Source organism: Aquitalea sp. LB_tupeE (genome assembly GCF_013391415.1).
Classification (GTDB): Bacteria; Pseudomonadota; Gammaproteobacteria; order Burkholderiales; family Chromobacteriaceae; genus Aquitalea.
Map to the genome: position 1 here is coordinate 1 of NZ_JACAXB010000018.1, position 57,671 is coordinate 57,671.

A 57,671-nucleotide genomic window follows, 5' to 3' on the forward strand; every position below is an offset into this window, starting at 1 on the left:
CAGGCGTCCGGGCGGGTTGATGACGTTGGCAATCATCAAAGCGCGCGCGGTGGCAGGGCTATCAGATGGGGAGGAGTTTGCGGGGGGAAAGGTCGAATTACTGTTACGAATTCTGCCGCATAAAGAGGGGGAGCACGGCAGGCGGCCCGGCAGCGATGCTGCAGAACCGTCGCTGCTTTGCGGGATCGTGCTTGCGCGGCTCAGGACTCCAGCGCGGTGTGTAGTTGTTGCTGCAGCAACTGCAAAAACTGGCTGACGGCGGGGGGCAGGCGGCGGTCCTGCATGATCATCAGTTGCAGCTGTCTTTGTTGCAGCAGCGGTTCGTCGATGTTTTTTGCCAGCAGCTTGCTGCATTCCGGCAGGCCGTGAATGGCCAGGCGGCTGCCCAGCGCAATGGTGTCGGTGTGGGCGGCAAAGCGGTGCAGGGTGCTGGAGTGGCCGCTGCTTAGCAGCGGGCTGAATACCTTGCCCTGTGCGCTGAAGCTCCATTCCAGCAATTGCCGCACGGTATTGCCGCGCTCCAGGATAGCCAGCGGATAACGGGCAAGGTCTTCCAGGCTTAATTCCTCTTGTCCGGCCAGCGGGTGGCCGGGACGCAGCAGTGCACATACCGGTGCCGCGTGTTGCAACACCAGGTTCAGGCCCGGGGTGTGTTCTACAGCAAAGCTCAGTCCGATGTCGGCTTCCCCAGTACTGACCCAGTGCTGTACCTGCTCCGGGTTGCCGCATTCCAGGGTAAAGCGGGTGGTAGGGTATTGTTGGTGATAGACCCGCATCACATCTGGTAAAAAAGCATGGGTAAAACCATCGGTGCTGGCCAGACGAACTATGTCATTGACATTGCCATAATGAGCTGAAATTTCCCGCAAAACCAACTCCGCATCCAGTAATGCACGCCGTGCATGTGCGGCCAGTAGTTCCCCGGCTTCGGTCAGTACCATGCCACGTGCTTGACGCTCGAAAAGCAGTGTGCCGGTTTCTTGTTCCAGCTTGGCAATTTGCCGGCTGATGGCTGACACCGCAACTTGCAGGTTTTCTGCTGCAGCACCCAAAGAACCACAACGCGCTACTTCAACAAAATATCTCAGTGCAATGCCATGCAGCATCCTGTCTCCTCTATTGCCATTTTGGCAAATCAACTTGCTTAAATGGCAATAATGTCAATTGTCATCAATGATTTGGCGTTCTTAGACTGCACCAGCCATTCAACGTTAAACAAGGTGCGAGGTAAGAAATCGATGACGCAAATACATGCTCAACGCACGGACGCAATTGCCAAGTCCCAAGCCTATTTCGATCAAGGTGGTTTATTGGGCGATCTACAACGCCGGGTGGGCTTTCATACCGAAAGCCAGGAACCGGCACAGGCGGCCACCCATCTGGCCTATTTCCAGCAGGAGCTGATACCCAGCTTGCAAGGCATTGGTTTCCAGTGCCGGATACTGGACAACCCGGTGGCACCACTGGCGCCCTTCCTGCTGGCAGAACGGCACGAGGCCGATGATTTGCCCACGGTGCTGAGTTATGGCCATGCCGACGTGGTACGCGGTGATGATGCGCATTGGCGCAGCGGCCTGAGCCCCTGGCAAGTGACGGTGGAGGAGGGGCGTTGGTATGGCCGTGGCACGGCGGATAACAAGGGTCAGCACTCCATCAATCTGGCTGCGTTGGACGCAGTCAGACAAAGCAGGGGTGACAGGCTGGGTTTCAACTGCAAATGGCTGTTTGAAAGCGGCGAGGAAATCGGCTCGCCCGGTTTGCGCGAAATCTGCCTGCAAGAACAGGCCACCTTGCGAGCGGATGTCTTCATTGCTTCGGACGGGCCACGGGTCAGTGCCGAGCGGCCGACCTTGTTTCTGGGGTCGCGCGGCAATGTGTTGTTTGAATTGAATGTGCTGCTGCGTGAAGGCGGCCATCACTCCGGCAATTGGGGCGGGGCACTGCGTAACCCGGCCGTGGTGCTGGCACACGCGCTTTCCTGTCTGGTGGATGCGCACGGGGTGATTCAGGTGCCCGGCCTGCGGCCGCCACCGCTGGACGAGCGGGTGCGCCGTGCACTGGCTGGTTTGCCACTGGCTGGTGAGCCCGGCAGCCCGGCGGTGGATACCGACTGGGGCGAACCGGGCCTGACGCCGCTGGAGCGGGTAATAGGCTGGAATGCGCTGGAAGTGCTGGCGCTGGAGTCCGGCAATGCCCGCAAACCGGTGAATGCGATTCCACCCAGCGCCAAGGCGGTGTGCCAACTGCGCTTTGTCGTGGGGACGGATTGGCGCCATACCCGGCAGCATATCGCGTCGCACTTGCAGCAGCATGGGCTGGAACATGTGCAGGTGCGCATTCTGTCCAGTTCTGCGGCTACCCGGCTGCCGCTGGACCACCCCTGGGTGGAGTGGGCGCTGGCGTCCATCCGCCATAGCACCGGCCAGCCTGCCGCCTTGCTACCCAATCTGGGCGGCACGGTACCGAATGATGCCTTTGCCGACATTCTGGGCCTGCCCACCTTGTGGTTGCCGCACTCCTATCCTGGCTGTGCGCAACATGCGCCCAACGAGCACCTGTTGGCGCCGGTGGCGCGTCAGGCGCTGGGGCTGATGGCTGGCATCTGGTGGGATCTGGGCGAGCAGGGCAGCCAGTTGGTCGCCCAGGCCAGGGCCTACACAGGAGAACACCATGTCAACCGCTAAACCCATCAGCCTGACCCGCATTGTGCTGGCTACTTCCATCGGCAATGCGCTGGAATGGTTTGACATTGCTATCTATGCGTTTTTTGCCGTTTATATCGCCAACAATTTTTTCCCGGCGGGGAATGAAACTGCCTCCATGCTGCTGACCTTCAGTTCGTTTGGTGCCTCCTACCTGATCCGGCCTTTGGGCGGGGTGGTACTGGGCAGCTATGCCGACCGCCATGGCCGCAAGGCCGCGCTGCTGCTGACGGTCAGCCTGATGTTGGTGGGAACCGCCATCATCGCCCTGCTACCCACTTATGCGCAGATTGGCGTGGCTGCGCCCATCGGCATTTTTCTGGCGCGCCTGATTCAGGGCTTTTCCGCGGGTGGCGAGTTTGGCGCGTCCACGGCCATGCTGATCGAGCATGCACCGCACCGCCGGGGTTTTCTCGCCAGCTGGCAGTTTGCCACCCAGGGCTTGTCCACCGTGCTGGCTTCGCTGTTTGGTTACGGCCTGGTCAAGCTGTTGACGCACGACGAACTGCTGGCCTGGGGCTGGCGCATTCCCTTCTTCTTTGGCTTGCTGATTGGCCCGGCAGGATTGCTGATGCGGCGCTATCTGGACGATGCGCATAGCTTCAAGGAAGCCGAGCACACCGCCACGCCGGTGCGTGATGTCCTGCTCAGCCAGAAAAGCATGGTGCTGGCGGCCATTGGCGTGATTACCGTGTCCACTGCAGTCAGTTACATGCTGCAATACGTGCCCACCTTTGCCATCCGTCAGCTGAAGATGGATGCCGCCACCGGTTTTGCCGCCAGCATCCTGGCCGGGGTGATCCTCACCGTGGTGACGCCGTTTTCCGGCTGGCTGTCCGACCGCATCGGGCGGCTCAAACAAATGGCGATGGCCGGTATGCTGTTTGCCCTCACTATTTACCCGGTGTTCCTGTATGGGTCCATGAGCGGCAGCGCCTGGGCCTTGTATGTGCTGGTGGGCTGGCTGGCCTTGCTCAAGTCCATTTACTTTGGCGCCTTGCCCGCGCTGATGTCGGAAATCTTCCCGCCTGCCACCCGTGCCACTGGCATGGCCATTGGCTATAACGTGGGCGTGACAGTGTTTGGCGGCTTTGCGCCGGCCATCATCGTGTGGCTGATCAGCGCGACCGGCAGCAATCAGGCTCCCAGCTTTTACCTGATGTTCACCACCCTCATCAGCCTGGCGGCGCTGGCGTATATCGCGCAAAGCCGACGCGCGCCGCAAGTGCAGCCGTCTGCCGCCTGAGTATGGGGGGATGCACGTGCGTGCGTCCCCCCAGTCATGCAAGATGCGTTGACTTACCCCCGTCCGGCCTTGGACAATCCGCTTTTGCTTTCTCATGCCGGAATGTCATTGGAATCGCTCGCCGACTTTTTCCAGCCGGGCATTGCGCCGGATTCGCTGTCTGCGGTCAATCGCCTGCAACAGGCCTGGCCGTATTTGTCCGTGTTTGTCACGCTGTTTCGCGGTGGCGACGAGGAGGTGCTGATGCGCCTCCTGGTGCTGCGCGAGCTGGGCAGCCGTGCCGACGCCCCGCGCTGGACGCCGCAGGAAATCGCCCAGCGTTTTGCCTACCTCAACGACACCAAGCTGGCCACCATTCTGGGCCGCCTGCGCGAAGGCGAATTGCTGGTGTACGACAGCGATGGCGGCCAGTACCAGCTGTCCGAAGGCGCACGCGTGGCGCTGGCAGCGCTGGCCACCTTGATTGATTTTGCCGGTGATGATGTCGAACTAGGCTACCTCACCAGCCAGGTGGCCGCCGGGCAGGCGGTGGGGCAGTTGTCGGACGACGCGCTCAAGCACTTGCTGGCGCGGCTTAACGAGCTGTATGGCGAGTTTGAAGAAGCGCTGGAGTCGCAATCGGAATTCCGCATCCGCGCTGCCCAGCATAGGCTGGAAGCCGTATGGCGCTGGGTGGCCAAATCGACAGAAGTGATTCGCAGCCTGACTGCCGACGACACGCTCAGCCTGTCCGCGCTGAATCAGGCGCAGGCGGTGGCCTTGGCGCAAAGCCGCATGCTGGCGCTGGCCGGTACTTTCGAGCGCCGCCTGGCGCAGCTGGCCGCGCAGCGCGTGCATCTGGGCAGTTCTGGCCTCACCTCTACCGATATTGCCGACTGGCTGCGCCGTCAAGCGGTAGGCCAACTGGCCGATCAACTGAGCGGCTGCCTGTCCATCAACCCGGAACCGGCCTTCATCGCCACGCCAGAGCTGGCCGATATGGCGGAATTCGAGCTGCTGGCCCGCGAACGCGCCAAGGCGGGCAATACCAGCTTGCCCGGCAGCGTGGCCGCGCCCTTGTCCGGCGAGCTGGAAGTAGAGCGCCTGTTTGCTGCCGAAGCCATGTACGACGAACTGCTCACCCTGGGCCTGCAACTGGGTGAGAGCGGTGCCGACCACATCCCCATCCAGCAGGCAGTGCTGGCCGACAGCTACAACGAAACGGCTTACCGGCTGTCCTTGCTGTCCTTGATTGGCGATCCGGAAAGCCATGGCGATGCCAGCATCGTGGCGGCGCTGGCCAAATTGCCGTTCACCCTGCACGGCGGCGAAGCCGTGATTGAACCCGAACACCCGGAAGTCGCCACGCTGTCTGATGCGCGCCTGCTTCCCCATACCCCGAATTAAGCCATGGAACAGCAACTGAAAACCCTCACCGCCCGTCTGCTGGCGCACCGTGTGGTGCCACGCGGCGATGCGCTGGCACGCAAGGCGCTGCTGGATGATATTTTCCGCCAGGAGCTGGACAAGCGGCTGGCCGATGTCGGCCTGCGGCTGGTGGAGAACCCCTATGCCGAGCACATTGCCGTCGCCCTGCTGCCAGAGATGACCGAGCCGGTATTCGGCAGCGGCGAAGCCTGGCTCAACAATAATCTGGGCCTGCCGCGTGACGGCGTGGCGCTGCTGGTGATCCTGTGGGCGCTGATCATCCTGCCCAAGCGTGAACGGCAGATTGCCCGCGTGGAAGCCGGGCGGGAAAACCAGTCCGATATGTTTGGCGCGCAAAAACCGCTGGAAACCGGCGAAGTCGTGTCCACCGGCGTATCGGAAGATGCGCTGTATGCCGACTTTGGCAAGGCGCTGGGCGGCCGTACCCGTTTCAATGCCAATCTGGGACGGCTGGTGAACCTGGGCTTTGTGGTGCGGCGTAACAAATGGCTGGACGAAGGCCCGATGCTGGATTTGATGATCGACTACAGCCAGCTGGCCCCGCGCATCATCGAAGGCGCGCTGTCCGAGGTACTGGGCCAGCGCCGCAGCCAGGCGGCCGACGCACTGGCCGACAAGACCGCCAGCGCCATCGCCCAGGCAGTACAGCCTACGGCGCTGGATGATGGCGCCAGCCTGTTTGACACTGCTGAAAGTCCCGAAGACGACACACAAGCCCCCGCGCAAGAGGAGGACCGCTGATGTTCCAGATGAAATCGGTAGAAATGGTGCACTGGGACTTCTGGCAACGGCTGGCCGTGCCGCTGGACGCGCAGATTGTCACCATCATCGGCCCCAATGGTTCGGGCAAAACCACCTTGCTGGATGCCATGCGCACCCTGCTGGCCATCAAATGCTCCGGCAAGCGCGACTACAAGCGCTATGTGCGTAACAACCGCGAGCCCTTTGCTTATCTGCGTGGCGTGGTGGACAACCCGCGTCGCCCGTCTGGCGGGCTCTATCCCACGCCCTTCTTTCCCATCGTCAGCGATGCCGTGACGCTGCTGTGCCGCATCAAGAAGCAGGGCGGCGACTGGGTGCGCCATTACGCCATTCTGGACGGCGATGTGCCGCTGGAACTGGCCGAGGCGCAAGCGCAATGGCTGGGGGTGCAGGAATACCGCCGCCGGCTGGAAGTGGCTGGCCTCACCCCGGCCGTGGGCGAGGTGCTGGCGCTGGAGCAGGGCGATACCGACAAGCTGACCGAATACAGCCCCAAACAATTGCTGGACCTGGTGTTCCAGGTATTCGGCGACAAGGACGTGCTGGACAACTACCAGCGCGCCCGCGACGAACAACGCGCCACCGAGCTGGAACTGGAAGCGCTCACCCGGCAGGAAGAAGCACTGGAAGCGCGGGTGGAAACCATGAAAACCCGTGCCGGGCGTTTTCTGGAATGGCGTCAGCTCAGCCAGACCATCCGCCGCCTGCAGGACGAGGCCCTGCCGGTGCTGGCCTATCTGGATGGCAAGAGCGCGCTGGGCCAGACCTGGCAAAACTACCGTGCCGCTTACGGCCAGCTCAGCCGCACCCGGCGCGAACATCACGACACCTTGCAACTGGTGGCCAAGCTCAAGGCCGCCGAAGTGGCCGCTGGCGAAGCACGCCAGGCGGCTGAACAAGCCCGCTTGCAGGCGCAGGAGCAGTTCATGGCCGCCAAGGCCGAACACGCCAGCGTCAGCGGCCAGCTGAAAGAGCGCGACCGCCTGCAAGCCCTGGCCAGCCGCGAATACGGTGCCGATGCCGCTGCGCTGTCCGACAAGCTGTCCGGCCTGCGTGGTGAAACCGAGCAACTCAAAGACGGTCTGCGTGAGCTGAACCGTCAGCGTATCGACCTGAAAAACCATGTCGAGGCACTGGAAATCGGCCGTGGCCGCTCGCCGGAAGAAGTGCGCCAGTTCAAGGCAGCGCTGGACGAGGCCAATATTGGTCACGCCATGTTGTCCGACATCATCGAGGTGATGGACGCTGGCTGGCAGGGCGCGGTGGAAGCCATGCTGCGCCCCTACCGTCATGTGGTGCTGCTGGAAAATCCACAGCAAAAGGGCGAGGCCTGGCGCTTGGGCGAAAAACTGCGTTTCCGCCATTTTGTAGTGCCGGAACGCAGCAGCCCGCCGCCCGCACGCAAGGGCAGCCTGCTGGAAGTGATCCGCTTTTCTGCCAATGCACCGGACTGGCTGTACCAGCAGCTGAACAAGGTTAGCCGGGTGGAAAACGCCCAGGCGGGCGCTGCTGTGGATGGCGACTGGATTACCCGCGACGGTTACTTCCGCGAACGACGCGGTGCGCGCCATATCGGTGTGGCCGCGCATGAATTCGCCTTTGGCGAAGGTGCCCGTCAGTCGCGCCTGCTGGCGCTGCGTGACGAGCTGAAGCAGCTGAACGTGCGCATTCTGGCCGACGAAGAACGGCTGGTGACCATCACCCGCGAAGCGGCCGGCCTGGCCGAATATCTGGGCGGCATGGACGCCATCCGCCAGCTGGATAGCCGTGCCGAAGAATTTGCCGCACTGGCCGCCCGGCTGGACAGCCTGCAAGCCCAGCAGCAAGACTTGGGCGCGCAACTGGCCGAAGCCAGTGCCACCAAGGATGCGGCAGACCAGCGCTACAGCGATGCGCGGCTGGAGCACGACCGCATCTGCCAGCGCGAACAGGAAAGCCTGTCGCGTTACGACGGCAAGCGTCAGGAAGTGGAAAACAGCCGCCGCCAGCTGCGCCGCCTGCTGGCCGAACTGCGCGAGTGGGCCGAGCGCCTGCCCGCCGATGCCCTGGCCGCCGAGCATGTGGCCGCGCTGGAAGAGGAATACGAAAGCGCCGCCGATGCGCGCCACCAGCTGAATTACCTGCAAGAGCGGCTGCAAGGCGGCGAATGGGAAACCGACGAGTCGGTACTGGCGCTGCGCGACAAGCTGGCCGACGACCTGGCGCAGATCGACCGCGAACGCCAGCGCCGCCAGAGCGAGGTGGACCGCTCGCGCGAGCTCACCGACGATGCCCGCGCTGCTTATATGGGCAAGCTGCGCGCCACGGTGCGGGCTTATGGTGGCAATATCAAGCGCCTGGGCGAGCTGGCCGGTATCGGGGTGGATGTGGAACTGCCCACGCTGGAAAACGACGACGCCGCGCTGGCGCAGGCCGGGCTGACGTTGCGCTTCAACTTCGACCAGAAGGGCCTGATGGGCATGAACGATGGCGAGGCTTCCGGCGGCCAGCAGGTGATGAAATCGCTGATTCTGCTGATTGGCCTGATGATGGACGAGGCCAATCCCTCCGGCTTTGTGTTCATCGATGAACCCTTCGCCCACCTCGATATTTTCAACATCGACCGGGTGGCAGGCTTCCTCAAGGCCACCGAGGCGCAGTATCTGATCACCACGCCCAACACCCATAACATCAATATCTTCGCGCCATCCGAACTGACGCTGGCCACCCGCAAAAAGCGGCCGGGCGAGCAATGGGCCCCACCCATCCTGCAAACCCGCCGCCGCGTGGATGCAGCGCAGTCCGACGCGCAGGCCTGATGTAGTCGCCGGGCGGGAAACTTGTTGCTGCCCGGCGGTCTACTCCTTTCACCCTTTACTCTGGCAGAACCCCATGTCCAGCTGGCTTGCCCGTATTTCTCCGGAACTGGTCGAACGCCTGCCCATTGGCGCCCGCGGCCACCATCTGCTGCTACAGCCCACGCTTGCTCCCACGCCACTGCTACTGCCCCAGACCGACCAGGCTTTGCTACAGCGCTGGCTGGCCTTGCGCGTGATGCGGCAGCGCTGGACCACCCTCGTGGCGCAAAGTGGTGATCCAACCCAGGCCGAAGATTTGCTGCGTCGCCTGCTGGAGTGTGGCTGGTGTGAGGTGGAACTGCATGCCGAGCCTGACCGGCTAGGCCAGTGGGAGCCGTTCTGGGTCAGCTGGCGCGAGGTGTACCAGCTGCGCAGCCTCATCGGCCTGCCGGATGCCGATGCGCGTGATGAAGTAGTGCAGCTATGGCGCGGCTGGCAGCCGCAAAACCCGCAGCTGCAAGCCCTGGCCGACAGCCTGACCCAGCGCGTGCAGTCCTCTACGCTGGAACGACGCTTGAAGATTGCCCAGGGGCTGGATAACTGGCTGACAGCCGGGCTGTGGGGCACGGAGCGGCAGTTCTCGCAATACGCGCTGGGCCGCAGCAAGGCCTTTGGCGAGGCCGATCGGCGCTGGCTGGCCGAATTTGGCATTGCGCTGGAGGCCTGTGGCATCTCGCGTCATACCCCGCACGTTTTCCTGTCCGGCCCGCTGACGCTCTATGCCGCCGGTCAGCCACTGTTGTCAGCCGCCTTGTTGCAAGGCGGCCTGGCGCTGGCACCGGAAGCACTGCAACAAGTCGATGCAGTTCGCGGTGCCGTGCAGATGGTGCGTATTGTGGAAAACCTTAGCGTGTTTGAAGTGCTGACCCGGCAAGCCGAGCCGGTGCTCACCATCTGGGTGCCGGGTTATCCGCACCCGCGCTGGCTGGCGGCAGTGGGGCATGTGCTGGCCTTGCTGCGCTTGCCGGTGCAGGTGGCGTGCGACCTGGACCCGTCCGGTGTGGCCATTGCCCTGCAGGTGGGCGAGCTGGCTGGCAAGGCCGGTTGTGCCTGGCAACCCTGGCGCATGCAGGCTGATGAGCTGACGCTGGCCTGTGGCGGCCAGCCACTGACGGTGGACGACCAGCAGGCGCTGGCGCGGCTGGCGCGACAGTCCTTGCCGCCGATGTTGGCGGATTTGTGTGCTGCCATGCAGGAGCGTCAGCTGAAGGTGGAGCAAGAAGCCTTGTTCATCGCCCATGCCGGGGATATGGCTGTCAGTTGATGCGGCCTGCCGTGCAGTAAGTGACAATACCGAGCGCTTGCTTGATAATCAAGCTGATTGATCATCAATGTGGAGCGCCCATGCGTACCCTGACATCCTTGCTTGGCAATTCCCAGAAACTGGACGGCGGTGCCATGTTCGGCAATGCGCCACGTGCCATGTGGAGCCAATGGCTGGCCCCGGACGAGGCCCACCGTGTGCCGCTGGCCTGTCGCTGCCTGCTGGTGCGCGAAGAGGACGGCCGCCGCATTCTGCTGGAGGCCGGTATCGGCGCATTTTTTGCGCCGGAACTCAAAGCCCGCTATGGCGTGGTGGAAGACGGCCATGTGCTGCTGGACAATCTGGCCGCCGCCGGTTGCAGCCATGAAGACATCGACGTGGTGATACTGTCTCATCTGCATTTTGACCATGTCGGCGGCCTGCTGGCCGCCTGGGATGGCGGCCCGGCCCGGCTGTTGTTTCCCAAGGCGCAATTCGTGGTCAGCCGTAGCGCCTGGCAGCGTGCCAAAGCGCCGCATGCGCGTGACCGAGCGTCGTTTATTCCCGAACTGATTACCCTGCTGGAAAACAGTGGCCGACTGGTGCTGAGCGATGGCGAAACACCGGACTGCCTGCCGGCCGATTACCGTTTCCACCTGAGCGACGGCCATACCCCCGGCATGCTGCTGACCGAAATTCCGCTGGAAGACGGGCCGGTTGTCTATGCTGCCGACTTGATTCCCGGCGCACCTTGGGTGCATGTGCCCATCACCATGGGCTATGACCGCTTTCCGGAGCAGCTGACCGACGAAAAGCGCCAGTTGCTGGAAGGCTTGCTGGCCCGGCAAGGGCGGCTATTCTTCACTCACGACCCGCAGCACGCCATGGCCTGGGTGAACCGCGATGCCAAAGGCCGTTTCCATGCGGCAGACCACCTGGCGCGGCTGACAGCACTGGCGCGCTGACTGTGGCATTTGTTTAACATTCTTGACAGGGCAGGGCGGCCCGGCTGCCGCAGCCAGCCTGCGGTAGAAAGCAGGCTGTATGTTGGCTAAGTCATTGTGTTGTTTGATCAAATAATACGACAATATTATTGATGTTTTCAGGTAAGTTATTGTTTATTTGATTGTATCCAATATGGTTTGATCAATTTACAATGAAAATATTCAACAGGATATCGACAGCCCCCCCTTGTCCCGCTTATGCTGCTACGCAGATTGATGCTGATGCCTTGCTGCTTGCAACGTGCAGGCAGGTGTCAGTGGGGAATACATCTCGTGGGGGATGTCGTTGACCGGGGCTACGGCTCCGGTTTTTTTTTGCCTGGCCTGTGATGCAGACAAAAGACGCGGTGTCGAGGCCGGCAGCAACGTGATGCACCCCCAATCCCCGTGGCGCGCGCCGCAGTAGCCGGGATCGGGCAAGGTTTTAAGCCGCCGCATGTTCGAGCCATTCGACGTTAGCGAATGGCGAGTTCGGCGGCGCCTTGCCCGGCGCGGATACGGCGGAAATACGCGCAACCCGGGGTCGCCTGGGGGTGCAGGGGAGCTGGCGACGCAGCTCCCCTGCCTGCACGGCGGGCAGCCCCGCCATGAAAACAGTTCCGCGTAGCGGGCAGAGAAGGTGAGAAGACGCAATCCTCATCCCGGCCTGCTCGCCAGCGTGAGAGCATGCATGTTGCGCCGCAAAACAGTTGCCAGCCTTCCACCCGGCATGGCATGGTTGAAACCATGACCTCACCGCGTTCTTCCCATACTGCCGCTTACTGTCTGCTTACCCTGGCCGCCCTGTTCTGGGCCGGAAATTTTGTGCTGGGCCGTGCTGTCCATGCCAGTATTCCACCGCTCACCCTGGCTTTTGGCCGCTGGCTGATTGCCTTGCTGGTGTTGTTGCCTGTCGGTCTCAAGCCCATGCTGGCGCAGCGCCAGTTATGGCAGCCGCACTGGCGACGCATCATCCTGCTGGCCTTGCTGGGCATTGCCAGTTTCAATTCGCTGGTTTATCTGGGTTTGCAGTCCACCAGTGCCACCAATGGCGTGCTGCTCAATTCCTTCATTCCCATCCTGATCGTGCTGCTGGGCGCGCTGTTTTTCCGCCTGCCGCTTAATCGTGGCCAGCTGGCTGCGGTGCTGCTGTCCTTTGCCGGGGTGCTGCTGCTGGTGGCACATGGCGAACCGGCGCGCTTGCTGACGCTGGATATCAACCACGGTGATGCACTGGTGTTCTGCGCCATGTTGGCCTGGGCCGTGTATACCCTGTTGTTGCGAGGCCTCCCCGCCGGGCTGGACCGGCTGGGTCTGCTCACCTTGCTGGTGGCTATCGGCCTGCTGGCCATCCTGCCGCTGTTCCTGCTGGAATATGCCCAGGGACGGCGGGCGGTGCTGAATGTCACCACGCTGGCCAGTTTTGCCTATGTCGGTACCCTGCCGTCGGTGCTGGCTTACTATTTCTACAATCTCGGCGTGGCGCGGGTTGGTGCGGCGCGGGCTGGCAGCTTTATCCATTTGATGCCCGCCTTTGGTGCCGTGCTGTCCATGCTGTTGCTGGGTGAGGCCATTCATGGCTACCACCTGCTGGGGATTGCTGCCATTCTGGGCGGCGTATTGCTGTCGGCGCGCAGCGCTGGACGTTAACAGCCGCTGACAAAAAACTGCAGCGTCGGCCTGCCCTGCATCAGGGGCGCGATGCTATTTTGTTAGCCGCGCACAATGAACTACAGGCTACGCTGGGCGTGGCCGGGAAAGGTTGAATCATGAGTCGTTTTTGGAGTCCGGTGGTGCACCAGCTCACCCCTTATGTGCCGGGCGAGCAGCCCAAGCTGGATACGCTGATCAAGCTCAATACCAATGAAAACCCCTATGGCCCGTCGCCCAGGGTGCTGGAGGCCATCCGCACCGCCACCGACGACAGCCTGCGCCTGTACCCGGACCCGAGTGGCGACAAGCTGAAAGATGCCATCGCCAGCTACCACGGCGTCAGCCGCCCGCAGGTGTTCGTGGGTAACAGCTCGGACGAGGTGCTGGGCATTGTGTTCCAGGCGCTGCTCAAGCATGAGCAGCCCTTGCTGATGCCCGACATCAGCTATGGTTTTTACCCGGTGTACTGCGGCCTGTTCGGTATTCAGGCGCAACAGGTGCCGCTGGATGACAGCCTGTCCATCCGGGTGGAGGACTACCGTCAGCCCTGCGGCGGGGTGATTCTGGCCAATCCGAATGCGCCCACTGGCCGCCTGCTGCCGCTTTCCGCCATCCGTCAGCTGCTGGATGACCATCCCGATCAGGTGGTGGTGATCGACGAAGCCTATGTCGATTTTGGTGGTGAAACCGCCATTGCACTGGTGAAGGACTATCCCAACCTGCTGGTGGTACACACCCTGTCCAAATCCCGCTCGCTGGCCGGCTTGCGCGTGGGCTATGCGGTGGGTGATGCCACGCTGATCGAGGCACTGGAGCGGGTGAAAAACAGTTTCAACGCCTACCCGCTGGACCGGCTGGCGCTGGCCGGGGCGGTGGCATCGTTCGAAGACGACGACTACTTCCGCCACACCTGCCAGGCGGTGATGCGCACACGCGAACAACTGACTGCGCAATTGCAGGCGCTGGGCTTCGAAGTATTGCCCTCGGCGGCCAATTTCGTGTTTGCCCGCCACCCGCAGCACGACGCCGCCATGCTGGCTACCGGCTTGCGTCAGCAGGCGGTGATCGTGCGCCACTTCACTGCGCCACGCATCAACCAGTATCTGCGTATCAGCATTGGTACCGATGCCGAATGCGCGCGGCTGGTGCAAGTGCTGGGCAGCTTGCTGTCCTGAGACTGCTGGCCAATTTCAACCCGCTAAAGGAACTGACATGAGCGAGCAAGATCGTGCCGCCGGCAAGGCCCGCCGCACCCAGGTAATGGGCGAGGCCTTTGTCGAGCGCGCCATGAGTAATCTGGATGGCTTTTCCGCCCCCTTGCAGGACTGGCTGAACGAACACGCCTGGGGCAGCACCTGGCAGCGCGAGGGGCTGGACCTGAAAACCCGCAGCCTCGTCACCTGCGCCATGTTGGCGGCGCTGGGCCGCAGCACCGAACTGAAAGGCCATGTGCGCGGTGCCATCAACAACGGTGCCAGCCTGGTGGAAATCCGCGAGGTGCTGTTGCACAGTGCCGTCTACGGCGGCGCACCAGCGGCAGTGGAGGCTTTTCGTAGCGCGCGTGAAGTGCTGAACGAGCTGGGACTCAAGCTGGAAGAATAGGCTGACTGGCGGCAGGGTTGATTTTCTGCCGCCAGGCCCCACACTGAATGGATCTCCACCCCAGGCGGCCAGTCGCAGCATTGGCCGCCTTTGCCTGAAGGACATGAAGATGGCATCTGTAACCCTGCGCGGTAACCCGGTTGAAGTGGCAGGTACCCTGCCGGTCAAGGGCGACAAGGCTCCGGCCCTGACACTGACCAATGGCGATCTGGCCGATGTGACCCTGGCTGATTTCGCTGGCAAGAAGAAAATCGTCAACATCTTCCCCAGCGTGGACACCCCGACTTGCGCCACTTCGGTACGCAAGTTCAACGAAAAAGCCGCTGGCAAGGCCGACACCGTGGTGCTGTGCGTTTCTGCTGACCTGCCGTTTGCACAAAAGCGCTTCTGCGGTGCTGAAGGCATCGAAAACGTGGTAAACCTGTCCACCTTCCGCAATGCCGACTTCCTGCAAGCCTGGGGTGTGAAGCTGGCTGCCGGCCCGCTGGCTGGCCTCACTGCCCGTGCCGTGGTGGTGCTGGATGCCGACAACACCGTGTTGCACAGCGAGCTGGTAGCCGAAATCGGCAGCGAACCCAACTACGAAGCCGCGCTGGCCGTGCTGTAAGCAGCCTGTTTTGTTGACAAGCCCCTCTCGCTTTCCATCAGGAAAGCGAGGCCCCCTTACAGGGTAAGGGCGGGGGGATAGGGAATAAATGGAAGGCTGCGAAAGTAATCAGTAAATCGAAAGGCCCGGCTTTGCCGGGTCCAGTGCAATTGAATCAAATAACTTTGTCAGCAGCCTTAACGGCAGCCCATGATGGCTGCCGTTTTTGTTTCTTGCACCTTAGTGCTGGGGTTGCAAACGAAACCAGCTGAGCGCTTGGTGCAGCACTCCGGCCGATTCCGCCAGCTGGCGCATGACCGGGTGCGCATCGCGCATTTGCTCGTCGATGCTGCTGGCCAGGTGGGCCAGTTCAAAACCGTGCTGGCGAATGCTGTTGCCAGCCTCGCTCTGTTGCTGGCGCACCTGGCTGATCTGCCCCATCAGCTGGTCCAGCTCGGCCAGCGACTGGTCCACGCCGGACAGGGCAGTGTCCAGTGCCTGCTGGGCATGCTGGTTGTCGTGACTGGCTTTGCCCGCGGTATCAATGGCGTCGCCCAGCGACTGCTTCACCGTTTCCACCTGCGACAGGCAGTCAAAAATGCGCGAGGTGGCACTGGCGGTGCGCTCGGACAGCTTGCGTACCTCATCCGCCACCACGGCAAAACCACGTCCTTGTTCGCCCGCCCGTGCTGCCTCGATGGCGGCGTTGAGCGCCAGCAGATTGGTCTGGTCCGCCACATCGCGAATCAGGGTGCTGATCTGGGCGATATCGCCAATCGACTGGTTCAGCTGTTGCATTTCCTGCATGGCGGAATCAATGCGAGCAGCCAAGTCCTGCATGGCACTGGCATTGGCGCTGCACAGCTGGCGTGCATGCTCGGTGCGCTGGAGTGCCTGCTGCGAACCGTGTTCGGCCTGGGCAATGAATTGCGCTACGCTCTCGGCCTGGCTGGCTATCTGCGCTGCTGCTTCGTTGCTCAGATTGGCCTTGCCGCTTTGCAAGCGGCTGGCGTCGGCTGCCTGACTGGTGATTAGCTGCAATTGCTGGCTGTCACGCTGATTGCGGCTGGCGTGCTGATGCACATTGCTCAACAGCTCGCCCAGTCGCTCCAGAAAACGGTTGATACGTGCGGCCATTTGCGCCAGTTCATCCTGCCCCTGTTCCGGCAAACGTGCCGCCAGATTGCCTTCACTCAGTGCATCCACCGCACGGCCCATGGCGGCTATCTGCATTTTCAAACGCCGCGCCAGCGCCAGCTGAATCAGCACCACTGCCACACTGGCCAGCAGCAAAGGCCCCAGGATAATGACAGCCAGCTGCTGCAACATGGCATGCATGGCTGTTTCTTCGGCAGCCTGATCCTTACCGGCCAGCCCCAGTTGCTGGTCTAGCAGTGCCACCAGCGGCACCAGGCTTTGCTGGTAGGCCTGTTCCGGAATCGACAGCGCATCTTGCGGGGCGGTTTCGGCAATGGTCAGCGCGCTTTCCAGATTCTTGGCGTATTGCTGCCACAGCATATTGCTTTGCTGTGCAAACTTTTCCGCACTGTCCGCAGGCAAGGCTGCTGCAATGCGGCTACCCAGTTGCTGTACCTGCTGCTTGACCTGCTGCAGATGCTTGGCCGTTTCCGGCTGCAGGGGGTCGGCACGGGACAGGCTGAGCACGCTGGCCTTGAACTGGTAAAGATTGGCCGACAATTGCTGATGCTGACTGTAGTCATCCACATGCCGTGTGAGGGAGAACAATTGCTGACTGGTAACGGCCAGCACAATCAGCAGGCTGGCCACGGTAAACAGGATGGTCAGCCATAAACGCTTGATAAGAGACATGATTGTAGCTTCTGCACAATGAATGCTGCGCAGTGTAGACCCTGAGAATGACAGTTCCATGACATGACTTAATGCCAAATGCTTAGAATTGCCTGTGAAATCGCAGCATCATTTACAAGTGGGTCTTGGTAATCCGGATGGGTTAGCGCCCGATGCGGCATCTGTTTCCACCTTGTGAAAGAGCTTGGCTTCGGGAGGAGGGCAGGGCACAAAGCAAATCGGCGCGAGGTCTGCTGCGCCGTTTTGCTCAGGCGGGATGATGGAATCAGCGCGTGGCACTCACGCTTTCTTTGGCGGCAGTGGACGGCGCGGGCAAGGCAAACACCCGTGACGGCAGCTTGAACTGCAACAGCTTGAGCAAGGCCAGTGGCCCGTCACCGGCAGTGGTGCGCAGGATATAACGTGCGGTCAAGCCATCTGGCAGGGCAAAGTCCAGTTGAAAGCGCGCTTTGTCCAGTTGCACTACCCTGGCTTTTTCCAGCAGGCGGATGAAGGCCCAGCGGCCACTGAATTCCAGCGTTTGCCGGGTGCCGGTCGCTAGCGACAGCCACTGCAAATAAGTGCCACCAGGCTGCCCGGTTTGCGGCCAATGCATGGCAAGCCAGGTTTCCCGCTGGTTGAAGTACTGCAAGGTCTGGCCATCAATCATCAGTGTGGTCTCCGCCAGCCCAGGCATGGCCACCGGGCGTAGCTCGAACTGATAAGCGGCATCGCCTTCGGCATACAGCAGGCTGGACAGGCGACTCAGTGCATTCACCGCATTGAGGAAGTCGGCATCAAACGGTGCGGCATTTTGCAAGCTGGGGCTGGGCAACCACTGATCGCCCTCCTGCACCAGCGCCCCGGCCAGTGTATTACCGAGAAAGCGGGCAATCGCGCCGTGCTCCGGGGCCAGAAAGCCGGTCAGTACCGGAATGGAGCTATCGTTATCGCTGGTATTGAAGGGAAAGCGTCCGGCCAGCTGGCTCCCCCAGGGCAGGTAAATGCTACGGCGCCATACATCGTTGATGTCAAACGCCGCTGGCAGCATCACCACCTGATTGGCACTATCCAGCGGGCTGACAAACAGCTGCTGCGCAAAACCGGCCCATTCTGCACCCAGACTGGCAGCCAGCATGGCCGCGTACTCCTGGCCATGGGCCAGCGCATTCTGCTCGCCCTTGAACAGTGCCTGTGCCAACTGGCGGGAAGCGGCATCGGGATTGGGCGAGGAGGCCAGCTGTTGCAGCTTCAGCCGCACCGAAGTGACGGATTCCAGATAGCGCGCCAGGCTGATTGTGTGGCTGGCCTGTGTATCATCCGGCGCAGTCAGCCGCAACAAGGGCCCAAAGGCCCGGGTCAGCGGGTCGGAAGGCGGTGTCTGCTGCATGGCCGCCTTGTCGTCGGACTTGCCCACCAGTGCGCGGGTTTTGTCCAGCAAGTCACGGGCCAGGGATTTTTCCGCTGTGCCAGCCTGCCCCTGATACTGGATCATGCTCATCAAGGCCAGCAGCGGCGAACGTTGCGGGTCGGTATAGGTGTTCAATTGCTCCACGGCACTGGAAAGGCTATTGGCAGATTGCCAGCGCAGCCCGTTCAGCCAGCGTTGCCAGGCGGTGGCGTAGTCATTGAAATAACGCTGCTGCAAACGGGTTTTCAGCAGGCTGCCTTCACTGCGTGCGGCTTCTGCCCCCATCACCCACAGCGCATCGCCAGCTTGTTTGGGGTCGGCATTTTCGATGGCCGTGCGGACATGGCCTTCCCATGCCTCGCGGGTATAGGCACCGGGCAGGGTGCCAGGCAGCAGGAACAGGCCACGGCTATCCACGCCCGGTAGCAGGCTGCTGGCGGTGCGGGCGGGGTATTTGTCGGCAGCCTGTTGCAGGATGGACTGGTAAATCGTTTCGTCACCATGCTCCACGCCATTCAGGCCAAGCAAGGTCTGTCGGGCAGCGGATACCACGGCAGGGCTGGCTGCCAGTTTCCACGCCGGGTGTGCTGACAGATGCTGCGCATAAAAGCGCATGATGTCTGCTTGCGGCTGGCCGTCCAAGCCACTGCGCAGGCCTAGTTGATCGGACAGGAATACCGCCTGCGTGCGGGAAGGCGTATCCAGCATCAAATAGGCTTTCAGACTGTCAAACCCCACCTTGCTAGCCAGCGCAATCGCCTCGCCACCGCCGGACAGCGGCAGCTTGTTCAATTCAAGCAAAATGCGCTGGATATCCTGTTGCGCAGGCGTAATCACCCACTGCCGGGCAGCCTTGCCATAAGCCGCAAACAGCGCTGCTTGCACCCTGTCATTCAGGTTCAGGCCAAAGCGCGACAGCAAAGGCATGCCTGCTTTTGCTTGCTGTAACAGCTGCTGCAATAGCTGTTGGCTGCTCAGCAAGGCTGGCACGGCCTGCCTGATGGTGCGGGCGGCATTCAGCTGTGCGATGCGGGCCTGGGCATCCACCACCAGGGTGTGATTGCGCACGGCGGACACGCCCACCGCCACCGCCAGCAGCAAGGACAGGGCACACACAAGCCAGCCGATGCGGTCGGTCAGCGTAAGACGATGGCGGCGCGGTGCACATTGCACGCAATCCTCCACTACATGGCCTGCAATATGCGATAAGTCAGCACCGGCAATCCACGCCAGGCGAATGATGTGCTGCCCGTCTGGCAGGTGGCGGCTGATCTGCGCCAGGGATTCGGCCAACTCATCAATCACGCCTGGCTGCTCCAGCGCAGCGGAAAAAGCCAGCGTGGCCGGGCCTTGATGCGCCAGCAAGGCTGCCTGTCCGTCAATGGCGCTCTGCCAGACCAGTCGGCGCAAGTCGGCGCGCGTTTGTGCCGCATCGCCGGGTCGGGTCAGCATGCAGGAAATGCCTTGCTCCGGCACCGTCCAGCCAGTAAGGGCAAGGCAGACCGGCAGCCGCCACTGACAACGCGCATTCAAATCCAGCAGCTGCTGTAGCTGCGCACTCCCGGCTTTGGGCAATGCCTCCCCCACCAGCGTGACGGCATCCAGCGGCACACGCCAACGGCCACGCAAACGGGCGAGGCGCTTTGCTGGCTGTTCCGGAGTGATGCGCAGCAGCAAGGCATCCGGGCTATCCAGCCAGAGCGGTGCCGGGGCCTGGTCGACATCCGCCAGGCTGGATACCGCCTTCTCCGGCAACAGCGTTGCCACCCATGGCTTGATGCTGCGCCACTTGCCCGGGTATTGATGGCGCATGTACTGCACGACAGCATCCAGAGTGGCCGACCGGTCTGTTTCATCGGTTCTGGTACGGCTCAAACTGGGTATGGTGAGTGCAGCAGGCCCCCGGATCAGCAGCAATAACCAGACAAATACCGCCAGGGTCGGCAGTAACACCGCCCAGAAGAAAAGACTGGTTTGCAACAAGAAGCCATCCGTCGGCCCCTGAAACAGCGTTTTGCCATACAACCAGACCAGCAACAGCGCCAGCGCGCCAATTACAAATAGGATGAGCGGTATCCAGTAAACACGGCGCGGGATGGTGGAGGCGGTTGGCAGGCTGGTCATGGCGATGGCTTCTCACGTTTGGCAATGCAATTAAAAAGACATTCACGCTCACACACGGTCAGCGCTGGCGGAGTTACTGCAAATCAATATGTGGTTTGAGTGACTACTGGCCGGCCTATGCGCCCTGCCTTTGTCGTTATTGGTGGAAAACGCTGGGTGTTATTTGCTTTCATCACCATCCAGTAAATCTGATTTGGACCAATCGCACAGACTGGCAGGTGGGCTAGCCTTGGCTGCACCATAATCAGGGAAGAAGAAATATTCCTGGGGCCCTTCTCTATGGACATAGTTAAAAACAGATAGGCCATCACCATACAAGTAAAATGAATAAAAGCCGGTCATTTTTTTGTTAATTATTTCATCGTATACATAGCGATAGTTTTTAAATTTCTCCCCCTTTAATGTAATGTTTCTATAGTAAGAATATTTCAAGCGGATTTTAGCCCCATTATTGTATTGCACATAAGCATCGCGGCGTGGGCCCTGCAGTAGGGTTAGGCTGATAAAAATGGGTTTTTTATCTCCCATGGCAGAAAAGCAGTAGGTGTTGGTTCCATTAATTCTGTTTTCGGATGTGACAGGGGGCACGGATGCATGCGCCGTTGTGGCAATAAGGGCGCTTGCTAGGCCGGTGAGTTTTCTTAACATGGCAGTCCTTAATAAATAAATTGCACAAATCAAAACAAATACTTCACGCGGTCACGCTTAATGATTTATTTAACAAGCTAGGCTTTCTCATTTGCATGCGGTGCAGTAGCAAAATGAAAGACAGCTGTGTTGGTTGATTTTCTTTGATGTGGATGTCTTTTTTGTATTTATAATTTTATCTAGCATATTTAGTTATTTTCTTCTTCTGATAATCGATCTGATTTGGACCAGTCGCATGCAACATAAGGTATTTTTGAGTCGTCCGCGCCTGAGTCGAATCCGAGGAAATACGATTGATTTTTTTCTTGGAGTGGTATTTAAGCTTTGGCGAGTCTCATCTATACCAAGTGTAAGTGTAGTATCCAGATATTTTATTGTTCATCATTTCAGCGTAAGTGTGTGATTCGCTATCATTGCCTGCGCCTGTCATGTCTACATATTCTTGGTATAGATATCTAAGGTGAATGATAGGGCCGTTATTGTGTTGCACAAAGCCGCCTAGGTGCCTGCCATTAAAGAGGCCTAGGGTAATAAATATGAACTCATTCTTTTCTCGTGATGAATAGCAGTCTGGGCGAATTTTATCTATTTCTGCGGTTGGATTTTTCTGGCTTTGGGCTGCTTGCGCTGCATGGGCTGTGATGGAAAACGCGAAGATGGCTGCGATGGTTAATCTTATTGGCATGAGTGTCTTTGTTTCTATATTTAAATAATTATTCAGTGTGTTTAATTATTTTGTTCCTCTGATAATCGGCTTGATTTGGACCAGTCGCATGCAATGCCAGGTATTTCTGAATTACTAGCTTCTAAGTCCAGTCTTAGGTAATACGATTGACTTTTTTTCTTGGGGTGATATTCAAGAGCTGGTGTGTCTCCTCTATACCAAGTGTAAGTGTAGTATCCGGTCATTTTATTGTTCATCATTTCAGCGTAGGTGTGTGATTCGGTATCATTACCTGCTCCTGTCATATCTACATACTCTGGATATAGATATTTAAGACGAAATACGGATCCGTTATTGTGTTTGGCATAGCCACCTAGCCGTTCGTCATTAAATAGAACGAAGGTGATGAATATGAATTCATTTTTTTCTCGTGATGAATAGCAAGTAGCACCAAGTTTATCAATTTCCGTTGTTTGATTTTCCTGGCTTTGGGCTGCATGGGCTGTAATGGCAAGCAGAAAGATGGCTGCGATGGTTAGTATTCTTAGCATTGATATCCTTGCTGGGAGAGACTATGTGGTGGTTTTCTTGATTGCTATTTATATTTTTAGTTGTTTGTATCATTTAATAAACTTGATTTCGACCAGTCGCATGCTATATCTGGTGTGTGTGAGGTTTGTGCTTCTGAATCAATAAATAAGCCATATCGTCTGTTGGATTTTTTAGGATAATATTCAAGAATTGGCATGTCTCCTCTGTACCAATTGTATATATAATACCCTGTGATTTTGTTATTCGTAATTCCTGCGTAGGTATGAGATTCGCTATCATTACCTGCTCCTTTTTTGTCTATATAATTGGCATATAAATATTTTAAGCGTAGTGTGGTACCATTGTTATGTTGTACATACCCACCTAGTCGGTAATCGGTAAATAGAATAAGGCTGATAAATATGAATTCGCCTTTTTCGTATGAGGAAAAGCAAGTTGCGTTAGATGTATCAACTTCAATGGCTGAGTTTGATTTGCTATACATCGCGGGACTTGCAATAAAATTAATAATGCAAGCTATGTAGGTAATTATTTTTGACATGTATGTGTTCTTTATATTAATTAATGGTTCTGCGCTGATTTCTTTATGTTTATGGTCTTTGTAAGAGATATGCCAAATTGAGAGAGTGCGTGGTAGGGACAAATTTTTCTTCTCCATTTATTTTTTCTTTTCTGCTATTTCTGCGCCAGGCAAAGGTGATGTTAACAGTGTCTTTGGGTGGGATGGCATCATGTAAAATCCATTTGCAGTACTCCAAGGCTTGAAGCCTTAGCTCAAGTCCGTTGATATTTTGATCAAAAACCCAACCATTGACACCTTTGCTGACCTCAATGCCATTCTTAATCGTGCTGCCTAGATCACACAGGGAGTGCATGCTGGTGACTTTTTTTGATTGTTTACTGATCCAGTAAAAACCACTGCTATCGATGCAGCCAAATACATTATTAATCGAATGGCTTAGTTGCTTTTTCTTTTCGGGTTGTCCCGGCTTTGCAATTAAATTATCTGGGTTCCAGCCTAACTTCGCATACACGCCAAGCTGTGCATTTTTGACAGATGGTATCCCACGGAATTTGCCATATTTATCATAGGCTTCGAAGTGAGAGAGTTGAATAATGCCGCGTCCCCAATAAGGCTCGTATTCTGCGCTTGGATCATGTGGCTCCGCTAAAAATGCCAGATAGCTGGTTTCTGGAATGGTTTGCGCAATGAAATGCGCTAATCTGCCTTTCCTGTGTAATATTCCATATTTGTTAAAGCCTTGGCATAGTGCCTTTGTCCAGGTTTTGGCTGTGGAGAATGCTGCCTCCCAACTCTTGGATTCGGTTCTGAATTGTGTGCGATCAAGGCGCTTTAGTGTTCTTGGCAGTAATTGCGCAAACTCAAACTCCGACAGCCAATTACATTTCCTGAAATGCAGGATGAACTCCCTGGGATTGAAGAACCAGACATCCTCCGTTATCACGCCTTGGTAAAACGCTTTGCTGGCATTGTCGACAGTAGGTAGGCAAGCACTGGGGAATTGATTGTTGTTGTCGACGAATCGCTGCCAGAAGCAGGCTTTGTCCAGGTCGTCCATTAATTTCTGGAATTTGCTATGGTCTAGCGGTGTGGGGTTGAGCGGGGATACCACTTTGCGCCATTGCTGGCGCACTGCTTTCTTTGCTTTGTCCCATTCGCTGGGGATTTTGCAAATCATCTTTGATAGTTTGCTACTGACAGCCTGGTCAGTTAAGGCGCGTTGCAATGTGGCTGCGTTTTTCTCGCTGCCCGCTGGATACAGTAGTGAATGAATGATTTTGCTATCACACAGGCCATTATCAACGGGGTCGTCGTCGATCAGGGTCCAGCCAGCCCAGTCCGGGAAATCGCCATCGCTAAATACGGTAATGGGCTTTGCACCCTGGGCGGGTGCGGCATTGAGATTGACCCAGGCCAGGCCTGCCGGGGTGTCAATCTGATGCCAATGTGGAATGTCATGACCGATTTTCTGGGAGTTGACTTCATCAATGATGCGGCCAAATTTCAGCATTTCATAAATAGAACTGGGTGCGTATTTTTTATATTGTTCGCCCATCTTGACTGCTCTGTTATAGAGCTTGTATTCATATGCCTGGTAGAATTTGCTGTCTTTTTCGTGGTGCGGGATGCTGATGTATTGATTGTCTTTTAGTTGCTTGCTGCTTATTGCGATTTCTCCCTTTTCAAGTTTGATGGTGACGTATAAATCGGTCGTACTCGGTGTTGGATTTTTGAGGGTGGATGCGCGGTAATCTGGCGCTGTCGCCTGAAAATATAAGGGAGTGCCTGCCGGGATGTAGTAGTGGGTATCGCCGTAAACAATGTTTTTCCTGCCGGATTTGGCGAGGTTCAGCTTGCCGCTGCTGCGACCAGTGATTTTCTTTACATTTGCGCCGCTGCAAAAGATTTCAAAATGGATGCCGCTATTCTCTGCCACGTTACCGACATGGCCAATCAGGTCTTTTCTATAGATGGGGCTGCCCTTGGCGTAGGCTGTTTTGATGGCTTCATTGATAACTTGCAGGTGTTGATAGCAGGAGTAATACACAATGCAGCCTTCTGCCTCGCTGCCAATCTGCGTTTCATGCCTGATGATGACGAGGCCGTTGGAGTTGGCGTGCTCGCTGAGGTCTGTCCCTTTGTCCTCGGCGTAATACATGACGGCACCGTCGGCAATGGCCCATACGGCGTTGTTGTCCCCCGTTCCGACAAAGCCGGTAATATGCAGGCCCGGGTGCCATTGGCCGTATTTCCCTACTGGATATCCGCCTCTGTCGCGATTGGGCAGCATGCTTTCCAACCATGCCCTATCTTCTTTTTGGGTGGTGGTTTGTGCTTGTGCTGGTTTTAGTAGTACGGGTGGTCCGATTAACATGGCGGGTCCTTGCACTTATTGAATAATGAGCGGGTGGATCATCAATACCCTTCATTCCGAGTAGTTCTGATCAAGGCTTAATTCGGTTTTGGGGAATGCACTGATTGGATTAGGCAGCCCCGCCTTCCCCTCATTACCCAGCGTGCCGTGCAGCTTGATATCCCCAAACACTTCAACCCCCTTGGCGCTGATGCGGATGCCATGGCCGCCCGCCGCCAGCTCGATGCTGTCGTGCCCGGCCACGCTGATGTGCTGGTTGCTGTTCAGCCGCAGTGTTTTGGCGGCAGACACCGCCAGCGGACCGCCTTGCGCCTGGATGTCCACGCTGCCCTGGTTGGCAAACAGGCGTACGCCGCCGCTGCGGGCAAACAGGCTGATAGCGCCGTTGGCATTGCTGCGGATGTCGCCCAGAGCGGCCTGGCTGATGTGCTGCCCGGCGGTGACGGCGTAGGTGGCACCGGCTGATTGCTGGATGGTGTGCGGGGTGGTGAGGCCGATGCCGGCCGGGGCGCTGATCAGGATGCCGGCCTGTGCCAGTTGTTTGAGCGACTGTTGCAGCAGGTCAACCTGGGCCTGGACATCCGGCGGCAGGGCCTGGGCGGTGGTGGCGGCATCGGCCAGGGCTTTGGCCAGCCGGTTGGCTTGTTCCAGCTGGTGCAGCGCGGCGGCCATGTCCAGTTGGGCGGTGGTGGCAACGGCGTTGGCTTCGGCGCTGATCAGCAGGCCTTTACCGGCGCGGATGGCACCCCAGTGCTCGGTACGCAGTTCAAACCCTTCGCCGCGTGGCGCGCGGGCGGCATCCACCAGGTGGCCGATATTCAGCTGGCTTTTGCCGTATTCGCTGGCCAGCTTGATGTGTTCCTTGCCCTGCAAATCCTCCATGCGCAGCTTGTTGTTGGCCTTGGTGCGGATGACGTTGCGGCTGTGCCATTGGCTGGTGATGGGGTCTGGGCGCTCGTTGTCATGGGTGATGGCGGCGATATAGGGTTGGTCCGGGTCGCCATCGCTGAAGGCGAGGTGGACGATGGTGCCGGCGTGGATGGGCATATGAAAACCGAATTGCCGACCGGCAAACGGTTTGGCCAGCCGCACCGCGCGCGAGTCGCCGCCGGGGCTCCAGCTGTCCAGGTCGAACAGGAAGCGCACGCGGTAGCGGCCATGCTCGTCGAGGAAGGGGTAGTGGTAGCTGTTATTGCCCGGGCTCACCACCATGGCGGGCAAGGTGCCGTGTATGCGTGGTTTGGGGGGCAGGGCGGGGCGCCAGACGCGATCCGCCGGAATGGCGTGGAAGCTGTTGCGGTAGGCGCTATCGCGGCTGCCGCTGTGGGTCACTGCGCTGATCAACCAGCCATGCGGGGCGTCGGCAAAGGCGTGGTCCAGCTTCAGCACGGCACCGGGCTGCAGCCAGCTGACCGTGCTGTCGCCACTGGCCATGCATTGCCGGCTGACCGACAGTTGGTGACGGATCTGCGCCAGCCGGGTGGATTCCGTGTCATCGCGATTACCATCGCCCCAGTCATAGTCCTCGCCATGGGCGGCAGGCACGTCCCCGGCAAACCCGGCACTGCCGCCGGGTAACTGACTGGCGGCCATGTCGTTGAAGTTACGCCGTCGCGTCCTGTGCAGCATCGGACTGTGCCGGATGCTGAAGGCAGTGACCGCCTCGGTGCCGACACTGTCCAGCCCGGCCTGCTCGCGCAGGGCGATTGGGTGCAGATTATTGCGGTTGTAGTGCTCCAGGTCGTTGCCAAACAGGATGACTTCCTTGCCGTCGCTGGACTGGCTGAACTGGAAGAAGATGCCGGCATGGGCGGCCAGGCGGGAGAGAAAGGCCAGATCGGTTTCACGAAACTGGGTGAGGTGCTCGTACACGGCCTGGGTGCCGGTCAGGGTGAAGCGGAAATCGCTGCCAGTCAGCCCATGCTTGCGCAACAACGCTTCAATCACCTGCGGCACTGTCATGTTCTGGAACAGGCGGGTAGTGCGGCTGTCCTGCAACAGGGCCAGGCGCGGGCCGATGTCGAAGGTGTACAGCGTTTCTTCCCGGCTGCTGCGGCCACGCTGCGCCTGACGCACCACGCCGTGCCAGCTGCGCTGTCCGGTCGGGTCGTCCAGCAGTGGCGGGATGCCGGGAATGGCCAGCGGCGGTGCGGTGGCCTGCGGGGTGAGGGTGAAAGTCACCGGTTGGCCGATCAGCGGGGCGAGGGGCAGGTCGGGGTCTGGCCATGTCACTGCCACGCTGAGGTGGTAAGGCGTATCCAGCGCTTCTGTGATGTGAAAGGAGTGCACCGACGGGGCAAGCTGGAAACGGGTGGGGAAGGCGAGGTGGGAGGGGTTGTGCATGGTGGGCTCTGGTGGGTCAGATGGCGACCTGCCATTCCTGGCAGTCGTGAATGAGGCGGGGATGCACCGGGCAGCGGCACAGCACCAGGTCATCGCTCAGCGCCAGGGTTTTGCCCTTGATATTGTTTTGTCCCAGCGTGCCGCGTGGCCCAGCCATGGCGATGACGCCGATGCTGTCGCAGACATCACAGCGCACTTTGGCACCGATGAAGGACACCGGAATGCCGCGCAATGTCGGTCCACCAAGCATGCCTTCCACAACTTCTCCACGGCCGGTAATGCGGCAACCCTGACGAATGACAAATCTCATGTGCTGGCTCCTGTTGTTGTCGATTCGGGTGGCAGCGCAATGCCCGCCCAGTGCTGGTTTTCCTGCTGGGCGTGCCAGCCAAGCGCTTGCTGACTTAGCATCGCGGCCTCCAGTGCCATTGCCGCCATGATCCAGCAGCCCAATGCACCGGGGTTGCCCCAGTAAGCTTCATGTTCCACGGCGTCGATTTGCCAGCCTGCAGCAGACAGTGCTTCCGGGCTGTCACGGTTCAGGCTGAAAAAGGAGGTGGGTGGATGGGCCAGTGCAGCATTGCTCTGCGCCAGCGCGAGATGGTCGGCCGTGCGGAACAGCACCGGTCGGGACAGGCTGGCACCGTCGCCGATATTGCTTGCCAGCATGGCAAAGGCGGCTTCGGCAGCGGGTGGGCCATGGCTTGCACCGAAGCTGGCCGCCGGCGTGACGATGCCTGCCAGCAGGTAATAGCCGCTGTGTTGCCGGGCGTGGAGTGCGTCAATCACCAGATCGATATCTTCCGGGCTGTGCAAGCGCTGCGGGTGGGCAGTCAGCAAGATGCCCAGTTCGCTGGCATGCTGGCGAAAGCGTAACCACGCGTCTTCGCTGCCATGCCAGGAAACCGCGACTGATGTGTGCCACACAGTTAGCGGCCAATCGGCCATCATGGCAGCCAGCTTGGCGGGGAGGTATTGGGCGGCGGGAAGGCGCTGTTCTTGTTCTTCCTCACCGGATGGCATGTCTGATGCTGCTGCATCGTCTGCTGCCGGGAGGTCGATTTCTGCGCTGGTTTCATCATCGGCAACTGCATCGTCGCCGGTCGTATAAATCTCCCACATGGCTTCGTCTGTATCCTGCTGGCCATCCTCTGCTTCGGCGATGGATTCAGGCTCTGCCAGATAGGGCGGTGCTGCGGATTCGAACTGCGGTACGGGTAAGAGATTGCAGAAGGGCACCGGTTTTTCCCTTTGTTGCCGGAGCAGAATCTGACGATCTGCCGCGTGCATGCAGGCCGGGCCCAGCAAGGCGAAATGCGGGATATAAAGTCGTGCTTGGCGACGCTGTTCTTCCTGGTGATACGCGGCAAGATGCAAGGCATTGCGGTGATCAACAATCCAGCCTGCCAGCAGCCAGCCGCTGTAGCGCAACAACGTCCAGAAGCTGGCTAACAGAAAGCCGGGCGCGGCAGCCTTGAGCCAGAAGCCGGTCAGCGGAGCGGCCTTGGCGCTGTTGACTGCAGTGCTGTAGAGGCTGATCAGCGTTGAGAGCAGGGTGCAGGCAAGAATCAACATGACATAGCGAGGCCAGCGGGGTTTGCCCGGTACTGGCTCTTGCCGTAGTTGATTTTCGGATGCTTGCATGCCGTGGTGACCAGTCGCTTGTGGCTATAGATCGGGCATTACACTGCGTGGCATTTAGAGCAGCAATGTCCACTCAGCCAGTTTTACCGACTGGACTTGTCTAAAGGTGGGCGAATGGTGTTTGTGTCGTGATGTGCGGCAAGCGCGTGAATGGCTTTCCGCCATACGCAATGTGCAGGTGTGATGAGGCTGGGATCAAACTGTTTGCTCAGGTGTGGTGCAGGTATTCATTTCAGCATGGCATGCGGAATGTCAGCACCTGTGGACGTGCATGCGCTTTGTCAGTAGCCCTGGATTGGCGCAGGGGCGTGTGTGTCCACAATGTGTACTTCCACGTGTGCCTGTTGCAGGGCGTGTAAAAGTATCGGGTCCGGTGCGCAATTCACCACCAAACGGTGGATTTTTTCCAGGCCGCACACCCGGAACAGCGCACTGGCACCGAATTTGCTGGAGTCGGCAATCACCGTGAGTCGTCGGGCTTGGGCAAGCATGGCTTTGGCAATATCGGCCTCCTGCAAGGAAAAATCCATTACCCCGTTTTCATCGATGGCACCAACTGTTAACACGACATCGGTGGTGTTGAACTGCTGAATTTGTGTGATGGCCAACCCGCCTACGCTTTCCGAAGCGTCGGCCAAGTATTCGCCGCCAATCAGGAAAACTTTGTTGCTGCGGTCGCCCCGTCCAATGAGCTGGGCGATGGCCAGAGAATTGGTGATGATGGTCAGGTGCTGCTTGCGGGCCAGCTCCTGGGCCAAGGCCAGCGTGGTCGTGCCAGTATCAATCAGCAGCGAGTCACCGGCTTTGAACAGGCTGGCAGCCAGGCGCGCAATGCGCTGTTTTTCCTCGGCATGTAGCATTCTTCGTAGTCGAAAGTCATGCTCAATGGGTTCTTCCGCACTCATCGCACCGCCATGATATTTCTTGAGCTTGCCGCGACTGGCCAATACGGTGAGATCCCGGCGTATGGTCTCGCATGAGCTTGCAGTCAGGGCTGACAGGCGCTCTACGCTGATCTTTTTGTGTTCTCGTACCAAATCAAGAATGGTTTCCTGGCGCTGGTGTGGTTTTTGTTTTCCGGCGATTTTCATGCTGTTTGCGTGCAGTTCGAACAAGGCGTCAAAAGGTGAATTCCACCTATTCTGGCCCATCCCCCTTTCTTGCGCACTATCTCCCCGTTATCGCCCACCGGTATTCCGTCACGCACTGTCTTTGCTGAGGCGGTGCTTTTGGATCTTCATTCCTTCTTTCCTGCAGTGAGGAGTTTTTGACATTTTTTGATTGAAATACTGTCAATTAGTCATATTGCGCAATTTTTAGTCAATTTTTATTGTGGCTTCATTATTTTTTGACCGATTAGTCGTTTTGGAGGTGGGGATGTTTGACGTTGCCATCATTGGCGCTGGTGTTGTGGGTTGCGCGGTGGCCCGGCGCTTTGCCATTGCCGGGGCCCGCGTTGTCTTGCTTGAAAAAGGCGCGGACATCCTGTCTGGTGCCTCCAAAGCCAATAGTGCGATTTTGCATACCGGTTTTGATGCGCCAGCGGATAGTCTGGAGTGGCAGCTGGTACAGGCCGGGCGTGCCGAATATCTGGAAATCCACCAGCGTTTCAATCTGCCATTGGTCAAAACCGGGGCCCTGGTGTGTGCCTGGGATGAGCAAGAGGCCAGCCAGCTCGAACACATCTTAAGGGAGGGGCGACGCAATGGCCTGCCCGATCTGACCTTGCTGTCTGCGGCTCAGGCGCGGAGCAAGCAGCCGGGTTTGTCACCACGTTTGCAGGCGGCCGTTGAGGTGGCGGGCGAATACATTATCGACCCCTGGTCGGCACCGCTGGCTTACGTAACCCAAGCGCTGCAGCTGGGAGCCCGCGTGATGCGCAGCACCGAGGTGCTGCGCGGTGAGTTTGATGGACATGCCTGGCAGTTGCACACCAATACCGAGCCGGTGCGTGCGCGTGTTGTCATCAATGCGGCTGGCTTGTTTGGCGATGAAGTTGAGCGGCGTCTGGGACTGCCGGTGACATTTCAGATCAAGCCGCGCAAGGGCCAGTTTGTGGTGCTGGACAAGGCTGCCGCGCACCATGTGGATACCATCATCCTGCCGGTGCCCAGTGCCAGTACCAAGGGCATCGTGGTGTGTCCCACCGTATTTGGCAACGTCATCATCGGCCCCACTGCCGAGGAGCAGGATGACCGTGTGCGAGCCACGGTGGAGCATGACACGCTACAAGCCTTGATCCGGCGCGGGGAAGCGATTGTCCCTGCGTTGGCGGGGATGCCGGTGACTGCGGTGTATGCCGGATTGCGCCCGGCAACGGAGCAAAAAGCCTATCGGGTGTTCAGTCGGCCGGCGCAACAGGCCATCACGCTGGGGGGCATTCGCTCCACCGGCCTGAGTGCGGCACTGGGTCTGGCGCAGTATGCGCTGGCCTTATACCAGCAGTTTGATATTGGCTGCTTTAGCGCACCCAAGGATATTCCCTGGTTTGCCATGCCCAATCTGGCTGAATCTGGCGAGCGGGATTGGCAGCGGCCGAATCACGGCGAGATGGTCTGCCACTGTGAGTTGGTGACGCGGCGAGAGATCGCCGCCAGCTTGTGTAGTCTGTTGCCGCCGGGTGATTTTGGCGGTTTGCGCCGCCGTACGCGGGCTGGGATGGGGCGTTGCCAGGGTTTTTACTGCAACGGTACTTTGGCTGAGATGACCAAGGGCAAGTGGTTGGCGGATCTGGCGGTCAATAGGGAGGGGCAATCATGAGCCCGCCGGAGATTGACGTGTTGATCATCGGTGGCGGTCCGGCAGGTGTCGCGGCTGCGCTGGCCCTGCGTCAACAGGGTATTGCCAAGGTGGTGTTGCTGGAGCGAGAAGCAGAGCTGGGTGGTGCCACCAGGCATTGCAGCCACTCGCCATTTGGCATGCGGGAATACCACCGCGTGCTCTTTGGCAGTGCCTATGGCCGGCGTTTGGCTGCAGATGCTTCTCAGGCTGGTGTGGAGGTTCGCACCCAGCATTCTGTCGTCCGTTTTGACGGTGCAGCCTCTGTGCTGGTGAGTTCTCCGCGTGGAGTGGAAACGCTCAGTGCCAAGCGCATCATCACGGCCACAGGGGCGCGTGAGACGCCGCGCGCGGCGCGCTTGCTGGCGGGTGAGCGGCCAATCGGTGTCATCACCACGGCCACGTTACAGGCTTATGTGGCATTCCATGGGCTGATGCCTTTCCGCCGGCCATTGATTGTGGGGTCGGAGTTGGTGTCGATGTCCGCCATCCTGACCTGTCTGTCACATGCTGCCCGGCCAGTGGCACTCATTGAAGCACAGTCCCATCTCATGGCGCGTGCTCCCATCCGTTGGCTACCACACTTGCTGGGCATTCCTGTGCATCGACAAACCACACTGGCAGATATCTGGGGACGTGAGCGGGTAGAGGCGGTGACGCTGCAAACGGGCAAGGAATTGCGCAAGGTGGCGTGTGATGGCGTGCTGCTGACCGGCCAGTTTATTCCTGAGGCTGCCTTGTTCCTCAATGCCCCATGTGGTGTGCAACAGGGAAGTGCAGGCCCGCTGATTGATCAGGATGGCCGCCTGGCCAATCCGCTGCATTTTGCCGCCGGTAATGTCTTGCGTGGCATTGAGACCGGTGGCTGGGCCTTCCGGGAGGGGCGTGCTGTCGGTCACGCTGTTGCGCAAGATCTGCGCAACGGACCTGCCAGGGAAGAGGCCATCCCTGTTGCATATGCCGCGCCCATCAAGCTGGTGGTGCCCGGTGCGCTACGCAACAGCCTGCTTGCGCTGCCAGCTTTTACTACGTTTCAACTACGCGTCAGTCATCGGGTTCGCGGCGTCATCAGCCTGCATCTGGATGGTGTGCCTGTTTGGGAAAAACAGGCGCAGTGGTTGCCGGAACGCCGGATCCTGGTGCCCATACCCGCACGGGCCCGTTCGGCCAGAACCATCGAATTTCGCTTTCAGGAGAAATGCTGATGCGTATTGCTGCCATTGATCAGGGAACGACTTCAACGCGCTGCCTGGTGGTGGATGCCAGTGGCCAGTGTGTGCTGACCGGTACGCGCCGCCATGCGCGCTATCATCCTCATGCCAGTTGGGTGGAGCATGATCCGGAGGAGCTGCTGCACAATGTCGCAGCGCTGCTGGCGACTGCTGGTCAGGTCGATGCGATTGCGATTTGCAACCAGGGCGAGAGCTGCCTGGCATGGGATGCCAGGACCGGTCGGCCCTTGTCGCCAGTGATTGTCTGGCAGGATGCCCGCACCGCAACCGCTCTTGCGCAGATGGGCGAGGCGGCTGAACTGTGCTCCAAGCGTATCAGCGGCTTGCCGCTGGACCCCTACTTTTCCGCCAGCAAACTGGCCTGGATGATCCGCAATATCCCGGCCGTAGCCGCCGCACTGGAACAAGGCCGTCTACGCCTTGGCACGACCGATGCGTTTTTTCTGGACCGTTTGTGCGGCACGTTTGCAACCGACTTGGCCACCGCATCACGTACCGGTTTGCTGGATCTTGCCACTGGGCAGTGGAGTGAAGCGCTGTGTGCCCTGTATGGCGTTCCCAGGCAGTGCCTTCCGGAGATTCGTGCTGTCGATGCCGGTTTTGGCGACATCAACGGCACACCGGTCAAGGTATCGATTGTTGATCAGCAGGCCGCGCTATACGGCCACCACTGCCAGCAGCGCGGTGATTGCAAAATCACCTTCGGAACGGGGGCCTTCTTTCTCGCTATTGCAGGTACGGAACGTCCCCATCCCGTCGACCTGTTACCCACCATCGCCTGGAAGCGGCAAGACGATGCGGTCACGTATGCGATCGAAGGGGGTGTCTATGACGCTGGCTCGGCGCTGGAGTGGGCGCGACGGATTGGCCTTTACTCTGCGCTGGAAGAGTTGAACCAGTTTGAGGGGCCTTCTGCCATCAGTCGTGGCATTGTCTTTGTGCCGGCCTTGTCCGGTCTGGCCGCGCCGTATTGGGATCGCCATGCAGCGTCACTCTTCATCGGTATGGACCATGCGGCAGATCGTCGCGACATGGTGCGGGCCGTGCTGGAGGGCATCGCCATGCTGACCGCCAAGCTGATAGAGACCGCCGACAAAACGTTGCCACTGGATGACCGGATATCCATCGATGGCGGCCTGTCGCAAAGTGCCTACTTTGCCCGCTTCCTGGCCTCAGCCTGTCAGAAGCGCATTTGCGTTTCCTCGATGTATGAGCTGAGTGCGCTTGGGCTGGCCCGTTTGTGCGGGCTGGATGTAAGCCAGATGCGTGGAGCCATGACGACCTACGCTCCCAGCGATTTTGTATCCGCCCAAGATCATGCCGTTTTTGCTGCCGCCATTGCACGCGCTAGTAGCTGGCGTGCAGCTGCTGCCTTGTGACCTTCCCACCTTGTTACCGGAGTGAGCAATGAGAAAAATTTTCCTGGCCTGCCCGTATGGCCATGCCGACAAAGTGATTGTGGAACACCGGTTCCAGATCGCCAGCGCCGTCGCCGCCACCATGCTTCGTAGTGGCGCAACCGTGTTTAGCCAGGTTTCGATGTCACATCCGATCAATGGCTATTTGACGGGTCTGGATCCGGCGGCAATCGGCCGTCTGTGGGGGCCGGTGGATACCGTTTTTATGGAAGCGATGGAGGAGTTGATCGTCATCGATGAACCTGGCTGGAAGGAGAGTGCCGGTGTCGCTCGTGAGATCGCCTTCTTTCAGCAGCGCGACCGTCGGGTCAGCCTCTGGAGCGAAGTCAGGTCCGAATTCACTCCATAACAACTGTTGTTACAGCAAAACCCACCAGGAGTCGCCGTGAGACCATCAGACCATATCGACCAAGTTGCAGACCCATCCCCCGCAGCCTTGCAACGAAACATCACGCCGTTTCAATCGTTTGCTGTCGCCTTCGGCTTTGTTTCGATCGCAACAGGTATTTTTTCTGCTTACGGCTCCATGTTGAGCACATCAGGCCCGATAGGGATATGGACCTGGCCTATCGTGGTATTCGGCCAATTGATGGTGGCCTTGGTACTGGGCGCGCTTGCCGCACGCATCCCGGTTACCGGCTATGTGTATCAATGGGCTTCACGGCTGACCAACCCCGTTTTTGGTTGGGTCATGGGCTGGGTCAGCTTTACCTTTTTGGCCATCGTGTTGTGTGCGGTGGATTACACCATCCCGGCCACGGTGCTGCCGGTGTTGTTTGCTTATCAGGGGACGGCGGAAAATGCCTGGTTGCTGACCGCGCTGCTGATCTGTGCGCAGGCGGGCATGATCGCCCTGTCCACCAAAGTGACCCAAGGTTTCAATGCCCGTGCCGTGATGGTGCAATTGATCGGCATGATAGGCCTGATCATTTTACTGTTTGGCGTTGGACATTTTTCCGGCCAGATGCATTACGCCAATCTGTTCAGTACCGGCAATATTGCGGCTAAGGGCTATTTTTCCTTGGGCAGCATGACGGCAGTTGGCCCTTGGGTGATGGGGACTTTGATGGGGGCGTTCACCATTGTCGGCTTTGAGTCAGCCGCCAATCTCGCCGAAGAGACCAACAACCCCGCCCGGGTTATTCCACGCGCCATGTGGCAGGCCGTACTCTCGCTGGGTTTGATTGGCATGTTGTTTCTGGTGGCGGTGACTGCCTTGTTGGATGCACCACAGGCTGCGGTATCGGCCACGCCTATTGCCGATGTAGTAACGCGGGTACTGGGCGGCTATATCGGCAAAGCGCTGCTGATCATGGTGGTGATCTCGATTTATTCTTGCGGCCTGGTCATCTTGCTCAGTGCCACCCGTCTGGTCTGGGCCATGTCGCGCGATCAACGCTTTCCTGGCTGGAAATATTTCCGCACCATCAACACGCGCCTGCATACACCATTAAATGCCACGCTCGGAGTGGCACTGGTTGGTCAAGCCATATTGGCCGCTTTTTCGGGTGATACCGATGCGCTGTTTACCCTGTTTTCCGCAGCCACCTTGTTACCGGCCATGATTTATGCAGTCTGTGTGTCGATGTATGCCATTAAGCGACACCGCTTGCCTGCGACACAGGGTTTCTCGCTCGGCGTTTTTGAATTGCCGGTACTGGCCTTGGCCATGTTGTGGCTGGTGTTTGAGCTGGCCATTTTTCGCGATACATCCTTCGCTAAATCCTGGCTGTATGTGGGCCTGATGCTGGGCATCGGCACGCTATATTTGGCTGGCCTGCTATATCGCGGAGGGAGGGCCGCATTACGCATGCCCGACCTGATTGCGATTGATAGCATCATGGATGCGGATAAGGGAGAACAACATGGATGATGTGCGCTCAGCAGCTACTCAGTAACAAGCAGGGTTGGCCATCCAGTTCGAACTGCGCCTCCACCACCATCCCCAGCCGCGTATGGGCTTTGAGCGAGGCCTGGTTGTCGCCATGAATGAACAGCACCGCCTGTTGGCCGGGCAGTTGCTGCTGTAGCTGCTGCCACATGTTGCCCAGCAAGCCCTGGCCTCGTGCCCGTGCGGCAAGACATACCGGGCCATAAAAGTAGAATGGCCTGGTGGCATGATGCAGCTTGGCCATCTGAACTGCCACCGGGCTGTCCAGATGCCGGCTACTACTGGTAAACAGCACGCCCAGCAGGCCGGCGGCGTCTTCGGCCAGCACTACCGGCATGCCGTCTGCCAAGGCCTGTGTCAGCCAGTGGCTGATTTTTTCCAGCGGAAAATCGCCATGCAGGCTACCGCCCTGACTACTGCTTTCGGGCAACATCAGCGCGGCAATGGCTGCTGCGTCACTCTCTCTGGCATTGCGCAACTGTGGCGGCATGGCTTTATCTCCTGCGGAAATTCATTCCAGATTCGGTTTGTGCTTGTTGGCCACGCGAATGTAGTGCTCGGCGGAATACTTGAAGTAGGCCAGCTCTTGTTCGGTCAGCTTGCGGGCCTGTTTGACCGGATTGCCCAGATACAAATAGCCAGATTCCAGCCGCTTGCCCGGTGGCACCAGGCTGCCGGCACCAATCAGTACCCGGTCTTCGATGATGGCGCGGTCCAGAATGATACTGCCTATGCCCACCAGCACTTCATCGCCAATGGTACAGCCGTGCAGGGTGACGTGATGGCCGATGGTGACGTGTTTGCCGATGTGCAATGGCGCTCCCACCGGGTCGCTATCGCGCTTGTGGGTGACGTGCAGCATGGCAAAGTCCTGGATATTGCTGCCTTCTCCAATATGAATGGCGTTGACGTCACCGCGGATCACGGCAAAGGGCCAAACCGAAGCATTCTCCGCCAGCGTGACATCGCCAATCACCACGGCTGCCGGGTCGATATAGCAGGAGTCGGCAATCTGCGGTGTACTGCCATCGTAGGGGCGGATATTGCGATTCATCAGAACGTCCTCATCTAACAGGTTTGAGATTCCCTATCATATAGCAATGGCGGTAGCCTGTTGCGGTGCTACCGTCCCCCGATACCGGCATCATGCCCCGCCAGCAGTTGCCACTTGCCACAGGAAGTGAACAATGAGCCAGAACCCGCTGCTCGACTTTACCGGACTGCCCCGTTTTGCCGAAATTCGCCCCGAACACATCAGCCCGGCCATCGCGCAATTGCTGAGCGAGGCGCGTCACACCGTGGCGCAGCTGACCACCCATGTGGATAGCCCGAGCTGGGAGAACTTTGTTGAGCCGCTTACCGACGCCACCGAACGCCTGTCGCGCGCCTGGGGCGTGGTGGGACACCTGAATGCGGTAGTGAACACCCCCGAACTGCGCGATGCCTACAATGCCAATATCGCGCCGATTTCCGAATTCTGGACCGAACTGGGACAGAACCTGGCCTTGCTCGGCCAGTTCAAGGCCATCGAAGCCAGCCCGGCTTATGCCGGCTTCAATGCGGCACGTCAGAAGATCATCCAGAACGATCTGCGCGATTTCCGTCTGTCCGGTGCCGAGCTGCCGGAAGCACAGCGCCAGCGTTATGCCGCCATCCAGAGCCGTCTGGCCGAGTTGTCTGCCCGCTTCGAGCAGAACGTGATGGATGCCACCGACGCCTTCAGCCTGTATGTGGAAGACGCCAGCGAGCTGGATGGTGTGCCGGAGGACGCGCTGGCGCTGTTTGCCGCTGCTGCCCAGGCCGATGAAAAAACCGGCTACAAGATCACCCTGCAGTTCCCGTTTTACTTCCCGGTGATGCAGTACGCACATAACCGCGCGCTGCGCCAGAAACTGTATGACGCCTATGTGAAGCGTGCGTCGGAATTCGGCCTGCCCGAGCACGACAATACCGAAATCATCCGCGAAAAACTGCAGCTCACCCGCGAAGAGGCCCAACTGCTGGGCTTTGCCAATTATGCCGAGCTGTCCCTGTACACCAAGATGGCGGAGAGCCCGGCACAAGTCATTGCCTTCCTGCGCGACCTCGCTGCCCGCGCCAAACCGTTTGCAGTGAAAGACCGCGCCGAGCTGGAAGCCTTTGCCAGCAAGGAGCTGGGCCTCTCCGACCTGCAAGCCTGGGATATTGCTTACGCTGCCGAAAAACTGCGCGTGGCACGCTATGCCTTCTCCGAGCAGGAAGTGAAACAGTACTTCCCGGAAAGCAAGGTGCTGCCCGGCCTGTTCGGAGTAGTCAACACCCTGTATGGCGTGGAAGTGCGCGACAGTACCGCTCCGGTATGGCATGACGATGTGCGCTTTTACGACATCATCAAGGATGGCAAGCTGGTAGGCAGTTTCTACTTTGATCTGTACTCGCGCGAGGGCAAGCGCCCGGGTGCCTGGATGGACGACGCGCGTGGCCGTCGCAAGAAGGGCGACACCATGCAAACCCCGGTGGCTTACCTCACCTGCAATTTCACTCGCCCGGTGGGCGATAAGCCGGCGCTGTTCACCCACGACGAAGTGATTACTCTGTTCCATGAGTTCGGCCATGGCCTGCATCACATGCTGACGCAGGTGGAGGAGCTGGGCGTATCCGGCATCAATGGCGTGGAATGGGATGCGGTGGAGCTGCCCAGCCAGTTCATGGAAAACTTCTGCTGGGAATGGGACGTGCTGCAAGGCATGACCGCCCATGCCGACACCGGCGAAACCCTGCCGCGTGCGCTGTTCGACAAGATGCTGGCCGCCAAGAACTTCCAGAGCGGCATGATGACAGTGCGTCAGCTGGAGTTTTCGTTGTTCGACATGCTGCTGTATACCGATTTTGATGCCAGCACCGGTGACTGGCTGGCGCTGCTGGATACCGTGCGCCAGGAAGTGGCAGTCAATTTCCCGCCGTCCTACAACCGCTTCCCCAACAGCTTCAGTCATATTTTTGCTGGTGGGTATTCGGCAGGGTATTACAGTTACAAGTGGGCGGAAGTACTGTCTGCCGATGCCTACGCGGCTTTCGAAGAAGCGGGTGGTGCCAACCCGGTTACCGGCAAACGCTTCTGGGATGAAGTGCTGGCCGTGGGTGGCAGTCGTTCGGCACTGGAATCCTTCCGTGCCTTCCGTGGCCGCGACCCGCAGATTGACGCGCTGTTGCGCCATTCCGGCATGGTGGAAGAAGCCGCCTGAAGCGCTGACAAATATTTGCACGGGGGAGGGAACTCCCCTGATTGGCGCTGGCTCTAATCTTTGCTCAACGGGTTATCTCCAAGAGCAGCAAGCGAGCCAGACGCTTATCCCTGCCCCCAAGGACATCGATATTGTGTCTTTTCCTGCCCCCAATCCCCCTTGGGGGTATTTTTTTGCTGTCGCAAGCGCAAATGAAAACACCGCCAGTAGGCGGTGTCAGATTGTTGACAATCCCCTCTCGCTTTCTGAAATGAAAGCGAGGCTCCCTTGCAGGGCAAGGGCGGGAGGATAGGGAGCAGATGGGAAGGCTGCAGAGTCAATCTGCTAGCCGGAAGGCCCGGCTTTGCCGGGTCCAGTGCCACCGAATCAAATTATTTTGTCAGCAGCCTGACACCGCCAGTAGGCGGTGTTGTCTGGTGCTTTCAGTGAGATGACGTCTCCGGGATTCTTGCCGATGGTGGCTTGCACGGCGCGTTGCCATCAGACGGGAATCGCCATTTCACTAAAATCAGTTGCCGGAGCCGTGTTCCGTCTTGTCAGTCTGGCCTAGGCGATGGCGCTGGGCAAAGCCTGGGGTGCGCAGGGTAAAGGCATCGCTGAAAGGGCGCAGGGTCGAGCGGTGAGGATTCTTGGTCGGGCAGAGGGGGTGTTGCTGGGAATGCAGGGGTTTGGATTGTCTGGACAATTTGTTTCTCCGGTGATGAACACAGGACCATTCTAGCTGCGCTGCCGCGCAATGACAAATTTGATCAAATATTTGTTGTTTATTTGCCAGATTAACCATTTGAAAAAAAGTTAAACCAGCTCTAACAAGTGAGTTGTGAGTCACCGGTCTGCGACAGACATGCAGTGAACCGCGTATCGCCATACGGCTGCGAAATTAATCGGGTAAGATGGCGTCGATTTTTCAAACACGCATGCTGCGGATGAGTCTGACCGCACTGCCTGCGTGGCCTCCCTTGTCGTTACCGCATGCGTGACATTGCGCTGGCCATGCTGTTTATGTGCCGTGGAGCATGCTCTGCGTGCAAGCCTTCCACGTTGATGGGGACATGATGATCTTCAACCGTTCCATCCGGCCCGAGCGCCTCACCTTGCTGGTGTCGCTGGGGCTGGTACTGTTTTACAACCTGCCATTCTGGCGCGAGATGCTACGCATTGTCGGCCCGCTGGATAGCCAGGGCATCAAATTGCTGCTGGAGTCCTTCCTGCTGGTGACAGCGTTTTACAACCTGGTGCTGTCGCTATTCAACTGGCCTTATATCGGCAAGCCACTGATTGCGCTGTTATTGCTGACCACCTCGTTCATTAGCTATTTCATGAACCAGTATGGGGTGATGATAGATGTGCACATGGTGCAAAACGCGGTGCAGACCGACCACAAGGAAGTGCGCGATCTGCTGACCATGAAAATGGCGCTGTTTGTGGTGGTGCTGGGGCTGTTGCCTAGCTGGTGGTTGTTTACGCGTCATATCCAGTGGCGCTCCCCGTTGCGGGAGGGCGGTGTGCGCTTGCTGACCTTGCTGGTGTCGGCGGCAGTGCTGGTGGGCATTGCCTTTGCGGCGTATCAGGACTTTGCGTCCTTGTTCCGCAATAACCGCCAGCTTCGCCATTATCTGACGCCCTTCAACTATATCCAGGCCACCAATGGCTATATCCAGGACCACTACAATAGCGGCCCCATTGTGGTCAGCCCACTGGGTGAGGATGCCAAACGCGATGCCAGCTGGCAGCAGCACAAGCGCAAGACCGTGTTTGTGCTGGTGGTGGGGGAAACCGCGCGTGCCGACCATTTTTCGCTCAATGGTTATCCGCGCAATACCAACCCGAAACTGTCGGCGCAGGCTGGTTTGATCAATCTGCCCAATGTGTTTTCTTGTGGCACGGAAACAGCGGTTTCGGTGCCCTGCATGTTCTCCGATATCGGCCGGGCCAATTACGATGGAGACAAGGCCGCACGGCAGCAAAATGTGCTGGATGTCCTCAAGCGTGCCGGCTACAACGTGATCTGGCGGGATAACCAGTCCGGCTGCAAGGATGTGTGCAACCGGGTGACGCTGGAAGATGTCACCACCAGCAAGGACGACAAGCTATGCAGCACTGGCGAGTGTTGGGATGAAATTCTGCTGCAGAACCTGCAACAGAAGATTGACCAGTCCGACCGCGACATCGTGCTGGTGTTGCATCAGATGGGCAGCCACGGCCCGGCGTACTACAAGCGTTACCCGCCAGCCATGGAGCAGTTCAAGCCGGTATGCCAGACCAGCGAGCTATCACGCTGCCCGCGCGAGCAGATCGTCAACGGTTTTGACAACACCATTCTGTATACCGACACGGTGCTATCCGGGCTGATTGATTTTCTGCGTGCCAACCAGCAGCGTTACAACACCGGCATGCTGTACATGTCCGACCACGGCGAATCGCTGGGTGAAAACGGCATGTATCTGCATGGCACGCCTTATTTGCTGGCACCGGAAGCACAAAAGCATATTGGTGCCATGATGTGGTTCTCCGACAGCTTCCAGCAGGAAGTCGGCCTGAACCAGCGCTGTCTGGAAGGGCGTAAGGCCGAGCCATATTCCCACGACAACCTGTTCCACTCGCTGCTGGGTTTGCTGGGCGTGCACACCAGTGTTTATAACAAGCAACTGGACATGTTTGCGCCTTGCCGACAGTAGCCGTGATTTCCGATTCAGATGCAGCCGCCGCGGTGCGCGGCTGCCCTAAGTAAACGAGAACTGAAGATATGCAATTAGCCACCTGGAACGTCAACTCACTCAAGGTCCGTCTGCCTCAGGTGCTGGAATGGCTGGCGCAAAGCCCGGTAGACGTACTTTGCCTGCAAGAATTGAAAATGGATCAGGACGTGTTCCCGCTGGCCCAGATCGAGGCCGCCGGTTATCGTGCGGCCTGGTTTGGCCAGAAAACCTATAACGGCGTGGCCATTCTGGTGCGCGCGCCCTTGCAGCTGGACGATGTGGTGCTGGGCATTCCCGGCTATGACGATCCGCAACGCCGGGTGATTGCCGCCACGGTAAACGGCGTGCGCGTGATCTGTGGCTACTTCGTCAATGGCGAGGCTGTCGATTCGCCCAAGTATCCGTACAAGCTGGAATGGTTGGGCAAGCTGCATGACTACGTAGCCAATGAGCTGGCGCGCCATCCGCAACTGGCACTGCTGGGCGACTACAATATCGCGCCGGAAGACCGTGACGTGTACGACCCGGAAAGCTGGCACGAGCAAGTGCTGTGCAGCACACCGGAGCGCGACGCCTTCCGCAGCCTGATCGGCCTGGGCCTGGCGGACAGCTTCCGTCTGTTCAATCAGGAGGACAAGCAGTACAGCTGGTGGGATTACCGCGCGATGATGTTCCGCCGCAACAAGGGGGTGCGTATCGACCACATCCTGATTACTCCGGCCTTGCAAGCGCGCGCGCTGGAATGCGTCATCGACAAGACGCCGCGCAAATGGGAACGCCCGTCCGACCATACGCCAGTGGTGCTTACGCTGGCAGATTAAGCTGCTATCACCTGTAAAACGGCCCGTTAAGGGCCGTTTTGTATTGGCAGGCCACACTCAGGCGGGAACAGGGCAAAGCTTGGTTTAGCTCAATAATTTGCATATTAGCATTTGCTAAAATTTATTGATGAATAGCTAACCCAAGGTGCCATCATGAGCCGCAACCACCCACCGCTGCCGTGCAACCCCTATTACGAAGGGGTGCCGGACTACATGACCGAAGTTTACGACTGGGCCTATGTCAACCCGCGCCGCGCGGCGCTCTTGGACCGTAATCTGGTGGTCAGCACGCTACTGTTTCTCAATGACCAGCGCCTGATGCGGCGCTACCTGCAGCAAATCCGTCCCGGCATGCGGGTGTGGCAGGTAGCGCATGTGTATGGTGATCTGGTGCAAAAAGCGGCGGCCAAGGTGCGCAAGCATGGTGAATTCATTCTGACGGACATCACCCCGGTACAGGTTGAGCATGCAGTGCGCAAGCTGGGCTGCTATCCACAGGCACGTGTAGAGCGGGCCGATGCCGCCAGCTACCGGTTGGAACAACCGGCAGACCTGATTTGCAGCTTCTTTTTACTGCATGAAGTGCCGGACGATCTCAAGCGTCGCATTGTCGACAACATGCTGTCCCAGGTGCCGGAGGGCGGCAAGGCCGTCTTTGTCGACTATCACAAGCCAGCGCCCTGGCAGCCTATAGGCTGGTTGCTCAAGTGGGTCAATCGCGTGCTGGAGCCCTTTGCCGAGGCGCTGTGGCGCAATGAGATTTCCAGCTATGCCACAGATGCCGAGGCTTTTGACTGGCACAAGGAAACACTGTTCGGTGGGGTGTATCAGGTACTCACCGTCACACGACGCTAATTCTGTACGTAGCGTTACATGACCTTACATAGCACTCACAGACGGCCAGATCGGGCAGGGCTAGGATACGACTCATGGAAACACCACTGCGGTGTCTCGGAAAGAACACTCCCCACTTGATATTGGAGAACGCAACATGAAAAAACTGACCCTGCTCGTTTTGTCTGCCGCCTTCGGTCTGAGCTCCGCTGCTGGTTTCGCCGCCACCAACGCTTCCGCTCCGGCTGCTGCTTCCGCACCGAAAGCCAAAGCTGCCAAGATTCACCACGCCAAGAAAGGCGTGAAAAAAGTAGAAGCTTCCGCTCAGAAAGCTCAAGCTGCTGACGCTTCCGCACCGGCTAAAAAGGCTGTGAAAAAGCACCACGCCAAAAAGCACGCTGCCAAGAAAGTAGACGCTTCCGCTCAGAAAGCCCAAGCTGCCGACGCTTCCGCACCGGCTAAAAAGGCTGTGAAAAAGCACCACGCCAAAAAGCACGCTGCCAAGAAAGTAGACGCTTCCGCTCAGAAAGCCCAAGCTGCCGACGCTTCCGCTCAGAAAGCCCAGGCTGCTGACGCTTCCGCACCGGCTAAAAAGGCTGCCAAAAAGCACCACGCCAAAAAGCACGCTGCCAAGAAAGTAGAAGCTTCCGCTCAGAAAGCCCAAGCTGCTGACGCTTCCGCTCCGGCCAAGAAGCACGCTGCCAAAAAACATCACGCCAAAAAGCACGCTGCCAAGAAAGTAGAAGCTTCCGCTCAGAAAGCCCAGGCTGCTGACGCTTCCGCTCCGGCCAAGAAGCACGCTGCCAAAAAGCACCATGCTAAAAAGCACGCTGCCAAGAAAGCCGCTCCGGCTTCCGCAGCAAACTAATCAGACGTCAGCGTCTGGCTCGCAATAAACAAAGGGAGGCCTCAGCCTCCCTTTTTTGCATCTGTCGTTTCCGTTTCTACCCGTCATCTGTGATACCGGCAAAGAAAAACGCCATCCGGCTGGATGGCGTTTGCTTTGTTGCCCGGAAAAGGCGGAATCACTTTTCCACAAAAGCACGTTCGATAGCGTAGTCGCCAGGTTCGCCCATGCGCGGCGATTCCTTGAAACCCATGCCATTCAGGATTTCGCACAGGTCATGCAGCATGGACGGGCTACCGCAGATCAGCACGCGGTCGTTTTCCGGGTTCAGCTGCGGCAGGCCGATGTCTGCGCACATCTTGCCGTTGGTAATCAGGTCGGTCAGGCGGCCCTGATTGCGGAACGGTTCGCGGGTAACGGTCGGATAGTAAATCAGCTTTTCTTTCACGATGTCGCCAAAGAACTCGTTTTCCGGCAGTTCTTTGGTGATGTAGTCGTGATAACCCAGTTCATTCACCCAGCGTACGCCGTGGGTCAGAATGACTTTGTCGTAGCGTTCGTAGACTTCCGGGTCCTTGATGATGGACATGAACGGAGCCAGGCCGGTACCGGTGGACAGCAGGTACAGGTTCTTGCCCGGCAGCAAGTTGTCTTGCACCAGAGTGCCGGTGGGCTTCTTGCTGATCAGTACGGTGTCGCCGACTTGCAGGTGTTGCAGTTTGGAGGTCAGCGGGCCGTCTTGTACCTTGATGCTGTAAAACTCCAGATGCTCTTCGTAGTTGGAGCTGACAATGGAGTAGGCGCGCATCAGCGGCTTGCCGTTTACTTCCAGGCCGATCATGACGAATTGGCCGTTGATGAAGCGCAGGCCGGCATCGCGGGTGCAGGTGAAGGTGAACAGGGTGTCGTTCCAGTGGTGAACCGACAAAACCTTTTCAGCGGTCAAATTGGGGGAGGACATATAAATTGCTGCTCGCTATCCAATAGAAATCAAGGAATGAGTGGTTGTGGCGATTTTACCCTTTTCAGGGACGCTTGACTAAACATTGCTAGCTGTTCTCACTATGTCATAAAACATAATGATCAAATCGCCACGACGCAAAGCCTGCAACAGCTTTTGGCATGCTATGGCGGGCATACGGCGGGAAAGTCAACTGGAACAGGATGTTACCTTAAAGAGTGGGGCAGCCCTAACGATTTCTTTCCGCTGTGTTTATTCCTGTTTGTTCTTAGCAATGCGTTGATTTAGATCAGCGAATTGTATTGCGTGCTGCGCTAGTGCATAAAACAGCACACATGCGGCTGTTGTCCGACAGTGTACAGCCTGATGCCGACTTTCCATTCTGATGTCATCTTTTTTGTATGGCGTGAAGCGGGGCGCGTACAATCTACTGTCCTGCTGACAGAAAGCGGAGCAAGCAATGAAGCTGTGTGTGATTCCCGGAGACGGGATTGGTCATGAGGTGGTTCCCGTTGCCGTGGGTGTATTGCAAGCTGTATTGCCGGGTTTGCAACTGGTGTTTGCCGATGCCGGCTGGGAAACCTTCAAGCGCCAGGGCAAGGCCTTGCCAGACAAGACATTGGAGGCAGCACGCGAGTGCGGAGCCGTGTTTTTCGGCGCAGTGAGTTCTCCCATGCAGCTGGTGGAGGGGTATCGCTCCCCCATTGTCCAGTTACGCCGCGAACTGGGCTGTCATGCCAATATCCGTCCCACGCTCAGTCTGCCGCTCACCGTGTGCCGTCAGGGCATCGACCTCATCATCGTTCGGGAAAATACCGAAGACCTCTATGTCGGGGATGAGCAGTCAGATGGCGAGGTGGCTGTCGCAATCAAGCGCATCACCCGTAGCGCTTCTCTTCGAGTTGCCCGTAGTGCGTTCGAACTGGCCAGACATGCCGGACGACAGCGCATCACCATCATCCACAAGGCGAATATCCTGCCACGCACGGATGGCCTGTTTCGCGACTGTGCCCGCGAGGTGGCGCTGGAATACCCGGAAATCGCCGTAGATGAAATGCTGGTGGATACCGCAGTCATGCGCCTGGCGCAGGCACCGGAAAGTTTTGACATGCTGCTGGCTCCCAATCTGTACGGCGATATTCTGTCCGATCTGGTGGCGGCTTTTGGTGGTGGACTGGGCTTGGCCCCTTCCTTGAACCTGGGCATGGTGGCAGCCATTGCCGAGCCGGTACATGGTTCTGCCCCGGATATTGCCGGCCAGGGCATTGCCAATCCGCTGGCGGCCATTCTCAGTGCTGCCATGTTGCTGCGCATCTGGTGGCAGCGGGCTGATCTGGCCATGAGGGTGGAGCAGGCGGTACTGGCGACCTTGCAGGATGGCATTGCCACGCCGGATGTGATTTCGCCGGGGGTGAGTACGCAGCATCTGGCGCGGGCGGTAATCGACAGGTTGAAGCAGGCGCAGGGATAGAGAAGCTGGAATAGAAAGAGGGTGGCTTGACCGGCCGCCCTCTGTGGTGTGTCACTGCATGTTTGAAAAGAAGGATTTGCGGGATAACGCAAACATCACATACAAGTTTTCACCCTGCTTGGCGTGGAACATGTCTGCCAACGATGCTCCCGACTGCTGCCTTGCAGGTCTACCAAAGAACAGGCTGTATGCACAGCACAAGATAAGTCTCAAACAACTGATGCTACGGTAAACATGCCCGGTTTCGTCTGGGCGGTAACATCATGCTCGCTACCTGTTACGGCAGCGCAGAGGGGAATGACTTCCCGGTTTACTCATCATGCTTTAGCAAAGTCTGTTGTTTCGTGTCTGGCGTACCGACGACCTGTCGTCTGATGCATCCGCAATGGACGCTTGTTGCGCTCTCGGGCAAGCTTGAACTGCCCGCCATCAAACCTGAAAAGGTGATGGGTTCTGAACGCCGGTGTGAACAAGGTTGTCGGAATCCGGCCAATGACTCATCCCAAACCCTCCCTGTTACTGAATGATTTCAGTATAGGCCTGGCATTGGCGGACTCAAGTTTTTTTTCAGTCCCGACGCGGTTTTTTCTATGCCATTGTACTGATTGCTCGCCAGCACTGGTTTGGCCAGCGCTGCGATTTTGCAACGCAGGCTATTGTGGTGACTCAGCCGGTCTGCGCTTCCAGCCTCGCCACTTGTGCTGGCTGATTGGGATGCAGGTGTTGCTCGAACTGACGCGTGGCGGCAGCCCAGGAATATCTTTCGGCCACGGTCCGCACATGTGTACGGTCCAGCTTGAGTGCCTCCAGGCAGGCGTGACGCAGATCTTCATGCAAGACGCCAGCACCGCTATGGCCGACCACGTCGCGCGGTCCGGCTACCGGATAAGCGGCTACCGGTGTGCCGCAGGCCATGGCTTCCAGTAATACCAAGCCGAAGGTATCAGTCAGGCTGGGGAAGACGAAGACATCTGCGGCGCGGTAGAAACGGGCCAGCTCTGGCTGGGGAAATACGCCAGCAAAGTGCACTTCGGGGTATTCGCGTTGCAGCCGTGGCAGCAGCGGGCCGTCTCCCACTACCCATTTGCTGCCGGGTAGATCCAGCTTCAGGAAGGCCTCGATGTTTTTTTCCACCGCCACGCGTCCGATATAGACAAAGCGGGGCGCTCGGCTTTCTTCCAGCCGGTCTCGTTCTCCGGGACTGAACATGCCAATGTCCACGCCGCGGCTCCATAGCACCACCTTGTCAAAGCCGCGGGCACGCAGGTCGTTGGCAATGGACTGGGTGGGCACCATGGTGGCAGCACCGGCATTATGAAAGCGGCGCATCCAGGCATAGCTGATGGACAGCGGCAAACGGGTGCGGGCGGCGATGTATTCCGGGAAGCGGGTGTGATAGGCGGTGGTGAACAGTAATTTGTGGCGCAGGCAGTAACGACGTGCCGCCAGGCCCAGCGGCCCTTCGGTGGCAATGTGGATGGCATGTGGTGCCAGTGCAGCAATGCGCTGTGCCACCTGGCGGTAGGGCAATATTGAAAGCCGGATATCCGGATAGGTGGGGCAGGGCAGGGTGTGGAATTCCAGCGGGGTGATCATTTCAACCTGATGCCCGAAGGCAGTCAGTTCGCGGCAGGTTTCGGTCAGGGTGCGGACTACGCCGTTGACCTGGGGCTGCCAGGCGTCGGTCACGATCAGGATGCGCATGGGGTCTCCTGGCTGGGGTCGGAATGGGAAGAGGTGTTGCCGTGGTATTGCACAGGTTGCGGGGCGGGAATGCCGGGTTGGCCCAGCGGGCTGTGTTCAATGACTGCTTGCGGTTTGTCCTGGGACGCGCGCACTTTTCGGCTGGTTTTTTCCGGCTGGCTCAGCAGCGTGGTCCAGTACACCACTTCCAGCCGGCCATCGGCATGTTCAACCAGGGCTGACAGGCTTTCCACCCAGTCGCCACTGTTGCCGTACAGTACCCCGTCGATGTCGCGGATTTCGGCTTTGTGGATGTGACCGCAAATCACCCCGTCGTAGTGGCGGCGGCGTGCTTCCCCGGCCAGGATCTTTTCAAAGTCACTGATGAAATTCACCGCATTCTTTACCTTGTGCTTGAGGTATTGCGACAGCGACCAGTAAGGCAGGTCCAGCTGTTTGCGCAGCCAGTTGAAGCCACGGTTCAGTTGCAGGATGACGGTGTAGAGTGAGTCGCCAACATAGGCCAGCCACTTGATGTGCTGGATGACGCCATCGAATTCGTCGCCATGGATGATGAGCAGACGCTTGCCGTCGGCGGTGATGTGCTCTGCTTCGCGCCGGATGGCGATGCCGCCAAAATCCAGCCCGGTGTAATGACGCGCGGCCTCGTCGTGGTTGCCCGGTACGTACACCACCTGACAGCCCTTGCGCGCCTTGCGCAGCACCTTTTGCACCACATCGTTGTGGCTTTGCTTCCAGTACCAGGATTTTTTCAGTTGCCAGCCGTCAACGATATCGCCCACCAGATAGAGATGGTCCGATTCGTTATGTTTGAGAAAATCCAGCAGATGGTCGGCGCGACAGCCGGCAGTGCCCAGATGGACGTCGGAAATCCAGATGGCGCGGTAGTGGTGCTGTTTGACAGTGTCGGAGGCGGGCTGCATATCGGGTCCGTTCTACCGTGGTGTACAGCGCCATGCTGCATGTTGCAGATGACGGGGCGATGAGGCTTTGGTGACGACTGCATGACGCGGGCTGCTTTAAGTCGGGTTTAAGACAGTTCTGTTCTACTGGGCCATCCAGGCTGGGTCCTGCTTGATCAGCGCCATGGTTTTTTGGGTGGGGATCGTGTTGCAATAGGCCGACTAGCTTGCTGTGGTGGCGTTCGAGACAAGGAAATGAACATGCGCATTCTGGTGGTGGAGGATGACCCGCTGATCGGCGATGGCCTGAAAATGGGGCTGAGCCAGCTGGGCTTTGTCGTGGACTGGTTTCGGCAGGGGCGTGAAGGCCTGGCTGCGCTGACGGCTGCACCGTTTGATGCCGTGGTGCTGGACCTGGGCCTGCCGGGCATGGACGGTATGGATATCCTGACCGCCTGGCGCAAGGCCGGGCAGGATGTACCGGTGCTGGTATTGACGGCCCGTGATGCACTGGATGACCGGCTCAAGGGGCTGGATGCCGGTGCCGATGACTATCTGGTCAAACCTTTTGCGCTCAGTGAGGTGGCTGCCCGGCTGCGGGCCCTGATTCGCCGCCGCCACGGCCAGACCAGCAATCGCCTGAGTCATGGCCGGGTGAGCCTGGACCCGGTGGCGCGCACCGCCTGGCTGGGCGAGGTGCCATTGGAATTGACCGCACGGGAACTGGCCTTGCTGGAGCTGCTGTTGTCCAGCAAGGACCGGGTGCTGCCGCGTGAGTTGATCGAAGAAAAACTGTATGGCTGGGGGCAGGAACTGGAAAGCAATGCGGTGGAAGTGTATGTGCACCACCTGCGCAAAAAACTGGGCGCGGCTTTTATTCGCACTCAGCGCGGGGTGGGTTATGCACTGGGTGAGCCGGCATGATGCACCAGCCAACCCTGCAAAGACGGCTGGCCATTCTGCTGTTGGTCTCCGTGCCCCTGATCTGGTTGGTGTCCACCGGTGTGGCGGCCTATGTGGCACATCATGAAGTGGACGAACTTTACGATACGCAGCTGACCTTGTTTGCCCGCCAGTTGCTGATCGTGAACATGGGTGAGCATGGTGACGACCTGCCCTTGCTGCCCAAAACCAAAAAGCTGATCCGTGGCGGTGATCGGGGTGAAGCCGAGGATGACGACATCGGCCTTGCAGTATGGAATGCCGATGGCAACCTGCTGCTAAGTGATGGCAAGGGGCGACGCTTTACTTTTGATGCCAGCCGGCGTGGTTTTTACAGCGTGCGTGCTGATGACGGCAAGGACGAATGGCGTCTGTTTTATCTGCCGGCACCGGATGGTACGCGACTGGTAGCCGTCGGTCAGCGGCAGAAGCTGCGCCACGAGGTGGTCGTCAAGGTAATAGAAGGGCAGCTGCTGCCCTGGTTGCTCGGGCTGCCGGTGCTGTTGCTGCTGATTCTGTGGGCGGTGCGCAAAGGCTTGCGGCCCTTGCAGCAGGTGGCAGGCGAACTGGGCCAGCGCAGCGTGCTGGACAGCACGCCATTGTCGGAAAACGTGCCTGGTGAAGTGTTGCCCATGGTGCAGGCACTCAATGCCTTGTTTGCCCGCATCGCCGAGGCCATGGAGCATGAACGGCGTTTTACTGCCGATGCTGCCCATGAGTTGCGCACCCCGCTGGCTGCCCTGCAAGTGCAGGCCGAGGTGATGGCATTGATGCCGGACGAAGCCGGACGGCAACATGCCCTGCAGCAATTGCAGCTGGGCATACAACGTGCCACCCGCCTGCTGGCGCAGTTGCTGGCACTCTCCCGGCTGGACCCCTTGCAGGGTTTGCTCAGCCCGCAGCCGGTGGACTGGCAACAAATCAGCCGGGATGCGCTGAGCGACGTGACCACTGCCGCTGCCGCAAAAGACACGGTGCTGGAAACCCACTGGCAGACCAGCACGAAGGCGGTATTGCCCCTGAATGGCGATGCCACCTTGCTGACGCTGTTATTGCGTAATCTGCTGGACAATGCGGTGCGCTACTGCCCGGCAGGCAGCCGGATCGAACTGCTGCTGTTGGCGGATGAAGTGGTGGTCCAGGACAATGGACCGGGCATTGAAGCCCAGTGGCTTTCCCGGGTGCAGGAGCGTTTTTTCCGTCCGCCAGGGCAGGAAATGCCCGGTAGCGGGCTGGGTTTGTCGATTGTCGAGCGCATTGCCAGCCTGCATGGCTTGCAGATGCAACTGAGCAACCGGGATGAGGGTGGTCTGCGTGTCAGCCTGCAGAGGGCGGCTTAGGCGCTGCGGCAATCTGTCGCATTGTCATGGGCCCTCAAGGGCTTTAAGGTAGCAAGCAATGCCAGCTGACAGGCTTTGCCCCCTGCAATGGCATACTCCAAGGTGTGATAGCCCGCCCCGACCTGGCGGGCTTTCTTTTTGTCGCTGCCCGCCGTTCAGGCGGGCTTGCTACTCGCGTTGCTGGCTGGCAAGTGCCAGTACAGGGCGTTGCATACCGCGCCGGCCACCGCGCCCACATAGTAGTTGAACACCGGGTCGTACAAGGCTGGTTGCAACCAGCGGCTGTAATACAGCGTAATGACTCCGCCGATCAGCGCGCCGGGCAAGGCGGCCAGCACCAGCAGACGCCAGCGCGGCCAGCGTGCTTGCCACTGGCTGATGCTGGCCTCCAGCGACAGCCGCAACAGCACCAGCAATACCCCGGCCAAGGCTGCAGGCAAGGCACCCAGCATGTAGGCCAGCATGGGCATGACGCCGGTCGCCAGCAGGCCCACCAATGGCCCCAGCGCAATAAACAGGGTCAGGCCGCAGCCTGCAAGTTTCAAATGTTTCATCCGCACGCGTTCGACAAAAAGTGTTGCAAGACTAGCAGACTGTCGCGACGGCGACGAGCCATGCACAGGTGGCGCTGCGGCATTATGTCGCAGCCACCAAACCGGCGGCGGAATGCTAAAGTGTCGGCCATGCTGGCCCAATTATTATCTTCTTCCGCACGCCTGGTGGCTGACCTGCCCGATGCGGTGCGCCTGATCGCCCGTTTGCGCTGGCTGATGCTGGCTGCCGGCCTGGCTTTGCTGCTGCTGTGTGCGGCCAGCGGCCTGGCGCTGCCCTGGCTGCTGCTGTTGCAAGCTCTGGCCACCCTGGCTGGGTTCAACTTCATCCTTGGCCGCCGTGTGCCACGGCATGGCTCGCCCTTGCTGATGCTGCGCCTGGGGCTGCTGGCCGACGTGCTGGCACTGACCGAGTGTCTGGCGTTCAGCGGCGGTGCGGCCAATCCGCTGGCCTCTCTGTATTTGCCGCCGGTGCTGTTTGCTGCCTTGTTGTCCCCGGGCTTGTTTGCCTGGGGCCTGTCCCTGCTCAGCATGCTGGCCTATGCCTTGCTGTTTGCCTGGCATCTGCCCTGGCCCTTGCAGGGCAGTGATGCCGCCTATGCTTTCTCTTTGCATTTGCTGGGCATGTGGTTGACCTTTGCCCTGTCGGCGCTGCTGATTACCAGCTTTGTCTCCTGGCTGGCCCGCCAACTGGCGGCTCGCGAGGCTGCGTTGGCTGCCGCACGGGAAACCCAGTTGCGGGATGAGCAGTTGCTGGCGGTGGGCATGCAGGCAGCCGGTGCTGCGCATTCCCTGTCCACCCCCATCAACACCCTTAGCCTGCTGGTGGATGACATGCTGCAACAACATGCGGCGGACGAAAATCTGCAAGCGGACCTGCGCCTGATGCAGGCCCAGCTGGGTAGTTGTGCCCAGGCGCTCGCCCGTTTGAAGCAAGGCATTGCCCAAAGTGATGCCGCCCAGCCACTATTTGCCACGCTGGCCCAGCAGCTATCCGGCTGGCGCAGCTTACGGCCGGATGTCCAGTTGCAATGGCAGGCTGCCACCGGCCCGGACCCGATGGTATGGCTGGATGCCGCGTTCTGGCCGGCTTTTTTCAATCTCATCAATAATGCTGCCGAAGCGGGCGGCGGTGCCTTGACGGTGACGGCCACGCTATCCGGCGACTGCTTGCAGCTGGACATCATCAATCCGGTGGGCTGTTTGTCGGCAGCGCAATTGCAACGTGCCGGGCTGGCACCGCTGGCATCTGACAAACCGGCAGGCATGGGGCTGGGCGTGATGCTGAGCCATGCCACGCTGGCGCGACTGAACGGCACACTGACCCTGGATAACCGGGCGGAGGGCGGGGTGCATGCCCGTGTGCGCCTGCCCTTGCGGCTGGAGGAATGAGCATGGCGCTGGATTTTTTGCTGGTGGATGATGACGCGGCTTTCAGCAGTGTGCTGGCGCGTTCGCTGGGACGACGTGGCTTCCGGGTGGAATGTGCAGCGGACGGCGCGCAAGCCTTGCAGCTGCGTGACGAGCCACCGTTGCGCATTGTGCTGGACCTGAACCTGGAAGGGGAAAGCGGCTTGCGTTTGTTGCCTGCATTGCGTCAGCGCTATCCACAAGCGGCAGTGGTGGTGCTCACCGGTTATGCCAGCATTGCCACCGCAGTGGAGGCCACCAAGCTGGGCGCGGTGCAGTATCTGGCCAAGCCGGCCAGTGTGGAGGATATTCTGGCGGCTTTCCAGCAAGTGACGGCTAACCCGGAATTACCCTTGGCCCCGCAGCCGATGTCGTTGCGTCGTGTCACCTGGGAGCATCTGCAACGGGTGCTGAACGAACACGACGGCAATATTTCCGCCACCGCCCGCTCCATGGGCATGCATCGGCGCACCTTGCAACGCATGCTGGCCAAGCGCCCGGTGAAAAGCTAAAACGCATCAGCTGTTGTATGTAAAGTACAGCTGACAATCTGCCAGCTGGAAACAAGCTTTCCAGCTGGCTTTGCGCCCAGTCTGGCCTGCCACCCGCATCTCATGCGGCCTATGTGCCGCAATACCCCTTCTGTTCTTGCATGCAACCAAGCAAGCGCTCGGATGTTTCCATTGTCATGGATGGAAACGGCGGTTTTCATCAGCAGCTCTTTCCGGATGGCATCAGAAAATATGATTGGAGCCATTGCCGTGAAATGCCTATGGTCTTTTGATGGACTCACAAACCACGACAATAGAGGGGAACAAGATGCGTGGACAAATGATGGAACAGCCGCTGCTGATTTCCGCCCTGCTGCAACATGCCGAAACCTACCATGGCGATAGCGAAATCGTGTCGCGTACCGTGGAAGGCCCGATTCACCGTTACACCTACCGCGAAGCCGCGCGCCGCAGCCGGCAACTGGCCAATGCGCTGGCCGGGCTTGGGGTAGGGCACGGCGATACCGTAGGCACGTTGGCCTGGAACGGCTATCGCCATTACGAAATCTACTTTGCCACCTCCGGCTCCGGGGCCATTTGCCACACGGTCAACCCGCGCCTGTTTGCCGAGCAGATCAGCTACATCATCAATCATGGCGAAGACAAGGTGCTGATGTTCGATTTGAGCTTCCTGTCCGTGGTGGAGCAGATTGCCGCCGAACTCAGCACCGTGCAGCACTTTGTCCTGCTGACCGACCGCGCCCACATGCCGCGCGAGTCCACACTGGACAACCTGTTGTGCTACGAAGACCTGGTCAACAGCCACAGCGACCATTACCAGTGGCCGGAATTCGACGAAAACACGGCTTCCAGCCTGTGTTACACCTCGGGCACTACTGGCAACCCCAAGGGCGTGCTGTATTCGCACCGCTCCACCGTGCTGCATGCTTTTGCCAGCTCGCTGCCGGATAGTCTGGATATCTCGGCCCAGGGTGCCATCATGCCGGTTGTCCCCATGTTCCATGTCAATGGCTGGGGCTTGCCCTACAGCTGCACCATGAACGGCGCCAAGCTGGTGTTGCCCGGCCCCAAGATGGACGGCGTCAACTTGTACGAGCTTATCGAGACCGAAGGCGTCACCATGGCGGCGGGCGTGCCCACCATCTGGATGATGCTGTTGCAGCATTGCCAGAAGAATCATCTGAAGATCCACACTCTGAAGCGGGTGATTGTCGGCGGCTCGGCCGCACCGGAAAGCATGGTGGACCAGCTGGCCGAACACGGTGCCGAACTGCGCCAGCTGTGGGGCATGACCGAGCTGTCGCCCTGTGGCACCACCAGTACGCCCAAGTTCAAGCACAACGGCTGCGACACGCCGACACTACGTGCACTGCAAACCAAGCAGGGCCGTCCCATTTACGGTGTGGCCATCCGTATTGTCGATGACGAAGGCAAGCCATTGCCCAACGATGGCGTGGCCTTCGGCAACTTGCAGGTGAAGGGTTCCTGGGTGTTATCGCGCTACTTCAAGCGCGAGCGGGACGATTCGCATACTGATGACGGCTGGTTCAATACCGGCGACGTGGTCACCATCGACCGCGACGGCTATATGAAGATCACCGACCGCACCAAGGACGTGATCAAGTCCGGCGGCGAATGGATCAGCTCCATCGAACTGGAAAACATTCTGGTGGGGCACCCGGCAGTGGCCGAGGCCGCCGCCATCGGCGTGGTACACCCCAAGTGGGATGAACGCCCGCTGATGGTGGTGGTGCTCAAGCCCGGTGCCAGCGCGACCCGCGATGAGCTGATCGGCTTTTATGAAGGCAAGATCGCCAAATGGTGGACACCGGACGATGTGGTGTTCCTGGATGAGCTGCCGCATACCGCCACCGGCAAATTGCAGAAGATGAAACTGCGTGAAATGTTCAAGGATTACCAGTGGGCTTGAGTGCTAAGAGCTGCTGACAAACGCGCGTAGAGAACCCGGGCCAAGGCGCGCCGACGCAGACAGTACAAAAAGTACGGCAAAAAGGCGCACGCAGGCTAGGGGGTTTTGCTAGCGAGTCTAAGCCGCTGAATTGAATGGACAGAATAGAGCATTTGCGCTAAATTGTGCATCGCACTGAAGGTCGCAAGACCTTTTGTGGTGTTAGCCCCTCGAAGCATCAAGCTGGCAACCCCAGCCAGATGTTTCTTCCTCGTGTTGGCCCCTGAGAACCCTCAGGGGATTTTTTTTGCCTGTCTTTCCCCGCACCATCCCTTTGATGCCCCTGCATGCCTGCTGTAAAGGCGCTTTGCTGTTCTGGATCAAAATGTAAATAAGTATTTCATAATTTAATGTCAAGATTGTTGGCAGCCAGCTGCCCGCTGCCAGAAAACGCTTACCTTCATGCTTAGGGCATCACCATTTCGCCAGGGGAAAAAATGAAATCCTTGCGCAGTAAACTGATTGTATTCAATGCCTTGTTGATGGCGGTGTTCGGGCTGGTATTGGTATTGATTGTGTTCATCCAGATGCGCGGCGAAATTCTCAATGGCCTGAACCACGAGTTTGACTCCGCGCTGAAAGGGCAGGGCAGCGTGGTGAAAACCTGGCTGGATGAAAAGAAGCAGGAAATTACCGCCCAGGCCGAGGTGGCCACGCAGGCCGATGCCCTGCGCTTTCTCAAGGTGGGCGCGCGCGCCGGATTCAATGTCAATTACGCGGGTTTTGCCGATGGCCGCTCGGTGTTTTCCGATGACTGGCAGGCCCCTGCCGACTACAAGGTCACCACGCGCGACTGGTATCAGCAGGCATTGGCGGCAGGCAAGCCGGTGGTGACCGAACCCTATGTGGACGAAGCCAGCAAGAAGCTCACCATCACGGTGGCTGCGCCTATCCTGCAAGGCGGCAAGCCCGTTGGCGTGGCCGGTGGTGATGTGTTTGTCGATAGCCTGGTGCAGTCGGTACTGTCCTTGAAGGTTCGCGGCAATGGCTATGCCTTCATCACCGACGGCAAGGGCACCATCCTCGCGCAT

The 57,671-nt window shown here is 58.7% G+C and carries 46 protein-coding genes (1 of these 46 running past the window's edge); 28 read left to right on the plus strand and 18 right to left on the minus strand.

Going from position 1 to position 57,671, the window contains the following annotated elements; all coding sequences use genetic code 11:
- Window positions 1–200: 200 nt before the first annotated feature.
- Window positions 201–1,106: a LysR family transcriptional regulator gene (locus HWX34_RS09535; protein ID WP_178972026.1), complete on the minus strand. Its 906-nt coding sequence runs from the start codon at window positions 1,104–1,106 to the stop codon at window positions 201–203.
- A gap of 132 nt (window positions 1,107–1,238) precedes the next feature.
- On the opposite strand from HWX34_RS09535, the gene HWX34_RS09540 reads away from it, so the two are divergent.
- From HWX34_RS09540 to tpx, 11 genes are all read left to right on the plus strand, one after another.
- Window positions 1,239–2,684: a M20 family metallopeptidase gene (locus HWX34_RS09540; protein WP_178972027.1), complete on the plus strand. Its 1,446-nt coding sequence runs from the start codon at window positions 1,239–1,241 to the stop codon at window positions 2,682–2,684.
- Window positions 2,671–3,948 (plus strand): MFS transporter, encoded by a 1,278-nt coding sequence (locus tag HWX34_RS09545; protein WP_178972028.1) that lies wholly within the window; start codon window positions 2,671–2,673, stop codon window positions 3,946–3,948. The genes HWX34_RS09540 and HWX34_RS09545 overlap by 14 nt, the downstream gene beginning before the upstream one ends.
- Before the next feature lie 102 nt (window positions 3,949–4,050).
- Window positions 4,051–5,334 carry a hypothetical protein gene (locus HWX34_RS09550; protein ID WP_178972029.1) on the plus strand — a complete coding sequence of 428 codons (1,284 nt, stop codon included), beginning with the start codon at window positions 4,051–4,053 and terminating at the stop codon, window positions 5,332–5,334.
- Window positions 5,335–5,337: 3 nt separating this feature from the next.
- Window positions 5,338–6,117, plus strand: coding sequence for a hypothetical protein (locus HWX34_RS09555; RefSeq protein ID WP_255496658.1), 780 nt, complete (start codon window positions 5,338–5,340; stop codon window positions 6,115–6,117).
- Window positions 6,117–8,936, plus strand: coding sequence for an ATP-binding protein (locus tag HWX34_RS09560; protein WP_178972030.1), 2,820 nt, complete (start codon window positions 6,117–6,119; stop codon window positions 8,934–8,936). Before HWX34_RS09555 ends, HWX34_RS09560 begins: the two co-directional genes overlap by 1 nt.
- A 73-nt stretch (window positions 8,937–9,009) precedes the next feature.
- Entirely contained in the window at window positions 9,010–10,239 is a 1,230-nt protein-coding gene (locus HWX34_RS09565) for a DUF2399 domain-containing protein (RefSeq protein WP_178972031.1), read from the plus strand.
- Window positions 10,240–10,319: 80 nt separating this feature from the next.
- Window positions 10,320–11,183: an MBL fold metallo-hydrolase gene (locus tag HWX34_RS09570; RefSeq protein WP_178972032.1), complete on the plus strand. Its 864-nt coding sequence runs from the start codon at window positions 10,320–10,322 to the stop codon at window positions 11,181–11,183.
- Between the two features lie 765 nt (window positions 11,184–11,948).
- Complete coding sequence (locus HWX34_RS09575; RefSeq protein ID WP_178972033.1) at window positions 11,949–12,851, plus strand: DMT family transporter; 903 nt, start codon at window positions 11,949–11,951, stop codon at window positions 12,849–12,851.
- Window positions 12,852–12,970: 119 nt separating this feature from the next.
- The gene (hisC, locus tag HWX34_RS09580) at window positions 12,971–14,029 is read left to right on the plus strand and encodes a histidinol-phosphate transaminase (protein ID WP_178972034.1); all 1,059 of its coding nucleotides are present in this window, start codon (window positions 12,971–12,973) and stop codon (window positions 14,027–14,029) included.
- Window positions 14,030–14,066: 37 nt separating this feature from the next.
- Window positions 14,067–14,456: a carboxymuconolactone decarboxylase family protein gene (locus HWX34_RS09585; protein WP_178972035.1), complete on the plus strand. Its 390-nt coding sequence runs from the start codon at window positions 14,067–14,069 to the stop codon at window positions 14,454–14,456.
- Between the two features lie 109 nt (window positions 14,457–14,565).
- Window positions 14,566–15,063 (plus strand): thiol peroxidase, encoded by a 498-nt coding sequence (gene tpx / locus HWX34_RS09590; RefSeq protein WP_178972036.1) that lies wholly within the window; start codon window positions 14,566–14,568, stop codon window positions 15,061–15,063.
- 219 nt (window positions 15,064–15,282) lie between these two features.
- Here the strand turns inward: tpx and HWX34_RS09595 are convergent, their stop codons facing one another.
- From HWX34_RS09595 to HWX34_RS09640, 10 genes are all read right to left on the minus strand, one after another.
- Window positions 15,283–16,872 carry a methyl-accepting chemotaxis protein gene (locus HWX34_RS09595; RefSeq protein WP_178972037.1) on the minus strand — a complete coding sequence of 530 codons (1,590 nt, stop codon included), beginning with the start codon at window positions 16,870–16,872 and terminating at the stop codon, window positions 15,283–15,285.
- 265 nt (window positions 16,873–17,137) lie between these two features.
- On the minus strand, window positions 17,138–20,386 hold the full coding sequence (locus HWX34_RS09600) for an ImcF-related family protein (RefSeq protein ID WP_178972038.1): 3,249 nt from the start codon (window positions 20,384–20,386) through the stop codon (window positions 17,138–17,140).
- A 159-nt stretch (window positions 20,387–20,545) separates the two neighbouring features.
- Window positions 20,546–21,034 carry a hypothetical protein gene (locus tag HWX34_RS09605; protein WP_178972039.1) on the minus strand — a complete coding sequence of 163 codons (489 nt, stop codon included), beginning with the start codon at window positions 21,032–21,034 and terminating at the stop codon, window positions 20,546–20,548.
- A gap of 726 nt (window positions 21,035–21,760) precedes the next feature.
- Window positions 21,761–22,249: a hypothetical protein gene (locus HWX34_RS09610; RefSeq protein ID WP_178972040.1), complete on the minus strand. Its 489-nt coding sequence runs from the start codon at window positions 22,247–22,249 to the stop codon at window positions 21,761–21,763.
- A gap of 56 nt (window positions 22,250–22,305) precedes the next feature.
- The gene (locus HWX34_RS09615) at window positions 22,306–22,791 is read right to left on the minus strand and encodes a hypothetical protein (RefSeq protein ID WP_178972041.1); all 486 of its coding nucleotides are present in this window, start codon (window positions 22,789–22,791) and stop codon (window positions 22,306–22,308) included.
- Between the two features lie 49 nt (window positions 22,792–22,840).
- Window positions 22,841–25,147 (minus strand): M23 family metallopeptidase, encoded by a 2,307-nt coding sequence (locus HWX34_RS09620; RefSeq protein ID WP_178972042.1) that lies wholly within the window; start codon window positions 25,145–25,147, stop codon window positions 22,841–22,843.
- Between the two features lie 51 nt (window positions 25,148–25,198).
- Entirely contained in the window at window positions 25,199–27,490 is a 2,292-nt protein-coding gene (locus HWX34_RS09625; RefSeq protein WP_178972043.1) for a type VI secretion system Vgr family protein, read from the minus strand.
- Between the two features lie 16 nt (window positions 27,491–27,506).
- A complete protein-coding gene (locus HWX34_RS09630; protein ID WP_178972044.1) occupies window positions 27,507–27,800 on the minus strand; it encodes a PAAR domain-containing protein in 294 nt (97 codons plus the stop codon).
- Entirely contained in the window at window positions 27,797–29,134 is a 1,338-nt protein-coding gene (locus HWX34_RS09635; protein ID WP_178972045.1) for a hypothetical protein, read from the minus strand. The genes HWX34_RS09630 and HWX34_RS09635 overlap by 4 nt, the downstream gene beginning before the upstream one ends.
- Before the next feature lie 281 nt (window positions 29,135–29,415).
- Window positions 29,416–30,225 (minus strand): DeoR/GlpR family DNA-binding transcription regulator, encoded by an 810-nt coding sequence (locus HWX34_RS09640; RefSeq protein WP_178972046.1) that lies wholly within the window; start codon window positions 30,223–30,225, stop codon window positions 29,416–29,418.
- A gap of 286 nt (window positions 30,226–30,511) precedes the next feature.
- On the opposite strand from HWX34_RS09640, the gene HWX34_RS09645 reads away from it, so the two are divergent.
- The 5 genes from HWX34_RS09645 to HWX34_RS09665 are packed head-to-tail and all read left to right on the plus strand — an operon-like array spanning window position 30,512 to window position 36,435.
- Window positions 30,512–31,894 (plus strand): NAD(P)/FAD-dependent oxidoreductase, encoded by a 1,383-nt coding sequence (locus HWX34_RS09645; protein WP_178972047.1) that lies wholly within the window; start codon window positions 30,512–30,514, stop codon window positions 31,892–31,894.
- On the plus strand, window positions 31,891–33,117 hold the full coding sequence (locus HWX34_RS09650; protein ID WP_178972048.1) for an FAD-dependent oxidoreductase: 1,227 nt from the start codon (window positions 31,891–31,893) through the stop codon (window positions 33,115–33,117). The genes HWX34_RS09645 and HWX34_RS09650 overlap by 4 nt, the downstream gene beginning before the upstream one ends.
- The gene (locus HWX34_RS09655) at window positions 33,117–34,523 is read left to right on the plus strand and encodes an FGGY family carbohydrate kinase (RefSeq protein WP_178972049.1); all 1,407 of its coding nucleotides are present in this window, start codon (window positions 33,117–33,119) and stop codon (window positions 34,521–34,523) included. Before HWX34_RS09650 ends, HWX34_RS09655 begins: the two co-directional genes overlap by 1 nt.
- 28 nt (window positions 34,524–34,551) lie before the next feature.
- The gene (locus HWX34_RS09660) at window positions 34,552–34,911 is read left to right on the plus strand and encodes a DUF1937 family protein (protein WP_178972050.1); all 360 of its coding nucleotides are present in this window, start codon (window positions 34,552–34,554) and stop codon (window positions 34,909–34,911) included.
- A gap of 36 nt (window positions 34,912–34,947) precedes the next feature.
- Window positions 34,948–36,435, plus strand: coding sequence for an amino acid permease (locus HWX34_RS09665; RefSeq protein ID WP_178972051.1), 1,488 nt, complete (start codon window positions 34,948–34,950; stop codon window positions 36,433–36,435).
- A gap of 7 nt (window positions 36,436–36,442) precedes the next feature.
- On the opposite strand, the gene HWX34_RS09670 is transcribed toward HWX34_RS09665, so the two are convergent.
- Together HWX34_RS09670 and HWX34_RS09675 are read right to left on the minus strand one after the other, a co-directional pair.
- Complete coding sequence (locus HWX34_RS09670) at window positions 36,443–36,943, minus strand: GNAT family N-acetyltransferase (RefSeq protein WP_178972052.1); 501 nt, start codon at window positions 36,941–36,943, stop codon at window positions 36,443–36,445.
- 21 nt (window positions 36,944–36,964) lie between these two features.
- Entirely contained in the window at window positions 36,965–37,507 is a 543-nt protein-coding gene (locus HWX34_RS09675) for a gamma carbonic anhydrase family protein (protein WP_178972053.1), read from the minus strand.
- 133 nt (window positions 37,508–37,640) lie between these two features.
- Between HWX34_RS09675 and HWX34_RS09680 the strand changes: the two genes are divergently transcribed.
- Window positions 37,641–39,677 (plus strand): M3 family metallopeptidase, encoded by a 2,037-nt coding sequence (locus HWX34_RS09680; protein WP_178972054.1) that lies wholly within the window; start codon window positions 37,641–37,643, stop codon window positions 39,675–39,677.
- A 508-nt stretch (window positions 39,678–40,185) separates the two neighbouring features.
- Here HWX34_RS09680 and HWX34_RS09685 read toward each other — a convergent pair.
- Complete coding sequence (locus tag HWX34_RS09685; RefSeq protein WP_178972055.1) at window positions 40,186–40,362, minus strand: hypothetical protein; 177 nt, start codon at window positions 40,360–40,362, stop codon at window positions 40,186–40,188.
- 367 nt (window positions 40,363–40,729) lie between these two features.
- On the opposite strand from HWX34_RS09685, the gene HWX34_RS09690 reads away from it, so the two are divergent.
- The 4 genes from HWX34_RS09690 to HWX34_RS09705 all read left to right on the plus strand — a co-directional run bounded on the left by HWX34_RS09690 (window position 40,730) and on the right by HWX34_RS09705 (window position 44,899).
- Window positions 40,730–42,355, plus strand: a complete 1,626-nt coding sequence (locus tag HWX34_RS09690; RefSeq protein ID WP_218645130.1) for a phosphoethanolamine transferase — start codon at window positions 40,730–40,732, stop codon at window positions 42,353–42,355.
- A gap of 68 nt (window positions 42,356–42,423) precedes the next feature.
- The gene (gene xth, locus HWX34_RS09695) at window positions 42,424–43,197 is read left to right on the plus strand and encodes an exodeoxyribonuclease III (RefSeq protein ID WP_178972056.1); all 774 of its coding nucleotides are present in this window, start codon (window positions 42,424–42,426) and stop codon (window positions 43,195–43,197) included.
- Window positions 43,198–43,350: 153 nt separating this feature from the next.
- Complete coding sequence (rquA, locus tag HWX34_RS09700; protein ID WP_178972057.1) at window positions 43,351–44,052, plus strand: rhodoquinone biosynthesis methyltransferase RquA; 702 nt, start codon at window positions 43,351–43,353, stop codon at window positions 44,050–44,052.
- A 136-nt stretch (window positions 44,053–44,188) separates the two neighbouring features.
- Window positions 44,189–44,899, plus strand: coding sequence for an acid-shock protein (locus HWX34_RS09705; protein WP_178972058.1), 711 nt, complete (start codon window positions 44,189–44,191; stop codon window positions 44,897–44,899).
- Between the two features lie 157 nt (window positions 44,900–45,056).
- On the opposite strand, the gene HWX34_RS09710 is transcribed toward HWX34_RS09705, so the two are convergent.
- The gene (locus HWX34_RS09710) at window positions 45,057–45,839 is read right to left on the minus strand and encodes a ferredoxin--NADP reductase (RefSeq protein WP_045846727.1); all 783 of its coding nucleotides are present in this window, start codon (window positions 45,837–45,839) and stop codon (window positions 45,057–45,059) included.
- Between the two features lie 460 nt (window positions 45,840–46,299).
- Between HWX34_RS09710 and HWX34_RS09715 the strand changes: the two genes are divergently transcribed.
- On the plus strand, window positions 46,300–47,310 hold the full coding sequence (locus tag HWX34_RS09715; RefSeq protein ID WP_178972059.1) for an isocitrate/isopropylmalate dehydrogenase family protein: 1,011 nt from the start codon (window positions 46,300–46,302) through the stop codon (window positions 47,308–47,310).
- Window positions 47,311–47,976: 666 nt separating this feature from the next.
- On the opposite strand, the gene HWX34_RS09720 is transcribed toward HWX34_RS09715, so the two are convergent.
- Both HWX34_RS09720 and HWX34_RS09725 read right to left on the minus strand, forming a co-directional pair.
- Complete coding sequence (locus tag HWX34_RS09720) at window positions 47,977–49,014, minus strand: glycosyltransferase family 1 protein (protein ID WP_178972060.1); 1,038 nt, start codon at window positions 49,012–49,014, stop codon at window positions 47,977–47,979.
- Window positions 49,002–49,937: a UDP-2,3-diacylglucosamine diphosphatase gene (locus HWX34_RS09725; RefSeq protein WP_178972061.1), complete on the minus strand. Its 936-nt coding sequence runs from the start codon at window positions 49,935–49,937 to the stop codon at window positions 49,002–49,004. The genes HWX34_RS09720 and HWX34_RS09725 overlap by 13 nt, the downstream gene beginning before the upstream one ends.
- Window positions 49,938–50,177: 240 nt before the next feature.
- Here HWX34_RS09725 and HWX34_RS09730 point away from each other — a divergent pair, with 240 nt between their 5' ends.
- Both HWX34_RS09730 and HWX34_RS09735 read left to right on the plus strand, forming a co-directional pair.
- Window positions 50,178–50,840, plus strand: coding sequence for a response regulator (locus tag HWX34_RS09730; RefSeq protein WP_178972062.1), 663 nt, complete (start codon window positions 50,178–50,180; stop codon window positions 50,838–50,840).
- Entirely contained in the window at window positions 50,837–52,198 is a 1,362-nt protein-coding gene (locus HWX34_RS09735; protein ID WP_178972063.1) for an ATP-binding protein, read from the plus strand. Before HWX34_RS09730 ends, HWX34_RS09735 begins: the two co-directional genes overlap by 4 nt.
- Window positions 52,199–52,353: 155 nt before the next feature.
- Here the strand turns inward: HWX34_RS09735 and HWX34_RS09740 are convergent, their stop codons facing one another.
- Window positions 52,354–52,743, minus strand: coding sequence for a hypothetical protein (locus HWX34_RS09740; RefSeq protein WP_178972064.1), 390 nt, complete (start codon window positions 52,741–52,743; stop codon window positions 52,354–52,356).
- A gap of 138 nt (window positions 52,744–52,881) precedes the next feature.
- Between HWX34_RS09740 and HWX34_RS09745 the strand changes: the two genes are divergently transcribed.
- From HWX34_RS09745 to HWX34_RS09760, 4 genes are all read left to right on the plus strand, one after another.
- On the plus strand, window positions 52,882–54,141 hold the full coding sequence (locus tag HWX34_RS09745) for a HAMP domain-containing sensor histidine kinase (protein WP_178972065.1): 1,260 nt from the start codon (window positions 52,882–52,884) through the stop codon (window positions 54,139–54,141).
- A gap of 2 nt (window positions 54,142–54,143) precedes the next feature.
- Complete coding sequence (locus tag HWX34_RS09750) at window positions 54,144–54,671, plus strand: response regulator transcription factor (RefSeq protein WP_255496659.1); 528 nt, start codon at window positions 54,144–54,146, stop codon at window positions 54,669–54,671.
- A gap of 307 nt (window positions 54,672–54,978) precedes the next feature.
- Complete coding sequence (locus HWX34_RS09755; protein ID WP_178972067.1) at window positions 54,979–56,601, plus strand: 3-(methylthio)propionyl-CoA ligase; 1,623 nt, start codon at window positions 54,979–54,981, stop codon at window positions 56,599–56,601.
- Between the two features lie 476 nt (window positions 56,602–57,077).
- On the plus strand, window positions 57,078–57,671 hold the beginning of the coding sequence (locus HWX34_RS09760) for a methyl-accepting chemotaxis protein (RefSeq protein ID WP_178972068.1). 1,281 nt of this gene lie beyond the right edge of the window; 594 of the gene's 1,875 nt are visible here — the first part of the coding sequence; it begins with the start codon at window positions 57,078–57,080; its stop codon lies beyond the right edge, outside the window.

Coding starts and splice junctions, on each gene's coding strand:
- HWX34_RS09570 (WP_178972032.1), top strand. CDS start 10,320: ATGCGTACCCTGACATCCTTGCTTGGCAATTCCCAGAAACTGGACGGC.
- HWX34_RS09535 (WP_178972026.1), bottom strand. CDS start 1,106: ATGCTGCATGGCATTGCACTGAGATATTTTGTTGAAGTAGCGCGTTGT.
- HWX34_RS09720 (WP_178972060.1), bottom strand. CDS start 49,014: ATGCGCATCCTGATCGTGACCGACGCCTGGCAGCCCCAGGTCAACGGC.
- HWX34_RS09550 (WP_178972029.1), top strand. CDS start 4,051: ATGTCATTGGAATCGCTCGCCGACTTTTTCCAGCCGGGCATTGCGCCG.
- xth (WP_178972056.1), top strand. CDS start 42,424: ATGCAATTAGCCACCTGGAACGTCAACTCACTCAAGGTCCGTCTGCCT.
- HWX34_RS09675 (WP_178972053.1), bottom strand. CDS start 37,507: ATGAATCGCAATATCCGCCCCTACGATGGCAGTACACCGCAGATTGCC.
- HWX34_RS09735 (WP_178972063.1), top strand. CDS start 50,837: ATGATGCACCAGCCAACCCTGCAAAGACGGCTGGCCATTCTGCTGTTG.
- HWX34_RS09690 (WP_218645130.1), top strand. CDS start 40,730: ATGATGATCTTCAACCGTTCCATCCGGCCCGAGCGCCTCACCTTGCTG.
- HWX34_RS09755 (WP_178972067.1), top strand. CDS start 54,979: ATGCGTGGACAAATGATGGAACAGCCGCTGCTGATTTCCGCCCTGCTG.
- HWX34_RS09660 (WP_178972050.1), top strand. CDS start 34,552: ATGAGAAAAATTTTCCTGGCCTGCCCGTATGGCCATGCCGACAAAGTG.
- HWX34_RS09645 (WP_178972047.1), top strand. CDS start 30,512: ATGTTTGACGTTGCCATCATTGGCGCTGGTGTTGTGGGTTGCGCGGTG.
- HWX34_RS09635 (WP_178972045.1), bottom strand. CDS start 29,134: ATGCAAGCATCCGAAAATCAACTACGGCAAGAGCCAGTACCGGGCAAA.
- HWX34_RS09595 (WP_178972037.1), bottom strand. CDS start 16,872: ATGTCTCTTATCAAGCGTTTATGGCTGACCATCCTGTTTACCGTGGCC.
- HWX34_RS09560 (WP_178972030.1), top strand. CDS start 6,117: ATGTTCCAGATGAAATCGGTAGAAATGGTGCACTGGGACTTCTGGCAA.
- HWX34_RS09615 (WP_178972041.1), bottom strand. CDS start 22,791: ATGTCAAAAATAATTACCTACATAGCTTGCATTATTAATTTTATTGCA.
- HWX34_RS09745 (WP_178972065.1), top strand. CDS start 52,882: ATGCTGGCCCAATTATTATCTTCTTCCGCACGCCTGGTGGCTGACCTG.
- HWX34_RS09565 (WP_178972031.1), top strand. CDS start 9,010: ATGTCCAGCTGGCTTGCCCGTATTTCTCCGGAACTGGTCGAACGCCTG.
- HWX34_RS09610 (WP_178972040.1), bottom strand. CDS start 22,249: ATGCTAAGAATACTAACCATCGCAGCCATCTTTCTGCTTGCCATTACA.
- tpx (WP_178972036.1), top strand. CDS start 14,566: ATGGCATCTGTAACCCTGCGCGGTAACCCGGTTGAAGTGGCAGGTACC.
- HWX34_RS09630 (WP_178972044.1), bottom strand. CDS start 27,800: ATGAGATTTGTCATTCGTCAGGGTTGCCGCATTACCGGCCGTGGAGAA.
- HWX34_RS09625 (WP_178972043.1), bottom strand. CDS start 27,490: ATGCACAACCCCTCCCACCTCGCCTTCCCCACCCGTTTCCAGCTTGCC.
- HWX34_RS09540 (WP_178972027.1), top strand. CDS start 1,239: ATGACGCAAATACATGCTCAACGCACGGACGCAATTGCCAAGTCCCAA.
- HWX34_RS09715 (WP_178972059.1), top strand. CDS start 46,300: ATGAAGCTGTGTGTGATTCCCGGAGACGGGATTGGTCATGAGGTGGTT.
- HWX34_RS09750 (WP_255496659.1), top strand. CDS start 54,144: ATGGCGCTGGATTTTTTGCTGGTGGATGATGACGCGGCTTTCAGCAGT.
- HWX34_RS09705 (WP_178972058.1), top strand. CDS start 44,189: ATGAAAAAACTGACCCTGCTCGTTTTGTCTGCCGCCTTCGGTCTGAGC.
- HWX34_RS09730 (WP_178972062.1), top strand. CDS start 50,178: ATGCGCATTCTGGTGGTGGAGGATGACCCGCTGATCGGCGATGGCCTG.
- HWX34_RS09600 (WP_178972038.1), bottom strand. CDS start 20,386: ATGACCAGCCTGCCAACCGCCTCCACCATCCCGCGCCGTGTTTACTGG.
- HWX34_RS09545 (WP_178972028.1), top strand. CDS start 2,671: ATGTCAACCGCTAAACCCATCAGCCTGACCCGCATTGTGCTGGCTACT.
- rquA (WP_178972057.1), top strand. CDS start 43,351: ATGAGCCGCAACCACCCACCGCTGCCGTGCAACCCCTATTACGAAGGG.
- HWX34_RS09620 (WP_178972042.1), bottom strand. CDS start 25,147: ATGTTAATCGGACCACCCGTACTACTAAAACCAGCACAAGCACAAACC.
- HWX34_RS09710 (WP_045846727.1), bottom strand. CDS start 45,839: ATGTCCTCCCCCAATTTGACCGCTGAAAAGGTTTTGTCGGTTCACCAC.
- hisC (WP_178972034.1), top strand. CDS start 12,971: ATGAGTCGTTTTTGGAGTCCGGTGGTGCACCAGCTCACCCCTTATGTG.
- HWX34_RS09680 (WP_178972054.1), top strand. CDS start 37,641: ATGAGCCAGAACCCGCTGCTCGACTTTACCGGACTGCCCCGTTTTGCC.
- HWX34_RS09555 (WP_255496658.1), top strand. CDS start 5,338: ATGGAACAGCAACTGAAAACCCTCACCGCCCGTCTGCTGGCGCACCGT.
- HWX34_RS09575 (WP_178972033.1), top strand. CDS start 11,949: ATGACCTCACCGCGTTCTTCCCATACTGCCGCTTACTGTCTGCTTACC.
- HWX34_RS09655 (WP_178972049.1), top strand. CDS start 33,117: ATGCGTATTGCTGCCATTGATCAGGGAACGACTTCAACGCGCTGCCTG.
- HWX34_RS09670 (WP_178972052.1), bottom strand. CDS start 36,943: ATGCCGCCACAGTTGCGCAATGCCAGAGAGAGTGACGCAGCAGCCATT.
- HWX34_RS09585 (WP_178972035.1), top strand. CDS start 14,067: ATGAGCGAGCAAGATCGTGCCGCCGGCAAGGCCCGCCGCACCCAGGTA.
- HWX34_RS09650 (WP_178972048.1), top strand. CDS start 31,891: ATGAGCCCGCCGGAGATTGACGTGTTGATCATCGGTGGCGGTCCGGCA.
- HWX34_RS09640 (WP_178972046.1), bottom strand. CDS start 30,225: ATGAAAATCGCCGGAAAACAAAAACCACACCAGCGCCAGGAAACCATT.
- HWX34_RS09605 (WP_178972039.1), bottom strand. CDS start 21,034: ATGTTAAGAAAACTCACCGGCCTAGCAAGCGCCCTTATTGCCACAACG.
- HWX34_RS09725 (WP_178972061.1), bottom strand. CDS start 49,937: ATGCAGCCCGCCTCCGACACTGTCAAACAGCACCACTACCGCGCCATC.